The 57,671-nt window shown below is 42.4% G+C and carries 56 protein-coding genes and 1 other RNA gene (2 of these 57 cut by a window edge); 27 read left to right on the forward strand and 30 right to left on the reverse strand.

The window, feature by feature from the left end; genetic code table 11:
* Window positions 1–20: the final stretch of a sugar MFS transporter gene (locus NH153_RS07910; RefSeq protein ID WP_063702640.1), read on the forward strand. 1,312 nt of this gene lie to the left of the window's left edge; the window shows 20 of its 1,332 coding nt (coding positions 1,313–1,332); its start codon lies off the left edge, out of view; the stop codon is at window positions 18–20.
* A gap of 30 nt (window positions 21–50) precedes the next feature.
* Here NH153_RS07910 and NH153_RS07915 read toward each other — a convergent pair whose 3' ends face one another.
* From NH153_RS07915 to NH153_RS07940, 6 genes are read right to left on the reverse strand one after another with little or no spacing between them, the layout of a single operon-like run.
* Window positions 51–563, reverse strand: coding sequence for a hypothetical protein (locus NH153_RS07915; protein WP_063702642.1), 513 nt, complete (start codon window positions 561–563; stop codon window positions 51–53).
* Window positions 556–2,250 carry a GMC oxidoreductase gene (locus NH153_RS07920; RefSeq protein ID WP_063702644.1) on the reverse strand — a complete coding sequence of 565 codons (1,695 nt, stop codon included), beginning with the start codon at window positions 2,248–2,250 and terminating at the stop codon, window positions 556–558. The genes NH153_RS07915 and NH153_RS07920 overlap by 8 nt, the downstream gene beginning before the upstream one ends.
* A gap of 13 nt (window positions 2,251–2,263) precedes the next feature.
* On the reverse strand, window positions 2,264–3,427 hold the full coding sequence (gene nagA, locus NH153_RS07925) for an N-acetylglucosamine-6-phosphate deacetylase (protein WP_063529023.1): 1,164 nt from the start codon (window positions 3,425–3,427) through the stop codon (window positions 2,264–2,266).
* The gene (locus tag NH153_RS07930) at window positions 3,405–4,328 is read right to left on the reverse strand and encodes an ROK family protein (RefSeq protein ID WP_063529024.1); all 924 of its coding nucleotides are present in this window, start codon (window positions 4,326–4,328) and stop codon (window positions 3,405–3,407) included. Before NH153_RS07930 ends, nagA begins: the two co-directional genes overlap by 23 nt.
* Window positions 4,329–4,345: 17 nt before the next feature.
* Window positions 4,346–5,464 carry an SIS domain-containing protein gene (locus tag NH153_RS07935; RefSeq protein WP_063702646.1) on the reverse strand — a complete coding sequence of 373 codons (1,119 nt, stop codon included), beginning with the start codon at window positions 5,462–5,464 and terminating at the stop codon, window positions 4,346–4,348.
* Between the two features lie 23 nt (window positions 5,465–5,487).
* Window positions 5,488–6,753, reverse strand: a complete 1,266-nt coding sequence (locus NH153_RS07940; protein WP_063702648.1) for a D-tagatose-bisphosphate aldolase, class II, non-catalytic subunit — start codon at window positions 6,751–6,753, stop codon at window positions 5,488–5,490.
* 274 nt (window positions 6,754–7,027) lie between these two features.
* Here NH153_RS07940 and NH153_RS07945 point away from each other — a divergent pair, with 274 nt between their 5' ends.
* The gene (locus NH153_RS07945) at window positions 7,028–8,488 is read left to right on the forward strand and encodes a Gfo/Idh/MocA family protein (RefSeq protein ID WP_063702650.1); all 1,461 of its coding nucleotides are present in this window, start codon (window positions 7,028–7,030) and stop codon (window positions 8,486–8,488) included.
* A 145-nt stretch (window positions 8,489–8,633) separates the two neighbouring features.
* Here NH153_RS07945 and NH153_RS07950 read toward each other — a convergent pair whose 3' ends face one another.
* The 3 genes from NH153_RS07950 to NH153_RS07960 form a co-directional block, all read right to left on the reverse strand.
* Window positions 8,634–11,312 carry a M14 family metallopeptidase gene (locus NH153_RS07950; RefSeq protein WP_063702652.1) on the reverse strand — a complete coding sequence of 893 codons (2,679 nt, stop codon included), beginning with the start codon at window positions 11,310–11,312 and terminating at the stop codon, window positions 8,634–8,636.
* Between the two features lie 139 nt (window positions 11,313–11,451).
* Window positions 11,452–13,698, reverse strand: coding sequence for a S46 family peptidase (locus NH153_RS07955; RefSeq protein WP_063702654.1), 2,247 nt, complete (start codon window positions 13,696–13,698; stop codon window positions 11,452–11,454).
* A 110-nt stretch (window positions 13,699–13,808) separates the two neighbouring features.
* Window positions 13,809–14,735: a LysR family transcriptional regulator gene (locus tag NH153_RS07960; protein ID WP_063702656.1), complete on the reverse strand. Its 927-nt coding sequence runs from the start codon at window positions 14,733–14,735 to the stop codon at window positions 13,809–13,811.
* A 114-nt stretch (window positions 14,736–14,849) separates the two neighbouring features.
* On the opposite strand from NH153_RS07960, the gene NH153_RS07965 reads away from it, so the two are divergent.
* The 3 genes from NH153_RS07965 to NH153_RS07975 all read left to right on the forward strand — a co-directional run bounded on the left by NH153_RS07965 (window position 14,850) and on the right by NH153_RS07975 (window position 19,866).
* Window positions 14,850–17,561 (forward strand): TonB-dependent receptor, encoded by a 2,712-nt coding sequence (locus NH153_RS07965; protein ID WP_063702658.1) that lies wholly within the window; start codon window positions 14,850–14,852, stop codon window positions 17,559–17,561.
* A 62-nt stretch (window positions 17,562–17,623) separates the two neighbouring features.
* On the forward strand, window positions 17,624–18,472 hold the full coding sequence (locus NH153_RS07970; RefSeq protein ID WP_063702660.1) for an N-formylglutamate amidohydrolase: 849 nt from the start codon (window positions 17,624–17,626) through the stop codon (window positions 18,470–18,472).
* Window positions 18,473–18,474: 2 nt separating this feature from the next.
* Window positions 18,475–19,866, forward strand: coding sequence for a YfcC family protein (locus tag NH153_RS07975; protein WP_063702662.1), 1,392 nt, complete (start codon window positions 18,475–18,477; stop codon window positions 19,864–19,866).
* Window positions 19,867–19,962: 96 nt separating this feature from the next.
* Here NH153_RS07975 and NH153_RS07980 read toward each other — a convergent pair whose 3' ends face one another.
* Window positions 19,963–20,205, reverse strand: a complete 243-nt coding sequence (locus NH153_RS07980) for an HP1242/YdcH family protein (protein WP_063702664.1) — start codon at window positions 20,203–20,205, stop codon at window positions 19,963–19,965.
* A 250-nt stretch (window positions 20,206–20,455) separates the two neighbouring features.
* On the opposite strand from NH153_RS07980, the gene NH153_RS07985 reads away from it, so the two are divergent.
* Window positions 20,456–21,085, forward strand: a complete 630-nt coding sequence (locus NH153_RS07985) for a response regulator transcription factor (protein WP_063702666.1) — start codon at window positions 20,456–20,458, stop codon at window positions 21,083–21,085.
* Window positions 21,072–22,637, forward strand: coding sequence for an MASE1 domain-containing protein (locus NH153_RS07990; protein WP_063702668.1), 1,566 nt, complete (start codon window positions 21,072–21,074; stop codon window positions 22,635–22,637). The genes NH153_RS07985 and NH153_RS07990 overlap by 14 nt, the downstream gene beginning before the upstream one ends.
* A gap of 10 nt (window positions 22,638–22,647) precedes the next feature.
* On the opposite strand, the gene NH153_RS07995 is transcribed toward NH153_RS07990, so the two are convergent.
* Both NH153_RS07995 and NH153_RS08000 read right to left on the reverse strand, forming a co-directional pair.
* Entirely contained in the window at window positions 22,648–23,169 is a 522-nt protein-coding gene (locus tag NH153_RS07995; protein WP_063702884.1) for a hypothetical protein, read from the reverse strand.
* Window positions 23,170–23,482: 313 nt separating this feature from the next.
* Window positions 23,483–25,822 (reverse strand): M20/M25/M40 family metallo-hydrolase, encoded by a 2,340-nt coding sequence (locus NH153_RS08000; protein ID WP_063702670.1) that lies wholly within the window; start codon window positions 25,820–25,822, stop codon window positions 23,483–23,485.
* A gap of 267 nt (window positions 25,823–26,089) precedes the next feature.
* Here NH153_RS08000 and NH153_RS08005 point away from each other — a divergent pair, with 267 nt between their 5' ends.
* Window positions 26,090–27,253: a helix-turn-helix domain-containing protein gene (locus NH153_RS08005; protein ID WP_240494362.1), complete on the forward strand. Its 1,164-nt coding sequence runs from the start codon at window positions 26,090–26,092 to the stop codon at window positions 27,251–27,253.
* Between the two features lie 627 nt (window positions 27,254–27,880).
* On the opposite strand, the gene rnpB is transcribed toward NH153_RS08005, so the two are convergent.
* Both rnpB and rsmI read right to left on the reverse strand, forming a co-directional pair.
* An RNA gene (gene rnpB, locus NH153_RS08010) (RNase P RNA component class A) lies at window positions 27,881–28,232 on the reverse strand.
* Window positions 28,233–28,274: 42 nt separating this feature from the next.
* Window positions 28,275–29,132 carry a 16S rRNA (cytidine(1402)-2'-O)-methyltransferase gene (rsmI, locus tag NH153_RS08015; protein ID WP_063702673.1) on the reverse strand — a complete coding sequence of 286 codons (858 nt, stop codon included), beginning with the start codon at window positions 29,130–29,132 and terminating at the stop codon, window positions 28,275–28,277.
* Between the two features lie 61 nt (window positions 29,133–29,193).
* Here rsmI and NH153_RS08020 point away from each other — a divergent pair, with 61 nt between their 5' ends.
* Genes NH153_RS08020 through dolP form a run of 4 tightly spaced genes read left to right on the forward strand, consistent with a single transcriptional unit; the run spans window position 29,194 to window position 32,666 of the window.
* A complete protein-coding gene (locus tag NH153_RS08020; protein WP_063702675.1) occupies window positions 29,194–31,071 on the forward strand; it encodes a penicillin-binding protein activator in 1,878 nt (625 codons plus the stop codon).
* Between the two features lie 37 nt (window positions 31,072–31,108).
* Window positions 31,109–31,480 carry a YraN family protein gene (locus tag NH153_RS08025; protein ID WP_063702677.1) on the forward strand — a complete coding sequence of 124 codons (372 nt, stop codon included), beginning with the start codon at window positions 31,109–31,111 and terminating at the stop codon, window positions 31,478–31,480.
* Window positions 31,481–31,512: 32 nt separating this feature from the next.
* Window positions 31,513–32,100 (forward strand): SIS domain-containing protein, encoded by a 588-nt coding sequence (locus NH153_RS08030; RefSeq protein WP_063702679.1) that lies wholly within the window; start codon window positions 31,513–31,515, stop codon window positions 32,098–32,100.
* The gene (gene dolP, locus NH153_RS08035) at window positions 32,100–32,666 is read left to right on the forward strand and encodes a division/outer membrane stress-associated lipid-binding lipoprotein (protein ID WP_063702681.1); all 567 of its coding nucleotides are present in this window, start codon (window positions 32,100–32,102) and stop codon (window positions 32,664–32,666) included. The genes NH153_RS08030 and dolP overlap by 1 nt, the downstream gene beginning before the upstream one ends.
* Before the next feature lie 65 nt (window positions 32,667–32,731).
* On the opposite strand, the gene NH153_RS08040 is transcribed toward dolP, so the two are convergent.
* From NH153_RS08040 to zapE, 8 genes are all read right to left on the reverse strand, one after another.
* Window positions 32,732–33,172 (reverse strand): ClpXP protease specificity-enhancing factor, encoded by a 441-nt coding sequence (locus NH153_RS08040; protein WP_063702684.1) that lies wholly within the window; start codon window positions 33,170–33,172, stop codon window positions 32,732–32,734.
* Window positions 33,172–33,798, reverse strand: coding sequence for a stringent starvation protein SspA (gene sspA / locus NH153_RS08045; protein WP_063702686.1), 627 nt, complete (start codon window positions 33,796–33,798; stop codon window positions 33,172–33,174). Before sspA ends, NH153_RS08040 begins: the two co-directional genes overlap by 1 nt.
* Window positions 33,799–33,877: 79 nt before the next feature.
* Window positions 33,878–34,615: a cytochrome c1 gene (locus NH153_RS08050; protein WP_063702688.1), complete on the reverse strand. Its 738-nt coding sequence runs from the start codon at window positions 34,613–34,615 to the stop codon at window positions 33,878–33,880.
* The gene (locus NH153_RS08055; RefSeq protein WP_063702690.1) at window positions 34,612–35,877 is read right to left on the reverse strand and encodes a cytochrome b; all 1,266 of its coding nucleotides are present in this window, start codon (window positions 35,875–35,877) and stop codon (window positions 34,612–34,614) included. The genes NH153_RS08050 and NH153_RS08055 overlap by 4 nt, the downstream gene beginning before the upstream one ends.
* Window positions 35,877–36,467 carry a ubiquinol-cytochrome c reductase iron-sulfur subunit gene (gene petA, locus NH153_RS08060; protein ID WP_063702692.1) on the reverse strand — a complete coding sequence of 197 codons (591 nt, stop codon included), beginning with the start codon at window positions 36,465–36,467 and terminating at the stop codon, window positions 35,877–35,879. The genes NH153_RS08055 and petA overlap by 1 nt, the downstream gene beginning before the upstream one ends.
* 640 nt (window positions 36,468–37,107) lie before the next feature.
* Window positions 37,108–37,500, reverse strand: a complete 393-nt coding sequence (rpsI, locus tag NH153_RS08065; RefSeq protein WP_095209788.1) for a 30S ribosomal protein S9 — start codon at window positions 37,498–37,500, stop codon at window positions 37,108–37,110.
* Between the two features lie 8 nt (window positions 37,501–37,508).
* Entirely contained in the window at window positions 37,509–37,937 is a 429-nt protein-coding gene (gene rplM, locus NH153_RS08070; RefSeq protein ID WP_062568574.1) for a 50S ribosomal protein L13, read from the reverse strand.
* A gap of 414 nt (window positions 37,938–38,351) precedes the next feature.
* A complete protein-coding gene (zapE, locus tag NH153_RS08075; RefSeq protein ID WP_054561089.1) occupies window positions 38,352–39,440 on the reverse strand; it encodes a cell division protein ZapE in 1,089 nt (362 codons plus the stop codon).
* Between the two features lie 168 nt (window positions 39,441–39,608).
* Here zapE and NH153_RS08080 point away from each other — a divergent pair, with 168 nt between their 5' ends.
* From NH153_RS08080 to NH153_RS08090, 3 genes are all read left to right on the forward strand, one after another.
* Entirely contained in the window at window positions 39,609–40,052 is a 444-nt protein-coding gene (locus tag NH153_RS08080; protein ID WP_063702694.1) for a Z-ring associated ZapG family protein, read from the forward strand.
* Window positions 40,053–40,175: 123 nt separating this feature from the next.
* Window positions 40,176–41,528: a Do family serine endopeptidase gene (locus NH153_RS08085; RefSeq protein WP_063702696.1), complete on the forward strand. Its 1,353-nt coding sequence runs from the start codon at window positions 40,176–40,178 to the stop codon at window positions 41,526–41,528.
* Window positions 41,529–41,626: 98 nt separating this feature from the next.
* Window positions 41,627–42,709 carry a trypsin-like peptidase domain-containing protein gene (locus NH153_RS08090; RefSeq protein ID WP_063702698.1) on the forward strand — a complete coding sequence of 361 codons (1,083 nt, stop codon included), beginning with the start codon at window positions 41,627–41,629 and terminating at the stop codon, window positions 42,707–42,709.
* 67 nt (window positions 42,710–42,776) lie between these two features.
* Here NH153_RS08090 and murA read toward each other — a convergent pair whose 3' ends face one another.
* Genes murA through NH153_RS08125 form a run of 7 tightly spaced genes read right to left on the reverse strand, consistent with a single transcriptional unit; the run spans window position 42,777 to window position 47,433 of the window.
* Window positions 42,777–44,036 (reverse strand): UDP-N-acetylglucosamine 1-carboxyvinyltransferase, encoded by a 1,260-nt coding sequence (murA, locus tag NH153_RS08095; RefSeq protein WP_063702700.1) that lies wholly within the window; start codon window positions 44,034–44,036, stop codon window positions 42,777–42,779.
* A 15-nt stretch (window positions 44,037–44,051) separates the two neighbouring features.
* On the reverse strand, window positions 44,052–44,309 hold the full coding sequence (locus NH153_RS08100; protein WP_063702702.1) for a BolA family protein: 258 nt from the start codon (window positions 44,307–44,309) through the stop codon (window positions 44,052–44,054).
* 5 nt (window positions 44,310–44,314) lie between these two features.
* A complete protein-coding gene (locus NH153_RS08105) occupies window positions 44,315–44,608 on the reverse strand; it encodes an STAS domain-containing protein (protein ID WP_063702704.1) in 294 nt (97 codons plus the stop codon).
* Window positions 44,601–45,278 (reverse strand): MlaC/ttg2D family ABC transporter substrate-binding protein, encoded by a 678-nt coding sequence (locus NH153_RS08110; protein WP_063702706.1) that lies wholly within the window; start codon window positions 45,276–45,278, stop codon window positions 44,601–44,603. Before NH153_RS08110 ends, NH153_RS08105 begins: the two co-directional genes overlap by 8 nt.
* A gap of 2 nt (window positions 45,279–45,280) precedes the next feature.
* A complete protein-coding gene (gene mlaD / locus NH153_RS08115; protein WP_063702708.1) occupies window positions 45,281–45,829 on the reverse strand; it encodes an outer membrane lipid asymmetry maintenance protein MlaD in 549 nt (182 codons plus the stop codon).
* Between the two features lie 13 nt (window positions 45,830–45,842).
* Window positions 45,843–46,622, reverse strand: coding sequence for a lipid asymmetry maintenance ABC transporter permease subunit MlaE (mlaE, locus tag NH153_RS08120; protein ID WP_063702710.1), 780 nt, complete (start codon window positions 46,620–46,622; stop codon window positions 45,843–45,845).
* The gene (locus NH153_RS08125) at window positions 46,615–47,433 is read right to left on the reverse strand and encodes an ATP-binding cassette domain-containing protein (protein ID WP_082401555.1); all 819 of its coding nucleotides are present in this window, start codon (window positions 47,431–47,433) and stop codon (window positions 46,615–46,617) included. Before NH153_RS08125 ends, mlaE begins: the two co-directional genes overlap by 8 nt.
* A gap of 248 nt (window positions 47,434–47,681) precedes the next feature.
* On the opposite strand from NH153_RS08125, the gene NH153_RS08130 reads away from it, so the two are divergent.
* The 12 genes from NH153_RS08130 to mgtE all read left to right on the forward strand — a co-directional run bounded on the left by NH153_RS08130 (window position 47,682) and on the right by mgtE (window position 57,049).
* On the forward strand, window positions 47,682–48,650 hold the full coding sequence (locus tag NH153_RS08130) for a calcium/sodium antiporter (RefSeq protein WP_063702712.1): 969 nt from the start codon (window positions 47,682–47,684) through the stop codon (window positions 48,648–48,650).
* 3 nt (window positions 48,651–48,653) lie between these two features.
* Window positions 48,654–49,625, forward strand: a complete 972-nt coding sequence (locus tag NH153_RS08135) for a KpsF/GutQ family sugar-phosphate isomerase (RefSeq protein WP_063702714.1) — start codon at window positions 48,654–48,656, stop codon at window positions 49,623–49,625.
* Window positions 49,626–49,628: 3 nt separating this feature from the next.
* On the forward strand, window positions 49,629–50,180 hold the full coding sequence (kdsC, locus tag NH153_RS08140) for a 3-deoxy-manno-octulosonate-8-phosphatase KdsC (RefSeq protein ID WP_063702715.1): 552 nt from the start codon (window positions 49,629–49,631) through the stop codon (window positions 50,178–50,180).
* On the forward strand, window positions 50,177–50,731 hold the full coding sequence (gene lptC, locus NH153_RS08145) for an LPS export ABC transporter periplasmic protein LptC (protein ID WP_063702717.1): 555 nt from the start codon (window positions 50,177–50,179) through the stop codon (window positions 50,729–50,731). The genes kdsC and lptC overlap by 4 nt, the downstream gene beginning before the upstream one ends.
* On the forward strand, window positions 50,721–51,242 hold the full coding sequence (lptA, locus tag NH153_RS08150) for a lipopolysaccharide transport periplasmic protein LptA (protein ID WP_063702719.1): 522 nt from the start codon (window positions 50,721–50,723) through the stop codon (window positions 51,240–51,242). Before lptC ends, lptA begins: the two co-directional genes overlap by 11 nt.
* Complete coding sequence (lptB, locus tag NH153_RS08155; protein WP_062566533.1) at window positions 51,239–51,964, forward strand: LPS export ABC transporter ATP-binding protein; 726 nt, start codon at window positions 51,239–51,241, stop codon at window positions 51,962–51,964. Before lptA ends, lptB begins: the two co-directional genes overlap by 4 nt.
* Before the next feature lie 115 nt (window positions 51,965–52,079).
* Complete coding sequence (locus NH153_RS08160) at window positions 52,080–53,576, forward strand: RNA polymerase factor sigma-54 (RefSeq protein ID WP_063702721.1); 1,497 nt, start codon at window positions 52,080–52,082, stop codon at window positions 53,574–53,576.
* Window positions 53,577–53,603: 27 nt separating this feature from the next.
* The gene (hpf, locus tag NH153_RS08165; RefSeq protein ID WP_036971325.1) at window positions 53,604–53,891 is read left to right on the forward strand and encodes a ribosome hibernation promoting factor; all 288 of its coding nucleotides are present in this window, start codon (window positions 53,604–53,606) and stop codon (window positions 53,889–53,891) included.
* 3 nt (window positions 53,892–53,894) lie between these two features.
* Window positions 53,895–54,347, forward strand: coding sequence for a PTS IIA-like nitrogen regulatory protein PtsN (gene ptsN / locus NH153_RS08170; protein WP_063702723.1), 453 nt, complete (start codon window positions 53,895–53,897; stop codon window positions 54,345–54,347).
* Complete coding sequence (rapZ, locus tag NH153_RS08175; RefSeq protein WP_054561107.1) at window positions 54,348–55,193, forward strand: RNase adapter RapZ; 846 nt, start codon at window positions 54,348–54,350, stop codon at window positions 55,191–55,193.
* Between the two features lie 13 nt (window positions 55,194–55,206).
* Entirely contained in the window at window positions 55,207–55,479 is a 273-nt protein-coding gene (locus tag NH153_RS08180; protein ID WP_054561108.1) for an HPr family phosphocarrier protein, read from the forward strand.
* 211 nt (window positions 55,480–55,690) lie between these two features.
* Window positions 55,691–57,049, forward strand: a complete 1,359-nt coding sequence (gene mgtE, locus NH153_RS08185; RefSeq protein ID WP_063702725.1) for a magnesium transporter — start codon at window positions 55,691–55,693, stop codon at window positions 57,047–57,049.
* A 78-nt stretch (window positions 57,050–57,127) separates the two neighbouring features.
* On the opposite strand, the gene NH153_RS08190 is transcribed toward mgtE, so the two are convergent.
* Window positions 57,128–57,671, reverse strand: partial view of a YgiQ family radical SAM protein gene (locus NH153_RS08190; protein ID WP_063702727.1) — the 3' portion only. It continues 1,634 nt past the right edge of the window; only the last 544 of its 2,178 coding nucleotides appear in the window; its start codon lies off the right edge, out of view — the gene reads right to left on this strand; its stop codon occupies window positions 57,128–57,130.

A 57,671-nucleotide genomic window follows, 5' to 3' on the forward strand; every position in this document is an offset into this window, starting at 1 on the left:
TAACAAGTTGGCGTAAGTAACGACATGGGCAGGCTTAGTTGTTTTACTATTTAACTAGCCTGCAATTTTTCTGATGTGAAATAGCCCAGTAGCAAAAATTCACGCACGGTAAAAATACACTTATAAATTAAATACTCGTCACGCTTATCAGGGCTCACTTCTGAAAGGGGTAAGGCTTGCTGCGCTATTATGCACTGTTGCTGCTGCAAAGAGATAGTAAATAAACCTGTGAGTTTATCTGCTAATTGCGACGATGAAAGAGCACCTTCTGCAATCAGATCTGCGCCTTTTAAGCATGCCGTACGCTCAGTCGTAGTTAGTGTATTTGCTAACATTAAATCTGTGAAAGCGACTAAATTAAAATACAGCTGTTCATTTGGCTCCAGTTCTAAAATAACCGCCTGCATGTGCGTGACCACATCCCGATGCGCCTCAGATTTAAGCACCTCAAAATGATTGTCATTCACTTTATCAAATAGCTGAGTCGCAGCCACTGGCGTAATAGCCGCACCGAATAATACAGCTAAACATTTAATGGCATTTCGCCTTTGTAGATCAGCCATTGAACACCCCATTTTGATAATGTCGTGCAGCATGATCGGCGGCTCTTGCAGTAAATGCCATATAGGTTAACGAAGGGTTCTGATAACCCGACGAGCACATAAACGAGCCGTCAGTGACATAGACGTTACGCACACTATGAATTTGGTTGTAACGATTAAGCACTGAGGTTGTAGCATCATGTCCCATGCGCGCAGTTCCCATTTCGTGGATGGCTTGCCCCGGCGCTGAGCCTTTATCGTACGCTTGCACATTTTGATAACCAGCTTTGCTGAGCATCTCGACGGCTTGCGCTTTCATATCCTCGCGCATGCGCTGCTCGTTTTCAGCAAATTGGCAATCAAAATTAACTAAAGGTAATCCCGATTGATCTTTTAATACCGGATCTAAGCTCATTTTATTACGATGATAAGGCAGGCATTCACCAAAGCCTATTAATGCAACTTGCCAAGGCCCAGGTTTGGCAAGCTCTTCTCGAAAAGCCTTACCAAAGCTAAGTTCTTTAAAGCCCCGTCGCCAATCTTTTCGTGTTGCGTATCCTTGATAGCCATAGCCGCGAATAAAGCTATGCTGCTCGTTATCATCAAGGTTTCGAAAGCGCGGAATATGAAAGCCAACGGGTCTGTCGCCATCATTAAAGTCATCAGCAAAACCTTTTGGTTCACCCGTTGCACCAACCCTAAAATGGTGATCCATGAGGTTATGACCAAGCTCTCCACTATCGTTCCCTAAGCCATTAGGAAAACGTGCACAGGTTGAATTTAATAACAAGGCTGTTGTTGCCACCGTTGATGCGCAGCAAAAAATGATGTTCGCTTGCGCGATACGCTCTTTTTTAGATTCAGCATCAATTACTTTCACACCTGTGGCTTGCCCGCTTTCTGGATTGTAAATAATCTCTTTAGCAATGGAGTGAGTCTGAATAGTGAGTCGCCCAGTACGCATCGCTGCAGGTAAGGTCGAGGCTAAACTACTAAAATAACTACCGGTTGGACAACCCCGCATACAGCGGTTGCGCTTGCTGCATGGAGCACGACCTTGCTCAGGCTTTGCCTTAGTTAAATGCGCAACTCGCCCGATGGTGAGGTGCCGATTAGTGTAGTGAGTTAATAAACTTTGTTTAAGCTGCTGCTCTACGGCATTAAGCGCAAAAGGAGGTAAGTAAGGTCCATCTGGTAGCTGAGGTAAGTTCAGCGCTTCGCCAATAACCCCGATGTAGGCTTCGACTTTATCGTACCAAGGCGCAATATCTTGATAGCGCACAGGCCAATCAACGCCGTGACCATCTTGTTTGTTGGCTGCAAAATCTATATCACTGAGGCGCAAGCATTGCCGCCCCCAAGTTAATGAGCGCCCACCAAGATGATACCCTCTGATCCAATCAAAACGCTGTGATTCTTGATAAGGGTGCTGCAAATCATTCACAAACCAGTGTTTTATTGATTGCTTGGTGGCATAGCCAGTGCGTGCTTGTTTAGCTTGGTTGCGCTTTTCTAGCAAGCTGGGCCTGTCGCGAAATGGCAGTTGCCAATCGTCTTTAAAGGCAGTGATATAGTCAGTACCATGCACAACCTGCCTGCCACGTTCCAGCAGCAGTACATTGAGCCCTTTTTCGGTTAGTTCTTTAGCAGCCCAGCCGCCAGTAATGCCACTGCCAATAACAATGGCATCGAATACTTTTGCCTGCATTCTCACTTAACTTTTAAAAGATTTGCTTACCCGCACAGATTGTTGCTTGAACAGAAAAGTCTTTATCGAGCAGGGCAAAATTAGCCTGTTTACCTACCGCAATACTGCCTATTTGCTCCGCTTTATTTAAAAACTCAGCGGGTACTAAACTGGCCATGTTAGTTGCTTCGACTAGGCTTGCGTCGGTTAGGTTATAAAAGCGCTCAACGCCAACTTCCATGGTTAATGTACTGCCAGCTAAAGAGCCGCTCTCAGTTCTTGCAACACCTTGCTCAACCACAATAGGAAGCTCACCTAAACGGTAGCGACCATCTTGTAAGCCTCCGGCGCTCACACAGTCTGTGATCAGAGCAATTTTATCTGCCCCTTTTAAACGGTAAACCATGTTCATGATGCTCGGATGCAAATGAATACCATCAGGAATAAGCTCAACCATGGCATCGTTGTCCATCAATAATGCGCCAGTACAGCCGGGATCACGATGATGAATACCACGCATACCATTAAAAATATGCACACCACCGCAGGCTCCATGAGCAAGAGCTTGTGTTGTTTGCTCAAAATTAGCATCTGTATGACCCAGCATCACACGCACACCCTTATCGGTGATATAGCGGATCATGTCGGGGGATTTAAGTAGTTCTGGCGCTAACGCAAATGAGCTTAAGCAACCTTCACATGCGGCATAAATTTCATCAAATCGCTGTTTAGTAAGCTCTAAAAAAAATGACTCGTTATGCGCGCCTTTATGAGCTTCGGCAAAGAATAAACCTTCGTTATAAGCCCCTAGCAACTGCGCTCCAGCCAAGCCTTTTTGATAGGCACTCGCCATATTTTTATAAGCTTGAATTGAGACGTCCCAGTCTGCAGTCACCGTTGTGCCAACAAAACCCGTTACGCCATGCTTTGCTAAAGAACGAGAAATAGTCTCTAGTGATTCAGGGGTGCCGTCCATAATATCGCAGCCTTCCCGGCCATGAATATGTAAATCGATAAAGCCCGGAAATAAACTGTGCTCACCTAAATCAATTACCTCGACCTCGGGCGCTATTTGCGTAGTAATGGCAGTAATTTTACCTTGCTCGACCAAGACCACGTGATCGAGTAAAACCGCATCAGCAGTCACCACTTTTGCGGCTTTTAAGTAATAACGATTAAGATGCGTTGGAATTAGCATGAACACTTCCTATTATTGCAGCGCCTCTTACGCCGCTAGAATCACCAAATTTTGCGCGCTTCACTTCTGGCACGGCAAAACCTGAAAATAAATGAGTTTGAATCGCGTCAGGGAGTTTTTCTACTATTGCATCAATGAGCGACAACCCGCCCCCAAGCACAATTACTTCTGGGTGCAAACTTTTACTAATAGCAGCAAAGGTTTCGCCAAGAATATCTAAGTAACAGGCAAGCACCTTTAAGGCTTGTTCATCACCACGTTTGATATCGTTTGCCCATTCAATCGCTGATTTAGGAGATTGCGTAATATGCTGGTACAAGGTTTGTACGCCGGGCCCTGCAATATAACTTTCTACACAGCCATTTAAACCACAGCCGCATTTCAAAACAGGCAGCTGGTATTTTTGTTGTAGATACGCAGACAGTGGTAAATGGCCGTACTCCCCTGACATGCCCAAACCTTGGTTAAACAAGGTTCCATCAATACACATACCGCCCGCCGCACCAGTGCCAACAATGGCACCGAATACTCTGCTATAACCTTCACCAGCTCCGCCATTAGCTTCTGATAAAGCGAAACACCGGGTGTCATTTAATATCGCAACAGGGCGTTTTAATAATGCTTGAAGATCGTTGGCAATCACTTTACCTGTGGCACACGGCACATTAGCCGACAGCACTTTACCTTCATCATTAACGATACCTGGCATACCGATGCCCACCGCACCTTGGCAACCCGATAGCTCATCGGCTTTAATTACCTGCTGATAAATTGCGTGCAAAAATTGCTGATAGTCATCCGTTGGCGTAGTAATACGCCAACTTTGCTGTTGCTCTAAATTATCATTAAAAATGGCGGTCTCTATTTTTGTACCACCAATATCGAGTCCGTAAACAGCCATATTTTACCCAACACTACTTAGCGAGAAGTTAATGGGTAAATAGTTACCCCTTTTACAACACGGTTAACTTCGCCCGTAGGACAAGGATTATCAGGTGTTAAACCGAGTGACATTGATTTATAAAATGCAAAAATCTGACAATAGACAATATAATACAGACCTTGCCAAACATCATCTAGCTCGACCAGTTCAGTATTTAACGCCAGCTTTTTAACCGCTAAACATTGTTGGTCATTTAATAGTTCATTAAATAAATCAGTATCATACAAACTGCTATAAAAATCACTTGAGGCCATTAACAACACTGCGGTTTTATCATTAATGATGGTTTTAGGACCATGACGAAAGCCAAGAGGGGTTTCAAAGTAACTAATTAAATCCCCATTGGTCAGCTCTAAGCACTTTAAGGCCGCTTCTTTCGCATAGCCAAGTAACGAGCCTGCCCCTAAAAACACCAAACGTTCAATATCAGTTTGCGCAAAGCCTTTGATCTCTTCAAGTTGCGTTTCGAGCATCTGCTCTGTCTGCGTAGCCACTTGTGCAAGCTGGTTAACATCAGGGGTAAAAATACATAAGGTTGAAAGCAGCATTGAGGTGAAACTGCTGGTCATTGCAAAGCTTTCATCTAAGGTTTCTTTTGGCATAAGTACACTAAAACTATTTTTTTTAGCTGCCGCCCTTTTCGCTAATTCACCATTTTCATTACAGGTAATGACTAAGTGATAGCACTTTTCAACAACTTGCTCTGCGATATCAACCGCCGCGACACTTTCAGGGCTATTACCTGAACGCGCATAAGAAATAAGTAAAGTGGGTGTGCTCTTTTGTAAAAACCCATGGGGGTTAGACACAATGTCGGTGGTGCTAACTGCGCGCACATTTAAATCAGTTTTAGCTGTTAAGTGAGGTGCTAATGCCTCGCCAACATAGGCTGATGTGCCAGCTCCTGTTAATACGATTTGTAATTCTTTTAATGCCAAAATTGGCGCTAGAAATGCATTTATTTCTGCTCGATGCGTTTCAATAATAGCCGCCGTATTGCACCATGACTCTGGCTGCTGGGAGATTTCTCTTGCTGTCCAATAAGCGTTTTGTTGCTTAAGCTCTGTTTCGTTTAATGATAAAAACTGCGTCATAATTAATTCTCTCTCAACACCACTTATTGATTACAAGCACGCGAATAGGTATTCGTGACTTCCATTATTTTATTAATTACTAACTCACGGGGTGATGAGTTAATTTGGCCATTGATCAATGCCTTATATTGCGCTGGCATAAATTGGCTAAGTAAAGTTTGTGGAATAATTTGCCCTTCTAAGTTGGCAAATAAAGTTTCTACTGTTTGCTTTATTTCATCTTCAGGCCAGTAGTAACGAATACGGTCGCTATAACTATAAGCTCTAAACAGCTTAGCTTCAGCACCTTGTGTTGGATAAAACTTATTCCAGTAATGTGGCTTTTCTAGCATGATGCGCTCACATACATCACGTAAATTTGAACGCTTAGCCGCTTCGACTAATTGATCTTCAATATAAGATAACGCAAACAACCCTTCGCGTAGTGCATAGGTAAGCTGAGGACCCACTTTTAATATGGCAAAGTGATCTTGCACCAACTCGTGATAGCAATGATCTGGCTGATAGTCGGTAGAGTGAGCTTCATAAACAAGATTATCGACAGTGGTGATAAACTCTTTCAGTTTTTGCGCTTCATTACGTTGGTAATCAAAAACTTGATGGTTATCAAATTCAACTCCTGGCTGCACAACAACAGCAATAACGCGTGACCAGACATCGCTTATGTTTAAGTTAGCAAATGCAGCCTGATGTAATTCGATTGTTTGCTGCACTCCCTCAACATGCGATACCTCAATAATTTCATGCTCTTGTGTTGCGCCACCTGGAGGAGGGACCTCAGTGCCCACTACATACAGAATATCGTTATCTTTTGCTACCGACTCAGCGGCTTGGCACATCAATGCGGCACGTTTGGCAATTTCGGCATCAGCTAAACGTTTTCCATCGTCAGCGCATGGCATACTGGCATCTAAATGAATTTTCTTAAAACCCGCACTTGCATAGGCTTTTACTAGTTCAACAGCTTTAACCATCGCAACGTCTGCAGGCTCATTTACCCAACACACTGGGCCTAAATGATCACCACCTAAAATAATGCGCTGGGTATCTAACCCTATTTTTTCCGCTATTGCATGAACAAACTCAACGAAGTCATGGGGCTTCATTCCTGTGTAACCACCAAACTGATTAACTTGATTCGCTGTCGCTTCAATTAAAATTTCGGTGTCATCATTTAGAGCTTGCAACATTGCTGCTTCGATAACGAGCGGGTGTGCACAACACACAGAATAAATACCCTGCGCTTGCCCTACTCGATTGTTATTTATAATCGTTTTTAATGCATTCATGGTTTTCTCCAAGCAGCTTACGCTAATGGTTAGATACGTGATTTGAAATTACATTAGCACAGCGCGAAACGCTGCGCAACAAAACGAAAGATAACGAAAGTCGCAAAATAAGTTAAAAACACACTTCCCACGGTATTTTATAAGGATAAAAATGATAAAACCCAAAGTTACGAAAGAATTTGAAAGCATTTAATTGTAATTGACTTTGAGTTGCGATATAACAGAAACAACTGAAACCCACTATTAAAACAATCTCAGTGATTTAGGTATCGTTATGACAATAGATAGACGTAGTTTTTTAAAATCTGCCGCAGCCATTACCGCCGCGACAGTCGTGACTGGCTGTGCGAAAAGCCAACAAGGTGATAATCAAAGCACACCACTTGCAGCACAAGGTAAAAGCGTAATGGGCTTAGCTGTGCCAGCAATGGATGTGGTACGTGTTGGTTTTATTGGGGTTGGTCAACGTGGTAGCGGTCATGTAAAACACCTTTGCCATATTGAAGGGGTTGAAATTAAAGCTATTTGTGACACTGATCAGCTGATGCTAGATAAGTCTGTTAATTATGTTGTTGAAAAAGGCTTACCTAAACCAACTGCTTATACGGGTTCTGATAAAGCCTATTTAGACATGCTTGCTCGCGATGACATCGACATTGTGATCATTTCAACACCTTGGCGTTGGCATACACCAATGAGCGTCGCGACTATGGAAAGCGGTAAACATGCCTTTGTTGAAGTACCTGCAGCAACCACGATGGAAGAGTGTTGGCAACTAGTAAACACTGCTGAACGCACGCAAAAGAACTGTATGATGATGGAAAACGTTAACTACGGCCGTGACGAGTTAATGGTTTTAAACATGGTTCGTAAAGGCGTATTTGGTGAGTTATTGCATGGTGAAGCTGCTTATATTCATGACCTGCGTTGGCAAATGAAAGAAATTGACCGTAGTACAGGCTCATGGCGTACTTACTGGCATACCAAGGTAAACGGTAACTTATACCCAACCCATGGTTTAGGCCCAGTTTCTCAGTATATGAACATCAACCGTGGTGACCGCTTTGACTTTGTTACCTCAGTCAGCTCACCAGCACTTGGCCGCGCCGCCTATGCAGAGCGCGAATTCCCTGCAGGCCACGAACGCCGCTCGCTGAAATTTACCGCTGGCGACATGAACACCAGCATTATTAAAACAGTGAAAGGTCGTAGCATTATGGTTCAGCATGACACCACAAGCCCACGCCCATACAGCCGCCATAACCTAATTCAAGGTACTAATGGCACATTTGCTGGATTCCCTAATCGTATTGCTCTTGAAGATGTGCCACCAGCCATCGCGAAAATTTACCAACAGCAATATGAAGCTGAGCTCGCTGCGTGGGAAAAAGCTGGTTCACAGGGCCGTAAGCCACATATGCAAAACTTCCATAGCTGGGATCAAGATATGGAAAAATGGCGTGCTGAGTTTGATCACCCACTGTGGAAACGCATGGGTGAAGAAGCAGTACGTAACGGCGGCCACGGCGGTATGGACTTCATTATGCTTTGGCGCATGATCTACTGCTTACGCAACAATGAGCCACTCGATCAAGATGTTTACGATGCCGCAGCATGGTCATCAATCTTCCCGCAAAGTATGGCATCAGTTGCTGATAGAAGTAACAGCAAAACAATTCCAGACTTTACCCGTGGCGCTTGGCAAACAGGTAAGCCACTAGGGATTGTGTCTTAACACTTCCTCTCCATGGAACACTAAAAAGCCCGCTCTTTGCCCTGCGGGCTTTTTTATTGCCCACTCTTTTTGGAATTGTGTTTTATAAATATCTAAACACAAAAAAGCCCGCAACATCGGCGGGCTATTCGTTTAGAATTTAACCTTACTGAGCATGAGCTGCAGCGCGGAAAATCGTGTTAGTTAACAGTACATTCATGCCTTCAAGGTAGGCACGGTAGGTTGGTGATTGTGTAAAGCCTATTACCATGCCTTTGCCTTGCGGTTGATGAACAAGCAATGGCTTATATGCAAGCTGTGCTTTATTTTGCTGCCATAAATAACCACTTGCTAGCACATCATCCTTACCTGTAAACCACGCTAGGTTTTTACCTGAGTTCAGTTTTATAGGCGTGTAAATATCATTACCGTAAGCTACTGCAACAAGGTCTTTATCAACCCCTGCGGTTAACCAATGCTCTTGGTCTACTTCAACATTAGCAAGTACACCGGCTACATAGTCTGGCGATGTATGTGGCTCAATGCTCGCTGCTTTTAAATCATCGCGAGAAGCGAATAACTGCCCTGCCACTTTACTGCTTTTATCATCGCTGCTGTCGGCTTTATCTTCTCGATAAGCTTGCTCGCGCTTCACATCTAATAAGCCGTAATCAGCATTAGTAGTAAAGCGGTTAGCATTACCTAAGGCAATCAATACGCCGCCTGCCTCAACCCAGCTTTTTAAATTAGCTGCGCCCGATTTACCTAATGCTTGCTCGTAATTACCTTCTGGTAAAATTACGACTTGATAGTCACTTAAATCAGCCCATGCAAGCATTGGCGTACGAATCGCCGTGACTGGGTAGCCAAGCTGTCTTTCGATTACAAAACGGGTGCTACCGGCGCTTAGCTCACTGGTTGGTGCATCCCATGCAATCGCCACTTTTGGCGCTACCATTGGCACGGTTTTGTTGCTACCAAAACTTGGGCCTTCAATCACCCAACTTGAATCAACACCATCGACAATTGCCCCTGTTTGCTCGGCAATTTGACTAATTTTAGTCAGTAAGTCTTTATCGTTTAGGCGCTTTTCAATGACTAAGCTGCCCGCTGGGTAGCTAGTTTTATCACCTAATACAAATGCTTGGTCAACACTTTTCAGTTTAACCCCTGCTTGAAGCGCTGCAGTTAAAAAGCGTGCTGCAGCCGTGTCGCCCCACGCAACGATATAAGCCACAGAGGCTTCTGGGTTATTCACTTTGCCAAGCAATGTGTCGTTGGCCTGAACGGCTTTACTGTCGGCACTCACCGCCTTACCACAGCTGTCGCTATCAACATTAAACATCATCGGCAGTGACCAACCTGTGACATCGTAAATTTCATCACCTAGGTTACGAGCGCGACGTCTTTCTTGCTCTTTGACAAATGCCTCAGCCATATCAACTTGGTCTGTAAACGTGGTACGCACAAAGACACCACGCGGCTGTGCGGTATCAATAAAATAACTACCCGCTTTGTACTTAACACCACAGGCTTTGAAGTCTTCGGTTGCTTGTTTAACTTCAACACCATGTTCAGCCATTAGGGTAGCAAGCTTGTGCGTGCCTTCACGATTGCTTTGCTTAGGTAAGATATAAACACGCTCTTTGCTTTTCTTACCACTGTCAATCGCATCAATTTGATATTGATAAAAATCACCTAGTAGTTTTTCACGTTGATTAGCAGCTCCTTCGGCAGTCGAAATTGAGGCCACAAACTGACGCTTTACAGTATTAAAATACGTCAGTAGTTCACCGGTATTTTTCTCAAAAACATGGCCTCGCGCAGAGCCTACTTCGTAAGTTGATGCTGATGCACCATAAAAAACAGGCCAGCTATCACCGTAGCCTGGGTAAAAGGCATCAAAAATTTCACGGGTAAAGTAATCAAAGCCAAATTCATCAAAATACTTTGCATGATTTTGCCCAATTGCATCCATGTTTGCGATTTGGGTTTTCGTCATATGCGGATTAAATGGCTGAGCAGCCGGTGCAAAGTAGTAAGATTGGTCGCCGCCCATTTCGTGAATATCAACCACCACTTGTGGTTTATATTTATTGATTGCCGCAACTTTACCTTTACTTTCAGGCTGAGTAAGCGCTAACCAATCACGGTTCATATCAAACAGATAATGATTAGTTCGGCCTCTTGGCCACGGCTCATTATGCTCTGCACTTAACCTATCTGCACTGTGCTCAAGACCCACGGTCGCATAATAACGAGTAACAAAGCGCTCACGGCCATCAGGGTTTTGCAATGGGTCGATAAACACCACGGTGTTGTCTAAAATTTTGCTGTTAATGGCATCATTCGGGGCTGCTAGTAAGTGGTATGCAGTGAATAGTGCAGCATCGGTTGAGCTAATTTCATTACCATGCACGGCATACTGAAGCCACACAGACGTCGGTAAATTTTTAATTAGCGACTTAGCTTCTTTTTCAGAGGTGATACGCGGATCAGCTAAGGCTTGGGTGTTATTGGCGAGGGTTTCTAATGAGCGAATATGCTCCGCGGTGCCAACCACCGCATAAACTAGTTCACGACCTTCCCAGCTGTTTGCGTACTTAAACACTTTAATACGATCAGGCGCAGCTTGTTCAAGGGCGCTTAAATAACGACGCATATCGTTGTAATTAGTAATGCGCTCACCTACATCGTATCCAAGTACTTGTTTAAATGTTGGTATTTGCTGATTATAAGCCGTGCCCGGCCACATTGCTTCGGTATTCGCTGCACTGGCATTAAAGCTTGCCGTTATTGCCACAACACTCACTGAAATGGCTTTTATTATTTGTTTGGCGCTCATTATTTTTCCCAAGTAAAAGTATCTGCTTTGTACATTACAAAAGTATTGAAAATAAACAAATTAAAAACGTTAGATTGGCAAAAATTAAAGACATAAAATAACCGCAGCAATTGCTGCGGTTATTTTCAAAATAGCAGGGCTATTTAACTAAGGTCATTTCATCAAGTAGGTAACCTGCGTTATCAACTTCTTCCATTAACCAAAGCATGTATCGAATATCAACGTGAATAGCACGGGTGATCTTGGCGTTAAAGTACCAATCTTTGGTGATTGATTCATAAGTCGAGTCAAAATTAAGACCCACTAATTCACCTTTACCATTCATGACTGGCGAACCTGAGTTACCCCCAGTGGTATCAGCACTGCTCAAAAAGTTTACAGGAACTGAGTTTACTTCAAGAGGTTGAGCCGCTTGTAGCTCACAACCAAAACTAAATAAGCTACAGCTTACACCTGGCAAACCTAAGTCACCGCGGTAGTACGCGCCAAACGCTTGCTTTTTGTATGCTTCAAGGACTTTATCGGTAACAACAAATGGCTTTTCGCCAGTGTGTTTAGCCACTAAACCACGTAGTGATGTAAATGGTGTTTTATACACAGCATCTGCCGCTGGGTAACCATCAACTTGTGCATAGCTTACGCGTAATGTGCCATTTGCATCTGGGTAAACTGGCTTACCTTTGGCTGTATTAAAGGCGATCACGGCTTGCATATATTGCGGACGAATTTCAGCTAAACGCCCCGCCATTTCTTTTTCGTCAGCTTCTTGTGCCATGTTGGTCTCGTATAGAGCAACAGCAAGCTTTATGAATGGGTCGTTTGATGCTTCAAACTCTGCAACAGATTTACCTATCCAGCTAACGCGTGTTGCTGTATCTGTAAGTTCTGTTTTAACGTAAAAAGAAGCAATAATCGCATCAAGCTCAGCCTGTGTAGTGGTATCAGTGATACCTAAGCCATTGTTTAATGCCGCAACTTGCGCTGCCTTGTCTTGCGCTAAATAGTTACCTAAGTAGCTTAACCATAAGGCTTTATCAACCTCAGGCGTAAACTGTTTTTGTAATCGCTCTAAACGCGCTTTAAGCATTGGAAGATCGCGCTCTTGGTAACCCATTTCGCGCTCTGCATTAGGTTTTTCGCTCTCTTTTGCTAAGCGATATAAACGAATCGCGGTGCTTAGTAGATCCGCCTGTTTTGCATAGTCAAAGTAAAAGTGACTTTGTTGCTGAGCATGTGCATCAACTAACAATGACTTTAATGCGTGATATGAATCTGCGTACGCTTTACGTTCAGCACTTTGTGCAAACCAAGCTAGGTACTCTTGTTCTTGCGCAGCTTTAATACCCGGAATATCCGTTACTTTAAAGCCATCTTGTAAGCCTTCCAGTTTCTTTAAACGGTTGTTAGTGCTTTTCACACGAGAGGCATATTTTACTTGTGCTTGCTCATCACCTTTGCTCTGCTTGGCAATCACATCGAGAGTCATGTTGTAAGTATTAAGCAATGTTGGGTAATACCAACTCGCAGAATAATTTACTTCGTCTGCAAGCTTATAGCGGCTAGTACGACCCGGATAACCGGCCACCAGCACACCATCACCTAAGCTTACGCCGCTGGTGTTCACTTTTAAGAATGAAACAGGCTCATAGGGGACGTTATCTTCGCTATATGAGGCAGGTTTTCCATCTTTACCAACATAACCACGTACAAAGGTAAAATCAGCTGTGTGACGTGGGTATTCAAAGTTATCGATGTCACCACCAAAGTTACCCAGCGCTTCTGCCGGGGCATACACTAAGCGCACATCTTTGATCATCAATTGTTTGATCATGAAGTACTCTAAGCCATGGTGGAAATCACGCACTGTACAACGATAGTTAGGATCTGACTCACACTCGCTGATCAAGGCTTTGCGATTTGCTTGAATCGCTTCATAACGCGCTTTGCCGTGTAGATCTGCAGGTAGGTTACCCAGTACGCGCTCAGTGACATCATCCACTTGTTCAGTGACATACAAACGCTCTTGCGGGCCTGCTGGTAGCTCTTTTGACAAATCAGCTGCTAAAAAGCCTTTTTCAATTAAGTTGTTTTCTGGTGTGCTGTTATTTTGAATCGCGCCATAAGCACAGTGATGATTTGTTACCGCTAAGCCTTTTGGTGACACAAATGACGCAGAGCAATAGCCTAAACCAACCACTGCATTGAGTGGATATTGGTTAAGATCTGCCACTTGTGAAGCTGGTAATTCGATACCAACGCGGTCAAACTCGCTTTGTAATTGTTTTAATTGATGCGGTTGCCACTGCCCTTCATCAGCGTGCGCGCTACCGACAGCGACAACACCCATGAGTGCTAATGAAGTTGTAATCATATTTTTTTTAGTCATGTTAATCCTAGTCAGTGCAAAGCACTATTCCATTGTTGCCTGAAAAAATCGCGCTAAGACTACCATAACCTTGATTGACTCAAGACATATTGCGATTAACGACAGCTTGCTTAGTTAGCTGCCGCGAATTCATCGAAATGTGCTTTACAATGATTGTAAAACGCATTGGTTAACCGATTCATGGGCGTTGATGCCGACGTAATAAACCCATAGGTTAATTCTATTTTTGGTATAAATGGCACTAATTTCAGCGCGTCATCTTGGTACTGCTTAGCAAGCAACTCATTCACTATCGATATACCCACATTGTGCTTTACCAAAGTGCAGGCTGTTGTCACGGTATGCGTTTCAACACGTACATTAACACGGATATTATCTTGTAAAAAAGCATGCTCTATTTGCTTACGCGAATGACGGCCTCGACCTAATAACACCAAGCTTTCATCACGCAAATCTTGCGCTGTTAGCTGCTTTGCATCTGCAAATGGATGACTGCTTGATACCGCACACACTAAATGACTGGTGACAATGGGTTCACACCACAATCCCTCGTGATTTTCAGGAAACTGTATAAAGCCACAATCGAAGGCTTTATTTGCGACAAGCTCACATGCCCTGGCTGGACTATGACTATCTAAACTAATTTTTACATTCGGGTGTAATTTAACAAATGACGCCACTGCCTCCGCTAACGGACCTGCTACAAAGCTGCTCGGGGCAACGATATTAAGCTCACCAACATGTGATTGATGAATGTTCTTAGCAAGTTGCTCTACGCGGTACACACTGGCTAACGAAATTTCGATTTGTTTATGTAATGCAATTGCTTCATCGGTCGGAAATAATCGCGCTTTCTCTCTATAAAACAATGAAAAGCCAACGTTATTTTCAAGCTGAGCAATCAACCGGCTAATCCCTGGTTGCGTGAGTCCAAGTTGCTTTGCTGCCCCCGTTGCTGAGCCAGTTTTCATAACTGCATCAAAGGCTTCCATACTATTTAAGGTTATTTTTTGGGTGGTTTGCGTCGGTCCATTCATAACAATTTGTTATAGCTTGATGATGATATTTCATAATATTGCATAGCTTTTAGGAGTGAGTAAAGTGCTTAGCTGACAACAACAAAATAACTATAACCTCTCGGAGTGTAACAAATGGAATATTCAAGATTTAAGCATTCAGTGATATCGCTTGCTGTTGCTACAGCTTGTATGAGCACATCACAACACGTACTCGCAGAAGAAACATCAGCAGAAAAAAACGTCGAAGTTATTGCCGTCACCGGCTCGCGCATTAAGCGCCAGGAAGCAACAGCAAGCCCAGTGCAAAATATCGACTTAGAAGCCCTGCAGGCAAATGGTTCGTTATCACTCGGAGAGGCATTACAGGAGCTTCCTTCAGTAGGTTCAAGCCTAAATGGCAATGGCTCAGCCGGAACAAGTCACGGCGCATCAAGCTTAAATTTAAGAAACTTAGGGGCTAATCGCTCATTAGTATTGGTGAATGGCCATCGCTGGGTAAATGGTGCCGGCACCCGTGGTTTCCGTGATTTTGTTGACATGAATACCATTCCTCAAAATATTGTTAAACGTGTAGAAGTATTACAAGACGGCGCAACTGCGATTTATGGCGCGGATGCGATTGCTGGGGTTGTGAACTTATATACCTATGACGATTACGAAGGCCTAGAAGTCAAAACCAGCTACGGTGAAACATCTGAAGGTGATAAAGAAACCTTTAGTCTTGATTTGTTATCAGGCACAAATATTGGCGAAGCCAACCTTATGTTTGCAGCCAGCTATGTGGATCAAAAGCCAATTTACACCCAAGACCGTAAATTAACTGCGGTGCCGCTAAATGGCTTAACAGCATCAACACCTGAAGGTTATTTTGTTGAAGATAACTTAGCCGATGTTGTTGATTTTACAATTCCATCAGCAGGGATCACCCGCGATCCAAATAGTGATGGCAGTAGTATCGATAGCTGGCGTGCAGTTAACAGCGATGACACCTTTAACCGCTATTACAATAACTATGTTACAGGTCCGAGTGAGCGCTCATCTTTATATACACAGCTCGTCGTACCGATTGGCTCGGTAAACTTTAAAGCCGAAGCACTTTATAACAAACGAGAGTCTGATCAGCAGTTTTCACCTGCCCTTTCATCTATTCGTGGTAGTCGTGGCTTTGTCATAGTTGATGACGAAAGTGTGAACCCATTCGGGGTTGAGTTTTCGGGTAGCGACTTTAAACACAGCTCATTTTTTATGAACAATGGCTATCGTGTGAACGACCAAAAAGTTGAAACGACACGCTTTGCAATAGGCCTTGAAGGGGAAGTGTTTGATGATTGGAGCTGGGATACATTTGTGTCTTGGGCAAAAAACAAAGGCGAGTTTACCTCTAATAATCAAATGGATTTAGACAAACTAGCGCTGGGTTTACGTGCCTGTGATACCAGTGGAATTGATGGCGATGTGTCTGATATTGCAGTCGGTTGTGTGCCTGTTAATATTTTTAACCCTTTGACCGACGAGATGGTCGAGTACGTTAACTTTACCGGTCACGACAAAAACGAAGCCAGCCAAGTCGACTTTACGGCAAATATTACAGGCACCCTTTACGAACTACCAGCCGGTTACATTGGTGCAGCCTTTGGTATTGAATACCGAAAAGAAAAAGGTAAAGACACACCAGACAGCACAATTAACGCTGATCCTCGTATTAATACCTACAGAACCACCACCTCTTCGCCACGCGAAGGGACGATTGGTGAGTACGATTTAAAAGAAGCCTATGCTGAATTTAGTATCCCGTTGCTCGCTGATCTGCCACTTGTTGACTACCTAGAACTGAGCTTAGCGACACGTTACTCAGACTACAGCACCTTTGGCTCAACAACCAACAGCAAAGTGGGCTTACTTTACACCCCCTTTGAGCAACTGACACTGCGTGCAAACTGGGCTGAAGGCTTTAGAGCACCGTCAATTTTAGAGCTGTTTGAAGGTGAGCGTTTGACCTACAGCGCTGTCACAGATCCGTGCTCAACAGATGCCAGCTTACCCGGTTGTAGCGGTGTACCTAGTGGCTACACGCAACCGTTTACGAATGTTCAAGTAACCACGGGCGGCAATCGTCAGTTAGTGCCTGAAACCTCTAAAAATAAGACCGTTGGCTTGGTTTACGAATCTAATTTAATCGAAAACCTGAGCTTTAGCTTAGATTGGTACGAAATAAAAATAAATGACACCATCAGTGAATTTGGCGCACAAAACAACCTAGACTTATGTGCCTATCAAAATAAAAACTGCGACACCATAACCCGTGATAGCAGTGGTGAAATCCTTGATATTTTAGATGGCCCAGTCAACTTAAACGCAACTCGCGTTTCTGGGGTCGACTTTGTCACTTACTACAGCTTACAAACAGATCATGGTGATTGGTCGTTTAACGCCAATGTTTCTAAACTAAATGAATTAACCGAATACACGACCTTGTCTGATGGTTCTGTTGAACGTGAAGATTTAGCAGGCACAGCAGCTTCGAGGGAATCATATCCTGAGTGGCGCGGCACCTTCTCTAGCACTTGGAAACATGATGCCTGGTCAGCCAACTATAATCTCCGTTATATCGGTTCAACAACCGAGCAAGTATCAGGCGAACCACGCGATATTGGCTCTGTGACGTATCATAATATTTCGGGCGGATATCAGTTTGAGAATAACTTAGCGGTGAAATTAGGGATTAATAATTTAGCTGATAAGCAGCCACCCGCTTCATTGACTAATTTAAACATTAACTTTGATCAAAATACCTATAACCCAACGGGCCGTTATATGTATTTACAGCTGACTTACTCACTGTAATGAAAGTCGCGATGCCTGCCGAAGTGGCAGGCAACTTTATGAAGTAGTTAGGAGAATAACCTATGGAGCCGGCTTTCAGTTTATTAACCCCAAGCCAAACAGCAGCCTTACCGTTAGTGTTTGATTCACCACACAGCGGTATTCATTGTCCTTCGGATTTTAATACCCAAGTGCCTGTTGAATTTATAAAAACCGGTTGGGATGCATTTATTGATGATATTTGGCAACCCGTTGTAGAGCAAGGTGGGTACTTATTACATGCACACTTCTCGCGGATGTATATTGATCCTAACCGTGCCCCGACAGATATTGATCCCGAACTATTAGATACGCCTTGGGAGCTTTGTAAACCAACAAAGTACAGCGAGCGTGGTATGGGACTTATTCGTCGCTATGCCTTACCTGGCAAACCTATGTATGAAAAAACATTGACTAAACAAGAGATTGCTCACCGAATTAGTCATTATTACAGCCCCTATCATCAACAACTCAATCAATTGCTTGATGATTTATATAATCAACATCAGGGTGTGTGGCATGTTGATTGCCATTCGATGAAATCCGTTGGAAATGGGATGAACATAGATGCAGGTTTGGCTCGTCCTGATATTATTTTGGGCGATAAAGATGGCACTTCAGCCAGCGCTGAGTTTGTTGATGTGATTGCAAAGGCATTTACTAGCAAAGGCTATAAAGTGGTAAAAAATACCCCTTATAAGGGCGGCTACCTAGTCAGTAACTATGCTGATGTAGCGCAAAATCGTCATTCGGTGCAGATTGAAATCAACCGAGCGTTATATATGAATGAACAAGCGTTTGAAAAGAGCGAAAACTATCAAACGTTTAAATCGGATGCGGCGTTTGTCGCAAAACAATTAGCGGCGTATGTGTCGGCTCAAATAGGACAATAATAATGAGCACGCAAAATCCCAGCACCAGTAAAAAGGGCATGAACCCGATAATTATATTGCTCAGTATTTTGTTTTTAGCCATGTTGCTAACATACCTTGTTGATTCAGGCTCTTACGATAGGCAAGGCAATGTTGTTGTAGCCAATAGCTACAAAGTTATCGAGAAAGATAAATCCCTCGGCAATTTATTTAATTATGAAAATGCAGATCAAATAAAAGCCGAACCCGTCAGTATTATTGGCGCATTTATGGCAATTCCAACAGGCCTAGAGCAAGGCGCTGGCTTGATATTTATGGTGCTTATTATTGGCGGTATGTTTGGTATCTTGACCAAAGCAGGCACGGTAGATGCGGGCCTTGAGCGGCTATTAAGCCTAGTTCAAGGCAATATTTATGTGCTGGTGATAATTCTTATGATCGCCTTTTCAGCAGGTAGCACCTTTTTGGGCTTAGCGTCTGAGTACCTTTTGATTATTCCTTTAATGGTTGGCATGGCCAATCGCTTAGGGCTGCCGAATATCATTGGTTTTGCGATTGTCTGTGTTGCCGTGAAAGCCGGTTATTTATCATCAGTGACGAACCCTTTACCACTCACAATTGCGCAACCACTGCTTGGCTTACAAATATTTAGTGGTGCAAGTGTGCGATTTTTCTTTTACCTGGCTTTTTTAGCGGTTGGTATTAGCTTTGTACTCTTAATGATCAAGCGTCATGGTTTTAACAATGCCCAAGTGCATTTTCATGCCGAGAAATTATCAACACGCCATGTTTCTATGCTACTCACACTGGCTGGAGGTATTGCATTATTAGTTTATGCATCAACCCATTGGCATTGGAAACATCATGCCTTAAGTGCTTATTATATTGCCCTTAGCATGGTGCTTGCCGCCATGTCTGGATTAACGGCAAACCAAGCGGCTCAAGCATTTGTTGATGGCATGAAAAAAGTACTACTTGCAAGCATACTGATAGGCGTAGCCACTGCGGTTGCTGTTGTTTTAAAGCAAGGCATGATACTTGATTCCATTGTGCACTTTTTAATGTCATTTATTGGCGAAGGCAATGCCTATGTTGCTGCCACAGGTATGTTTGTATCGCAATTATTGTTAGACTTTTTGATCCCCTCAACGTCAGGCCAAGCAGCAGTCAGTATGCCAATTTTAGGCCCAGTTGGTAGTTTAGCGGGTGTCTCTGAGCAAACCACGATAGTGGCGTTTTTATTTGGTAATGGCATCACGAATATTCTCACCCCAACGTCAGGAACTTTACTTGCGTATCTTGCGACAGCGCGAGTGGGATGGGGAGAATGGGCTAAATTTATTTTCCCATTGTGGTTGGTATATATCGTTTTAGCGGTGCTTTTATTGCAGGTTTCGGTGCTTATCGGCTTTTAAATAACATCAATACGGTTAACTATTATTGCGAGTTGATATAATGCCCCTTGTCAGCGAGAGTCATTAGAGCAAGGGGCATTAGCTTCGATTCAATAATTAAGCATTGGCTTTTAAAAAGTCATAAAGTTCATCTTTTAGCACGGCGCGTTGATGCTTCTTTTCATGCATATCCGCATCTTCAATCGGCGAATTTTGCAATTCAAGCTCACGAATTTCTTTATCCATATCATCATAACGCTGCATGGTTTTCTTGAAATGAGCGTCGTGTTTCGCGAGGCTATGGATTAATTCATTAAACTCAGGGAATTCATTCAATAACGAGTGTTTTTCGCCTAGCATGGGCAACTCCTTTAGCTAGAATTTAAGTTCAATTTCACTGTACCACTGCAACAAACAGAGTCAACGCAGCAACCTTGTCCGAGATCAATAATCACAACGATTCAGAAAATATAGCGTTTAAACTAGAACTATTCCTACTGTGTAGTCCTGTTTTAGTCACTGCATATGAACCAGTGTTTCATTTATATAAGAATAATTCCTAGACATAACTCATTGAATTGAGGATATAATAAAAATCTATGGAGGGATTATGCGAATTGGAATCATTGAAGATCATCAACTGGTTAGAGATAGCTTTAAAAAACTATTAGAGCTACAAGCCGGATGGCAAGTTGTCATAGAAGCCTGCTCAGTCACTGAAGCAAAACTTGCTGTTAACTTAGAGCAACCCCATGTATTTATTGTTGATATATCAATGCATGACGGTGAAAATGGGCTCGCATTTCTTGCTTATTTAAACACCTATTTCCCCGACATAAAAACCATCGTCGCCTCTATGTATGACTACGAACCTTATGTTAGCAACGCATTAAAACTCGGTGCTCAAGGTTATGTATCTAAACGCTCAGCATCTGATGCTTTGATTGATGCGGTTAATGCCGTCATCAATGGAGGGCGCTATATCAGTGAAGATGTGAAATTTAATACCACTTCCCCAGCAAGCAAACTTTCTTTCTTAACGCCAAGAGAGAAAGAAGCACTCCCCTTATTTGCTAAAGGGTTAAATGCTAAACAAGTTGCCCAACAACTTGATATGATGCCAAAAACAGCCCACGTACATAAAACGAATATATACAACAAACTTGAAGTCAGTAATTCATTTGAATTATTAAAAATTGCCATAGATTCCGGGATGATCACGCTTGATGAACTGGCATAAGCTCGTCTCAAAAGAGTACGCTTCACGTAGTTTTTTAACTGAAGTATTTAACCAGTTATTGGTGTTTGCGCTTTACTTTCTTGCTTTATATTTATCCTCTTGGGTGAGTAATCATTTAGAAACCGTCACCCAAAGTAGCGCTATTTACCTGCCAGCGGGGGTGAAGCTTGCATTCTTTGTAATTTTGCCTGTGCGATTATGGCCAATGCTTTGGATTGCTTCTCGACTTTATGCGTCGTATTTAAGTGTCTATTACAATGGCGGATGGAGCTTTGATTTATTTCACGGCTTCTTCCAAGAATTAACCTATATGGCTATTGTCTACAGCTTTAAGAAAAGCCGCTGGCCGCCAAAAGTGACCTCTAATTCAGGTGCATTGTCGCTAATTTTACTTGCCGTTATTTCAGCTTCTTTTAAATGGTTTTTATTCTCGAGCGCTTTTGAATTCACAACCTGGTTGAAAGGCAAGCAAGTATTACAATATCAACTCAATATGACTTTAGGTGACCTGACGGGTACATTGTTAGTCGCTCCAGCATTATTGTTACTTAGCCAAAGTTATAGCCGTATGTTTTCTCGGCATCATGCGGTTATTTTATTAAGCTTATTCGCACTGGCGCTTATTTACATAGTGAGTTACCTAAATCACTCAGATCTTTACCCCTTGCTACGCCTATGCTCCCTTCTGCCGGTAATTTGGTTCTCTTATAAATTTGGCATTAAAGGGGCGATAGCAAGTGCCTTGGTAAGTAATGTGCTGATCGTTGCACAAGCAGGCCTCACACAAGATGCGACCAATACTTACATTAGCCAATTATTTATCTTAGCTAATTCCGTAACTGGCTTGCTAATCGGCACCGCCACTAACGAATTAAAGATCAAAAATAATCAGCTACAAGCCAGCAACGAAAAACTAACGGCGCTGCTTAAGAAAAATAAGCAGCTCGCTAAACGTATGGTGACTGTTCAAGAAAATGAGCGAAAGTACTTATCTCAAGAACTCCATGACGAATTAGGCCAAAATCTAACTGCACTTAAAACTGATCTGACAGTGCTTTCGATAGCGCAACGAAATAATGAAAATGCCCTCGTTGAAGGCCTAAAAGAAAATGCAAAAGCGATGTATGACTCTGTCTATCAAATTATGCATCACCTAAGACCTAGAGAGCTTGATGAGCTTGGGCTAGAACAAGCTCTTAAAGAAGGACGCTTTAAGTCTCTGCTAAGTAAAGCATCGATCAAATACATAGCTGAAATAAACTTAAATTCAGCAATATCAGATGAACATCAAACAGCTGTTTACAGAATTTGCCAAGAAGCGGTCACAAACTGCATCAAACACAGTACAGCCACAGAGCTAAGGCTCAGATTGGCGGCTCACGAACGTTATATTCGCCTTACGATTATGGATAATGGAAAAACCAAGACCACACAGCAGGAGTCTGGTGGTTACGGGTTATCATTTATTGAAGAGCGAGTTATTGCTCTTGGCGGTACATACACAATTACTGAAATAGATGGATTTAAAATTGAAGTGTATTTTGATATTTGAATACAACTAGTTACCTTAAATAAACCTGCTTGGTAAGATATTTTTTCTTAATGTTCGCAAGCTGTATTTCAGCTTGATTGCCTATAAGCTGTAACAACAAGCCATGCGCTATTTCCCTTTCTCCCAACTTTGATTTAACTACAACTTCTTTACCAATTGCCCCTTGTAACCTCGGTTTAGGGAAGCTCGCTTTAGTTACTGGCTTTAGTCCTTCATTTTCAACAAACAAGTTAAGACAATGCTGCTTAGCGGCACTGATCCAGTCATCATTGGATTTAACAATATCAACGTTATTTAGAAAATGTATCAAGGCGCTATTTCGACTACTAAATTCACTCGAGACATCAGCCATATTTTTAACTTGCGCCCATTTTCGAATAACAACGTATTTGTCTTGCTTGAGCCTTGCTAAACTCGTCGATGCCCCCGTCATTCGGCTATACCATTCAATTCTGTAACAAGAAGAGCCCAAGCTATGAAGTAGAATAGTGGTATTGCCAAATTCCTTAGTACTTCCCTCAATAACACTCATTTTTAATCCTTTAAGTATAAGTAAATTAGATTTAAAGGATATAAAGAACAAGCCGTTATGGTAATGAGTGACTTTCTTAGTGTGGCTAAGAAAAATTCCTAGTTTGCAAATAATAATCAAACAACTTAAGAGTGCCCTCACAAAATAAAGAGCAAAAATTTCGACTTGGTTTGAAGGTTTCGCTAAGCATAGTTCTTTTAGAAAGCAAAAAGCCTCGGTAAATACCGAGGCTTCTTTGAAAATTAGTGAGTAAACCAACCCATTAACAGCTTCTATCAAAATAATTTAAAATAAATTTTTCAATATCTTAAGTTTAAATTTTCACTGACTGGCCAATAATAACGGCATCATTTATCACAAAAGGCTCTGGCATATATATTGAATCCCTTGCTTGAACATCATCTAGTCTCTCAAGCAAATCGAATGATGTTTCGAATACCTTTAATGATACCTCTGTATTTTTAGGAACAACGAGCTCTACACTTACTTTTTCATGAGAGTGAGTTAATACATACTTAAAGAAAAAGCCTTTTTTAATTTCTTTTACTGCTCCTGGTTCGCTACTGAAAGCTTGGCTATTAAATGCTTGGCCATTAACCGACAACTTACTTATAGGCATTTCGTTATTGCTGGCAAGTTGAATAATATTAACCTCTCGCTGTGGGCTAATTAATAACTCTAATTTTCGTGATTTATCGGTAAGTTCATCCTTTATAACTTCAACTTTAGCTGCCTTAACGTCGAGTTTGTCCGTTGCTTGGTAAAAGCGCACCTTTGTTCGCCTGCTTTGTGGATAGATCGATTCATCCCAAGTTGTTGCTGATGACTCTTTATCAAAAAACTGGTTTGTAAATGCATCTAGGGTACGATTGTAACTGATCATAAAGGCACTATCGGTATCTTGATCATAGACATAATTCACGCTATTTGGCTTTTTGCGTTCCTCTGTATAATCAGACTGAGCGACCGATATAACTAAAAAGAGTAGAGATAACATACTAAAAACAATGGCTAGTCTATTCCCTTTTGGGTAGTTGCAATAAATCGGTATCTGTAAAATAAGCGTCATGCAGGTTAGTAGGGTGCCTATTACACTCATCTTTAGACCCAACCCAATAACAAGTAGAGGAATCAAAGGAGTCAAAAGCATAACTGAAGGTATTACTAATAAAGTGCCCAACATGAGCGGCTTAGGTCGTTCAATCTGACTAAAAATATTTAATCCAAAGCAGGCTAGAGCTAAATAGAGTGGCAGAATAAAAAATCCTGCGCCAGGTAGCATAAGAGCAATCATTACATTCACGCATAGCCAAAGCACTATAGGGGCAACGAACAGGTTACTACTCGACAGTTTTTTATTAAACAATTGATAAATGAAAAGTGTTGTAGCGCAGGTGAAAGTGACAAAACAGGCTAAAATCCAATGACCATTATAAGTAAAGCCGTGTGGAATATCGGCATACTGAGGAAAAAGCGACAATAGTAATTGCCAACCAAAATATCCTATAGAACCTGCGAGGGCCAATGATGTGAAAAGAGGCACAAAGCCAAGAGTCACCTGCTTAATCGTTAGCGAATTTTGTTTAAATCCGTAATAGCTGAGCAATACAAATAGCACTATCGCAAATAACACCATAGGCGTAACCCAAGAATTAGGGTATATCACCATGTTTAAGCCAGGGAAGTTGAAATAAACCATGTCTTGTTCAGATTTCAACTGACTAAGATCTGCATACGCAAAGTAGTTGAGTGATGCCATCAAGTAGTCAGCTTGATGATTTAGGCTCTCCCTATCGATTCTTTCCCAAGAGTCTTGGACTGTATGATAATCGAAGTGATCATCGATAAAGGCAAAGTTTAAACCATCAATATCCGCTTGTTTTCTAAATACCGTTAAATCAGTCGAGTTGGGTAACAACTTATACAAGGCATACATCAAAGAATTAGCGACGGGTATGTTAATATCAGCTTCTCTAAACGCTTGGATAAGCCTTTTATTACCACCATTGGTTTCGATCAGCATATAGCTTGGCCCACCTGACCCTCTGGCTTCAAAATTAAGCACTAAGCCGATATCTTTCGCCCAAGGATGAAAATTAACAAAGGCACCAGCACCCAATAAGCCTTGCTCTTCTGCATCTGTCAAAACGATGATTATATCGTTAGTTGGTTGTTTTCCATTGGCAAGAAAGGTACGAACAGCTTCGAGTATAGTTACCACACCACTCCCTGCGTCACTGGCACCTAAAGATGAGTGAGTACCAGAGTCATAATGTGATACAAGTGCGAGAGCTTTCCCCTCAGTAGTACCCTTAATTTTAGTAATAATATTATTAGTATATGCAGCAACAGTTCTGCGACCGTGGGTCGATAGGTGCTTGAAAGTTTCAACCTCTAAGCCAAGTGCTTCTAATTCATCCACTAAGTATTTACGCACTTTAGTATGAGCAGGTGCCCCGACATAATGTGCCTCGGCACTGATAACTTTAAGATGCTTCAATGCATTTTGCTGGGAGAACTCTTTTTCATTGCCACTTTGGTAATTGTCCGCCGAAGGCAATTGTGCAGAGAACGCCACAAAAATAGCCAGCACTATCATTAGCACAGAAAACAACCAAGTAAAATTTTTAGACGAATTCAGATTACTATTCATTAATTATCACACTTTTATTTTAAATACAGCTCAGTTATCTTATAAAGGTGAAGTAAAATACTCGACCGTTTCAATCGGCAAACACCAAGAAAATTCACTTTAAAAACAAAGTGTTGAACCACCCCGATAAATTCAGACCTTAGTAACTATTTATAAACGACACAAAATGAGCATTAATCAAACAGGCATTAGAATGCATAAGCGTGCTGAACTACGATGAAGCTAATAACCATAATTTTATGTCTAGCTATTGCCGTTGGCTGCTTTATGATTGCAAGAGCAATAGTAAGTACGCACCAAAATAGTAAAGCCAAAGCCATGTTTACGATGATGATGCTAGGCTTTATTAGCCTGCTGCTGGAGCTTGCTTTATTCGAAGAAAATATAAGGGAGTGGAAAGTATACGTTCTCTCTTTCTCTGGGCCTTTGTCAGCCTCTATTCCGATATTTTTTTATTTATTTTTTAAATCATCCGTTAGGCTTAACAGTGAATTCAATAAGAATGACTTAAAGCATTTATTGTTACCATTGATTTACCTTGCACTTATGCTGCCTTATAACGTACTTGATTATCAAGAAAAAATAGAATTTTTAGATAATACGAACAGATCCTGGCTACTTTCAATGACGCCAATGCGCTTTACTCGTTTTGGGATTATCGCGACTATTGGAGTCTTCTATTTCCAATTAATCTGGCGGGAGCTAAACACCAAACTAAATCAAAAGAAAACGGATGTGCTTAGGGAAATTACCAAGTTAAAAACTGCACTTATTAGTATGTGTGTGTGCATTTCCCTCGTATTTGTTTTTTTCCTTATCAGGCTGCCAGGTGAATTCACTTGGGCTTTATCTATAGTCACCATTGCCATGCTTATTCTGGCAATTATTATCTATGAATACCTACCAATTTGGGGACACCCATGGTCACAAGCTTCTACAAACAAGTCATATAAAGAACATCACAACATCAATGACTTTCAATCAACGGAACAAGGCTCGAAACTAAATAAACCATACCGTTCTTCAGTAACAAATAAAAAGGCATCTGAGGTTATTTGTGATTTAACAGCCCTGCTGGAAACCGGAATTTATAAAGATGCAACCATTTCATTAAAGCTACTTGCGTCAAAGCTTAACCTAACTACGCACCACTTATCACAAATAATTAATCAGCAAACTCAAGGGAACTATTATGAGTTAGTAAACATGTTTAGAATAACGGAAGCCAAGCGCCTTTTAAGTGAAACTGACATGGCAATAATCGATATTGCATATGAGGTAGGCTTTAATAGTAAATCTTCATTTTATACCGAATTTAAGAAACATTCTGACCAAACACCTGGGCAATATAAAAAATTAGTTCGCTCCCAAAAAGCAGGCGAAGGCTCCATTAAAAAAAGTGCTAATCAAACTATTGAGCTCAAAAACTAGATCAGCCTTCTATATTGTGAGTAGTAAATGGTTTGAAATAATTTCTATGATTTCATAGATATCAGCCGTAAGTTTATTAACAACGACTTCTCATAACTCCTCATTTTGAATATGTCTGGAGAATCGAGCTCAGTCTCAAATAGCAAAGCATGCAGATAGCAAAAAGCCCCGCATCGCTGCGAGGCTTTTATATAATTTGGTGAGTCAGCCAGTAAGCCGCTGTTTTGTATGAGCGGAGTGGATTTTCTTAATTTTGTGTCTATGCAATAAGCAAAAAGCCCCGCATTGCTGCGAGGCTTTTTATGTAATTTGGTGAGTCAGCCAATAAGCCGCTGTTTTATATGCGCGGAGTGAATTTTCTTTGCCCCAAAAAGCAAAAAGCCCGTAGCATTCACTACGGGCTTTAATCTAATTTGGTGAGTCAGCCAGTAAGCCGCTGTTTTATATGCGCGGAGTGGATTTTCTCCGCCTAAAAAGCAAAAAGCCCACAGTTTTCACTGTGGGCTTTCTTTAATTTGATGAGTCAGCCAATAAGCCGCTGTTTTGTATGAGCGGAGTGGGTTTTCTTAATTACGTAAAGGTTTAGAAAGCAAAAAGCCTCGGTATTTACCGAGGCTCTTGAGTAATTTGGTGAGTCAGCCAATAAGCCGGGTTCTGTCGTGGATAATCATTCGTCTAGGCCATAAATCGCTCTATGGCTCAAGCAACCTACCCGGTTCCAACGTGGGCCACGCCATAAGGAACCCTATTTGGTCTTGCTCCGGGTGGAGTTTACCTTGCAACCAACTGTTACCAGTGGCCCGGTGCGCTCTTACCGCACCCTTTCACCCTTACCAACCGAAGTTGGCGGTCTCCTCTCTGCTGCACTTGTCGTAGGCTCGCGCCCCCCAGCCGTTAGCTGGCACCCTGCCCTGTGGAGCCCGGACTTTCCTCCCCCTGCGCATTTTCGTTGCAGGCAGCGATTATCTCGGCTGACTCGGCGCGCAGTATACCTGAGCGCGCACGTCTATGCAGTAAAGAATTAGCCTTTTTCGTCAATAATTGCTTTATAAAGTGCGTTTTTCTTCAAACCAAAATACTCAGCCACAACACCACAAGCTTTTTTCAGTGGCATTTCGGCCTCGAGTAAACCGAGCATGCGGCGCGCATCTTCTGGAATATCGTCACTTTGCTTCGCTTTACCCGGTAGCATCAATACGATTTCACCGCGTTGCTTAGTTGGATCATCCGTTAAAAACTGTTTTAACTCGGCAACCGTACCATTGAAAAAGGTTTCGAAAGTTTTAGTCAGTTCTTTAGCAAACACTACTAGCTGTTCTGCACCGAGTGCTTCTTCTAAATCATCAAGGCTCGCCATGATACGGTGGGTACTTTCATACATGATGCTAGTAATACCTGAGTTTACCGCTTCGATAAAAAAGCTCTGTCTTGCTTTACTCTTTGCTGGTGTAAAACCAATAAACTGAAAACGATCAGTCGGCAAACCAGAACAGCACACAGCGGTAATTGCAGCACATGCTCCCGGCACCGGAGTAACATGCGCGCCTTGTTCACGGCATAAATTAACCACCGCATAACCTGGGTCGCTAATCAGTGGCGTACCGGCGTCAGAGACCAGCGCAATATTCATTCCTTGCTCTAACCAATCAACAATCTGTTGCGCTTTTTGTTTCTCGTTATGGTCATGTAAAGCAAAGGTTTTTGCTTTGATATTAAAATGGCTTAACAACTTTCCTGTGTGACGAGTATCTTCAGCGGCTATTAAGTCAACCTCAGATAGGGTTTGGATGGCACGCTGGCTGATGTCATCAAAGTTACCAATAGGCGTGGCAACAATGTAAAGAGTGCCGATTTTATCTGAATTGTCCTCATTTAACATTGAGGTCTCCTGCGTCAGTCAGTAATATAAGCAAATCGCGTTAACGTATCGGGAAATCATTGTGCGACTTAAACTTGTTAGTCTATTAATTGTATTGTCAGGGTTATCGGCTTGTAGCACAACCGAAAAACCTCGAAATAGTGCAGAAAATCAATCGAGCCAATCGAGTATTGCGCTATCACAGCTAACCGACGCACAATCTATGTACCAAGCGGCGCTAAATCGACAAGGCGCCGATAAAATCCAGCTTTTATACACTGCACGTGATGCAGCAATTAGTGAAGAACGTTGGCCGCTACTCGAAAAAATTTGCCTTGAGCTTGAAGCGACTCCTAGTGTCGACCAAATTCAAAACAAGCTTTACATTGCCCTTGCGCAAGAGCATCAAGGCAAAAGCGACTTAGCTTTAGCTCAGTTACAACAACTAGAGCCACAATTGAGCCAACCTGAGCATCAAGCTTGGCACCAATACTTAACTGCGCGCGTTTATGCCTCGCAAGGTATGCCAAAACAAGCGATGCCTTTTTTCTTTAAAGCATCAACCCTTAGCAGCGAAAATAACTTTACCGTTGCGAATTTAAACAAAGATTTATGGCAAAGCTTAACCCAGCTTTCATCTTATGCACTTGAGCGCTTTAATCGTGGTTCTGTAGTGCAGCAAGGTTGGGTTAACCTAGCGCTTTATCATCAAGTGTATTTAGGTGCGCCTGTTGAGCTTCATCAAGCAATGAATAACTGGCTGCGTCGCTACCCGGGCCACCCAGCTGCTGAAATACTACCAAAAAAAGTAACGGAGCTAGTACAAATTGAGCCATTAAATGTAAATCGTTTAGCTGTGCTTATTCCTCAATCTGGCGCTAATGAACGTTTAGGTGATGCCTTAAAAGCCGGTGTGCTTGCGGCCCTAGATGGACAGTCATTAGAGCAAACATTATTTATTGATGAGTCGCTATCAGCCGCTGAAATTTCACTTAAGCTCAGTGAGTTTAATGCTGATTTTGTTATTGGCCCACTACTAAAAAGCAATATCGAAAAGCTGACTAGTGCACAAACACTGGTTGATTACCCGGTAATGCATTTAAACACCTTCGATGGTGAGCGCATTTCACAGCAGCACTTTTTCTTTGCTTTAAGTCCTGAGCATGAAGTTCAGCAAGCGTTAGAGCGGTTTTTAACAGCGGGCTATCAAAAGCCGATGCTATTGGCCCCAAATAACAGTAATGGGCAACGCTTAGTTGAATACTTCAATACACAATGGCAACGTTACAGCGAAGTAAAACCGCAAATTGGCTTTTACGCTGGCAAAGAAGATATGCCAAAAACCATTACGGGCTTATTAGAAGTAGACCAAAGTAAAGAGCGCATCAATGTAGTTAAGTCTTTATTTAAGCAAGAAGTTGAAAGCGAAACTCGCTCTCGCAGCGATGTTGATGTGATTTATATTTTAGGTGATGCAACCGAAACGCGCTTAATCAAACCTTATTTAGACGTTAACGTGAGTACTTTTGCTGAGCGTATTCCGCTTTATGCCAGCTCAAAAAGCCACAGTAAACAAATTGATAGAACCGATAAAGGCGATTTAGATGGCCTTTATTTTACGGAACTACCTTGGATGCTAGACGGTCAAATCTCACAACATAATTTACGCCAGCAGTACGAAAGTTTATGGCCTGAGAATGCCGATATAAGCCAACGTTTATTCGCTATGGCATTCGATGCAGCCAGCATGCTCGGTGATGTAAAACAACTGAGCATGGTACAAGGCAAACGCTTTAACGGTATTAGTGGGCAGTTAAGCATTGCCAGCAATGGTTACGTTACTCGTTCTTTGGATTGGGCGCAGTATAAAGACAAGCAAATCATTGCGGTTGATTTGGCAACGGAGCAGCCAATCCCACTATTTATGCAATCTGCTATTGGCATCAATGCCGCCGAGTAAACCGTTTAGAATGTGGTATTAGCTCAAGGATGAAGCTATGTCGTGGTTTAAGCAATTGTGGCAAAATAGCCGCGAAAAAGGCCTGTATTACGAACATCAGGCAGAACAGTATTTAATACAACATGGCTTAAAAGCCATTGAGCGCAATTACTTATGCAAGTACGGCGAGCTCGACCTAATAATGCGCGACGGGCAAACATTGGTTTTTGTAGAAGTAAAATTTAGAAAAAACGCCCTGCGTGGTGGTGCAAACTATGCGCTCAGCAAACAAAAGCAGCAACGATTAAGGCGTACTATTAGCCATTATCTTGCCGAGAAAAAGATCTCAAACCAGGCAATGCGGATAGATTATGTTGCTATTACAGGAGAGCTTAACAGCACCCTAAACTGGTTTAAAAATGTTTACTAACGCCGTTTGGCGTCGGCTTAATTTGGTAGGTTATGCAAGAAACAATTAAAAAAATCTTTACCGAAAATATTCAGGTTCAAATAGCAGCGGGTGAAGTGTTGCCAAGTGCACTTGAGTCAGCAGCGTTCACCATTGCACAAAGCCTTATTAACGGCAATAAATTGCTCTGTTGTGGCACCCCAAGCTGTCATATGTTGGCACAGCACATGGCAGGGCTATTAATTAACTTTTATGAAACCGAGCGCCCTTGCCTACCCGCTGTTGCGCTCGCACAAGAGCAAGTTAACTTAGGTGCAATTGCAAACAATGATGAGCACGAAACTTTTGCAAGACAAATTCGTGCATTTGCACAGCAAGGCGATCTTTTACTAGCAATTGCCGTGAATGGTAATGAAAAGCAAATTATCTCAGCGGTCGAAGCGGCGCTAACCCGTGATATGAAAGTGATTGTGCTTGTTGGCGATGATGGTGGTGAATTAGTTGGCTTACTTGGCCCAAATGACGTTGAAATTCGTGTGCCATCAAAACGCCCAAGCCGCATTGTTGAGTCGCATTTAGTGAATTTACACTGCCTAAGTGAGCTTATCGATTTAACCTTATTCCCACAGGAAGAAAATTAATGTTTAAACAGTCTTTACTAGTATTTGGTACCGTTTTATTGCTGCAAGGCTGTGCAGCTGCTGTTGTCGCCGGTACAGCGGGTGCTGTAACTGCCGCGAATGATCGCCGCACAATTGGCTCGCAAATTGACGATAACAACATCGAAATAAAAAGCTCTATCGCTATTAGTGAAAACGAGCGCCTTCATAAGTACGCCAACGTTAACGTTATCAGCGTTAATGGTATCGTGCTAATGATCGGCCAAGTAGCTAACCAAGAAATGAAAGATGAAGCACAACGTGCTATTGAAGGCGTTGATGGTATTCGTAAAATTCACAACCAAATTCGCATTGGTTCAAATATTGGTATGAGCACGCAAACGCACGACTCTTGGTTAACCTCTAAGGTGAAAACGCAATTACTCACCACAGAGAGCATCAGCAGCAATAACATCAAAGTAGTAACAGAGAATGGCGAAGTCTTTTTAATGGGCTTAGTGAGCGATTCTGAAGCGAATTTAGCGGTTGATGTAGCACGTAACGTATCAGGCGTTGAACGTGTTATTAAAGTGTTTGAATATCTGTAACGCCAACCCATTAATTAATAATAAAAAACCCGCTTAATAGCGGGTTTTCTTTTATTTGAATAAGGTTACTTAATCACTCGTAAGTGGGCACCTTTTTTCTTCTCTGGCTTAGTTGGTGGTTCATCATCTGGCGTAATATCGTCAGCTGTTTCAACACTTTCTAATACCGGAGCAAAATCGTCTTCGTCCTCGATGAATTCTTCTGCAGTAAATACAGTCCCTTCACCATTCTCACGTGCATAAATTGCGAGCACAGCTCCCATAGGTACATACACTTGCATTGGTTGACCACCAAAGCGCGCATTGAAGCTAAGCTGTTGGTTGTCCATTGCAAATTGTGTTACCGCTGATGGGCTAATGTTCAAAACGATCTGACCGTCTTGCACAAACTGTGTTGGTACTTGTACAGCAGGAAAATCAGCGTTCACCACTAAGTGAGGTGTGCACTGATTATCAACAATCCAATCAAAGAAGGCGCGTAGTAAATAAGGACGATTAGGCGTCATTATAAACGGATCTCACGCTCAGCTTCAGTTAGTGAAGCTTGGAATGATTCACGCTCAAATAAACGCAACATGTATTCTTTAAGCTCTTTTGCGCCTGCGCCTGTAAGCTCAATGCCAAGCTCAGGTAAACGCCAAAGTAGCGGTGCTAAATAACAATCAACTAAGCTGAACTCTTCGCTCATGAAGTAAGGTGCTTCAGAGAAGATTGGTGCGATTGCAAGTAACGCTTCTGTCAGCTCTTTACGTGCTTGCGCAGCTTCGCTGCTACCGCTAGTGATTTTGTTAGCTAGGCTATACCAATCCGTATCGATACGATGCATCATCAGACGACTACGGCCACGCATAACCGGATAAACTGGCATTAGTGGAGGATGAGGGAAACGTTCATCAAGGTATTCCATGATGATGTTTGCCTGATATAAACCAAGCTCACGATCGATCAGTGTTGGTACTGTACCGTAAGGGTTAATCTCATGAAGTGCTTCTGGCAGGTTATCCTTTTCAGCCAGGTGAATGTCAACACTTACACCTTTTTCAGCAAGTACGATACGTACTTGGTGGCTATACATACAGTTAGCACCAGAAAACAGGGTCATTACAGGGCGCTTATTGGCAGCTACGGCCATGCCTACCTCCATTATATTACAAAAACAGCAATAGGGGCTTAAGCCCCTATTACAAAATTACCTTTCAAAATGCCCAGGATTAGTGAACATCTCTCCAGTATTCTTTCTTCAGCATGAATGCCAAGATAAATAGAATCACTAGGAAACCAATTACCTTAATACCTATCGCTTCTGACTCTAAACGTGACGGCTCGCCAACGTAAGCTAAGAAGTTAGTTAGGTCGCGAGCAGCGCGATCGTACTCGTCGTCACTCATTTCACCTGAACCATCTGTTTCAGTGCCAACAACTTTAGTCACTGTGTGACCGTGTTCTTCCACTTCTTCAGTGATTGGTGTTGGTAAACCTTGTAGTTCTTGAAGAACGTGTGGCATACCTACCGATGGGAAAACAACGTTGTTTACGCCAAACGGACGAGATTCATCTTTATAGAATGACTTCAGGTAAGTGTAGATCCAGTCAGTACCACGAACTCGCGCTACAAGCGTAAGATCCGGTGGCGCTGCGCCAAACCATTTAGCTGCGTCATCTTTATCAATCGCATTCTTGATGTGGCTACCTACTTTAGAGCCATCAAAAATTAGTTGCTCTTGACCAATTTCAGTAGGAATACCGATATCGCGGAACGTACGCTCATAACGTTGATACTGCATTTGGTGACAACCAAGACAGTAGTTCATGAACAATTTAGCACCACGTTGTAAAGACGCGTTGTCTTTCAGGTCAATGTTCGCATCCATTAAAGGAACCGAAGGACCTGCTGCCATTGTCAACGATGGCAACAATGCGAATAAACCGATAATTAGCTTTTTCATCATTTCGTCAACCTCGTTGGTAATGGCTTAGTTTTCTCATTCTTGCTGTAAACAAATAACAATACGAAGAACATGAAGTATGTCACAGTCGTGATTTGTGATAACAGCGTTTTGAAATCAGTTTGTGGTGTAGCACCAACCCAACCCAAGATAACGAACGTTACCACGAATTGTGCGATGTTAAGTTTATGGAAACCACAACGATAACGAATAGAGCGAACCGAACCACGGTCAATCCAAGGTAGTAACGCAAGCACTACGATAGATGCACCCATCGCGATAACACCGATTAGTTTATCTGGGATAGCGCGCAGAATCGCATAGAATGGCGTAAAGTACCAAACAGGGAAAATGTGCTCTGGTGTTTTCAGTGGGTTAGCAGCTTCGAAGTTTGGCGCTTCTAAGAAGAAACCATTCATCGCAGGCATAAAGAACACAACCCAACAGAATAAGATTAAGAAACCAACCACACCCACAATATCTTTCACTGTGTAGTAAGGGTGGAACGGGATTGCATCAACAATGTCTTTCTTGTTGGTGTAATACTCGTGGAATTTAAATTTAGGCTTATCTTCTTCAGCAACAGTGCCTTTCTTACGCTTGATTTCAACACCATCTGGGTTGTTTGAACCCACTTCGTGTAGTGCAACAATGTGTAAGAATACTAAGATAACGATTACTAAAGGTAATGCAATTACGTGTAGTGCAAAGAAGCGGTTAAGCGTAGCACCAGAAATTACGTAGTCACCACGGATCCAAAGCGTTAAGTCATCACCAATTACCGGAATCGCACCGAATAGTGAAATGATTACCTGTGCACCCCAGAAAGACATTTGTCCCCAAGGAAGTAAGTAACCCATGAAAGCTTCAGCCATAAGCGCTAAGAAGATGAACATACCGAATAACCACAGTAGTTCACGTGGTTTTTGGTAAGAACCGTAGATCATGCCACGGAACATGTGCAGATATACAACGATAAAGAACGCTGATGCACCTGTTGAGTGAAGGTAACGAAGTAACCAACCGTATTCAACATCACGCATGATGTATTCTACCGATGCGAAAGCACCTTCAGCAGACGGTACGAAGTTCATTGTTAACCAGATACCAGTTACGATTTGGTTAACAAGTACTAACATGGCTAGTGAGCCAAAGAAGTACCAGAAGTTAAAGTTTTTTGGTGCTGGATACTGTGCAATGTGCATGTTCCAAACACGTGTCATTGGAATACGATCGTCGATCCAACCAATAATTTTACCAAACATTACGCCACTCCTTTTTCTTCACCGACTAGAATAGTCGTGTCATCAAGGAAGGTATACGGAGGGATTTCTAGATTTAATGGTGCAGGTACAGATTGGAATACACGACCAGCCATATCAAATTTAGAACCGTGACACGGACAGAAGAAACCGTCGTCTGTGCCCTCTACTTTTTCACCAAAGCCACCTTGTAGGAAGCTAGGAGAACAACCTAAGTGCGTACAAATACCAACAGCAACGAAGATCTCAGGACGTTGAGAACGGTATTCGTTTGTTGATGATTCAGGTTGTTGAGGCTCTTCAGATGCAGGATCACGAAGTTGACCTTCATGTTCTTTCATCTGTTCAAGCATTTTTGGTGTACGATTAATAACCCAAACAGGTTTTCCTCGCCACTCAACACGTATTAATTGCCCTGGCTCAAGCTTGCTGATATCTACTTCTACAGGCGCACCCGCAGATTTAGCTCGCTCACTTGGATTCCAAGACGCAATAAAAGGAACAGCAGCCCCAGCCGCACCAACACCACCAACAACAGAGGTAGCTATGGTTAAAAAGCGACGTCGGCCATTGTCTACAGGCGCATTGCTCATCCACTTATCTCCACTATGATTCCCAACACTTGCCATATTGAGAACATCAGTTACAGCAGGTTAATTTTTAGAAATTTCAAAATAGACGCGATCATAATTAAAACCCTTGATTAAAACAAGGTTATTCACAGTCTCATGCTCGAATAAACCCGATTTAATGAATTATTAATTTAGGTTAGCTCGAGTATGAAGCCGCTGGTTATGATAACGCATATAAAAAAACAATATACTGACCAAGATCAACCTCACTAAGAGGAAACAGAATTCTGCATTAGCTGTTGTTGAACTCACTCACATTACTTGCCCCCCAATTGTAGCAAAAAATTTCATCAATTAACTGATGGATTTAAGCTAATTTTGCTAAATCTTGAAGTTTTTTTACTGTTATACGTACTAATTATTAACAGTGGTTAAATATCGAACGAAAAAAAGGTAGGTTTTTGTACATCTGCGAGATGCGAGATGCGAGATGCGAGATGCGAGATGCGAGAAAGCGTATGGGAATATTATGCCTTGGCAAGAACTTGTTCATTCAAGCAGTAAGCTCACCTCTCATTCAGCTAGAAACTGACGGCTGACAGCTCCAAAAACAAAAAACCCAGCCGGAGCTGGGTTTTTGGTATTCTGATAAACGTAAATATTAACGTTTTGAGAATTGTGGACGCTTACGTGCTTTCTTAAGACCCACTTTCTTACGCTCAACTTTACGTGCATCACGTGTAACGAAACCTGCTTTACGAAGTGTAGGACGTAGAGACTCGTCAAACTCCATAAGTGCACGAGTGATACCGTGACGGATAGCACCAGCTTGACCAGTAGTACCACCACCAGAAACAGTGATGTGTAGGTCAAACTTTTCAGTCATTTCTACGTGCTCTAATGCTTGACGAACAACCATGCGAGCAGTTTCACGACCGAAGTACTCTTCTAGAGAGCGCTTGTTGATTACGATGTTACCAGTGCCTGGGCGTAAGAATACGCGAGCACTTGAACTTTTACGACGACCTGTACCGTAGTATTGATTTGCCATGATAGTGCTCCTTAAATGTCTAGAACCTGAGGCTGTTGTGCAGCATGGTTGTGCTCAGTACCTGCGTAAACTTTAAGTTTACGGTACATAGCGCGGCCTAAAGGACCACGTGGCAACATGCCTTTAACAGCTTTTTCGATGATCATTTCAGGCTTTGCAGCTTGAAGCTTGTCGAAAGTAGTAGACTTAAGACCACCTGGGAAACCAGTGTGTGCGTGGTACATTTTGTCTTTTGCTTTATTACCAGTAACAGTAACTTTCTCTGCGTTGATAACGATGATGTAATCACCAGTATCTACGTGAGGAGTGTACTCAGCTTTATGCTTACCGCGTAGGCGACGAGCGATTTCAGTAGCGATGCGACCTAAAGTTTTACCTTCAGCGTCAACTACGTACCAGTCACGTTTTACTGTTTCTGGCTTAGCAACAAACGTTTTCATTTATTAAAATCCAATGTTTTTTAATTTAAAACCACAGGTAATTATTATTAATTACCGCTCTAAGTTGAATGCTTTAACCCCTTCGAGTTTAAGACTTTGAGCCGTCAATTAGAGGCTAAACTAATATCTGGCAATAGAACGCAACGTGGCAGACGCGGGAGTATACCAGCACTTAAACCACATTGCTATATGATGGTTGTTTTTTATTCGAGAAAATCAGCTATCAGCTATCAGCTATCAGCTATCAGCTATCAGCTATCAGCTATCAGCTATCAGCTATCAGCTATCAGCTATCAGCTATCAAAAGCTTAAAAATCGAAAAATGAATGTAAAGCTACTTCAGTTCATTAACACAAATAACTAAACCACTATCTCGATCAGCTAAAAACTGACGGCTGAAGGCTGACAGCTCTACTACGCTAGATGCTCTTTTGCTAAATACTCTAGCGATTGCATTTCTTGTAGACGGCTAATACAACGCTTAAATTCAAAATTTAAGTTACCTTCGCTGTATAGCTCGGTTATTGGCTTTTCTGCAGAGATAATTAGCGTTACATGGCGCTCGTAAAATTCATCCACTAACGCGATAAAACGACGTGCCGCATCATCATTGGCTTGGCCTAATGATTTTACGTTAGACAAAATCACCGTGTTATAAAGTCGGCTTATTTCCATGTAATCAACTTGGCTGCGGGCTGTTTCGCATAGTTCACTAAACTCAAACATAGCAATACAGTCAGACACTTTACGGGTTTTGATCATCCGCCCTTCAATTTCAATTTCTTTATCGAGCACACCCGGCTCAGGTGACAACTTATCGAAGTATTCAAATAAATTATCATCAGCTTGCTTATCAAGCGGACTATGGAAAATTTCGGCTTGCTCAAGGGTACGTAAACGATAATCAACCCCTGAGTCTACATTTACGATTTCGGTGTTGGCTTTTACCAGCTCAATTGCTGGTAAGAAACGCGCACGTTGTAAACCGTTTCGATACAGCTCATCAGGCACAATGTTTGATGTCGCAACCAGCACGATACCGCGCTCAAATAAGGCTTCCATCAAACCACCTAGCAGCATTGCATCTGTGATATCTTGCACAAAAAATTCATCAAAACAGATAATGTCTGTTTCAGATTTAAAGATATCTGCAACCACATTTAATGGGTTACTAGTATTTTTTAACTTTTTAAGCTCATCGTGCACGCGATGCATAAAACGGTGAAAGTGCACACGCATTTTACGGTCAGTGGGTAAAGCTTCGTAGAAAGTATCAACTAAATAGGTCTTACCTCTGCCTACTCCGCCCCAAAAATACAGCCCTTTTATACTCGGCGTGCTATCTTTAGAGAATAGTTTGGCAAACCATCCCTTCGCGGCGGGTTTGTCTGCCGTTAGGTCATCATAGAGTCTTTGCAAATGGCGCACTGCATTTTCTTGCGCTGCATCATGTACGAAGTCTTCACGTTGTAAATCTTGTTGGTATTTCTGCCAAGGAGTCATAGGTCGTTACAATAAAACACAGTTAAATTTGCACAGTATATTAACACGCATCGTATCTCAGGGTATATTAACCCGCAGTATGATTTCACAATCAAATTAAGCATATTTTAATAATGATTGGACTATAAAGTATTTGTTTTTGTTATTTTTTCCCAAAGGGGTAGGTTTATGGGCACAATTACCTGGGTAGGTATTCTAATTATCGTTGCAATTTCAGCATTCTTCATTGGTGCTTTTGTAACCAAAAAACAATTTAAGCAAGACGAACTAGAACAACAAGTCGAGCAAGCAAACAATGCACTTGAGCAATACCGCCAAGATGTAGCTGATCACCTAGCAAGCACAGGTAAACTAGTATCTAAAATGAAAGATAACTACGACCAGCTGCTAAACCATGTAGAAGAAACAAACAAACTATTACTTGCTGATAAAAAACAGCACCCAAATGAGCCGTTCTTTTCTAAAGAAACGACTGAGCAACTACAAAACTCACTGCAAGACCGCAGAGGCGATCGTTCAAGCGCAGAAGCTCAACCTGCTGACTATGTTGTCGGTGAAACAGGCTTATTTACCGGTTCACAGAAAGTTTCAGAACATTCTAAAGCCTCTTGATGAACTTTTTTTTGACCCCATAGTCTTTAGATATAACAGCTTTATATCTAAACCAAGAAAAGGGCTGCTTATGCAGCCCTTTTTAGTTTTTGCTTTATCTCTGAAGTGGAGTAAACCCAGACTATGAAAATGAAATTATCTGTTATCAGTGCTGCTATTTTATCTTCAAGCTTATTATTAAGCCCTGCAATTTCAATGGCAAAACTTCCTGTTGCTGTTAATGGTCAACAATTGCCAACCCTCGCGCCTATGCTTGAGCAAATCACACCAGGTGTGGTGAGTATTCAAGTATCAGGTTCAAAAGAAGTCCGCCGCCGTGCGACACCATTTGATGATTTTTTTGGTGTTCCTCGTGGGGGCAGTCAAAAGCGTGAATTTAGTGGCCTAGGCTCAGGTGTGATCATTGATGCTAAAGAAGGTTACGTGGTAACTAATAACCATGTTATCGAAGATGCCGAAAAAATGGTGGTAACCTTAGAGGATGGCCGAGAATACGAAGCGACCAAAATTGGTAGCGATAAGGAATCAGACATTGCTTTACTACAAATTGACGCTGAAGATTTAACGGCGCTTAAAATTGCCGATTCAGACCAATTACGTGTAGGTGATTTTGCTGTGGCCATTGGTAACCCATTTGGTTTAAGTCACACAGTTACATCAGGTATCGTTAGTGCGCTTGGCCGCAGCGGTTTAAATATAGAAGGTTATGAAGACTTTATTCAAACCGATGCCGCTATCAACCAAGGTAACTCAGGCGGTGCGTTAGTAAATCTAAATGGTGAGCTTATCGGTATTAACACCGCTATTTTAGGCGCATCTGGCGGTAACGTGGGGATCGGCTTCGCTATTCCTTCTACCATGATGAAAAACCTAGTTGACCAAATTATCGAACACGGCGAAGTGCGTCGTGGCTCGTTAGGTATTTCGGGTCGCCCACTTGACGCTGGCCTTGCTAAAGCACAGCAGCTTGACGTAAAACAAGGCGCTTACGTTATGCAAGTAATGGATGATACAGCAGCAAGCAAAGCGGGTATCAAAGCCGGTGATGTAATTATCAGCGTCGATGGCACTGAAATTAGTGGCTTCCATGAACTGCGCAGTAAAATTGCCACCCTTGGTGAAGGCAAAAAAGTGAAACTTGGCCTTTATCGAGATGGTAAAGTGAAAACCGTTAGTGTCACGCTAGATGGTGCATCAGCAACCACTGCTGCTGGCGAAGAGACACACCCAGCATTCCAGGGTGCAACCCTTGAAAATACACAAAAGAGTGATGGTAAAGGTGTTGAAGTAACCGGTGTTGAAGCACGCTCTCCTGCTGCTCGTGTTGGCCTTGAAGAAGGTGACGTGATCATGCAAGTGAACCGTCAACGTGTTGAAACAATTCGCGACATGAACAAGATCATCGAAAATACCAAAGGTAACATAGTACTAGGTGTTAAACGTGGTAGAGAGCTTGTTTTCGTACTTATTCAGTAAACCTAGTTGATAAATCATGAAAAAATAACAGCGGTGCTTGCCGCTGTTATTTTTTTTGTGCCATCATTAAGGGATTGCTCATTGATAATAAGAATACCGTGCTAAAACTTTTTAAATTTATTCTTCCCCCGCTTTTCACTGGTTTAGGCATTGCCTTTTTAGTGGTGTTATTTAACCCAAGTCTTCGTAGCACGCTATTACCGAGTATGAATCTACCCGCAGCGATGTCTTCTGAGCATATGAGCTTTGCTGATGCGGTACAAAAAGCAGCGCCGTCGGTTGTTACTATTTTTTCAGAAAGCATTTCGAATCAACCTCGCTATAAACGTCAAAATACCGTTCAAGCCCTTGGTTCGGGCGTGATCATGACTCAAGACGGTTATATTCTGACTAACTACCATGTGATCAAAAATGCCGATCTCATTATTGTCACGCTGGCTGATGGTCGTCGTTTTTATGATGTACAAGTGATTGGCTTTGATACCCAAACAGATTTAGCACTTTTAAAAATCAGCGCAGAACATTTACCTAAAATTCCTGTTAACGATAGCTTCAAGCCCCGTGTTGGCGATGTTGTATTAGCGATTGGTAACCCACTTAATTTAGGTCAAACCATCACCCAAGGTATTATCAGTGCAACAGGGAAGCAAAACTTAATCGACAGCCCTTACAGTAGCCTTTTACAAATGGATGCTGCGATTAACGTAGGTAACTCAGGGGGGGCGCTTGTCAATTCACGAGGTGACTTAGTAGGTATCACTTCGGCACAATTTAAAACCCATGAGAACCTTGATATTCAAGGTATCTTCTTTGCAGTGCCTTACTCGATTGCCAAAGATGTGATGGATAAACTAATAAAGCATGGCCGTGTAGTCCGTGGCTATTTAGGCTTTAGTGGCACAGGCATTGATAGCACAGGTAAAGATGTTAGCGATAACTTTACGCCTGTTGCAGGTATGCGTATCTCGCAGCTTGATCCATTTGGCCCAGCTTGGAAAGCCGGTATTAGAGAAACCGACATTGTGATTAAAATTGGCGGTATTGCTGTTGCAAACCCACAACAAGTACTCGAAAAATTAGCGAATACAGAACCAGGTAAAGAACTCGAATTTGAGATTTACCGCGATGGCAAAATCTTAAAAGTAATGGTGACTGTTGCAGAACTCGAAGACGAGCAGTAGTTACTTAGGTAATACAGATACAAAAAAGGCCTAACAAATGTTAGGCCTTTTTTATAAGTCTTAGCGATTAGCTTGAACGGCGCTTGATATTAGCACCTAGCGCACTCAGCTTATCTTCAATACGTTGATAACCACGGTCTACGTGATAGATGCGGTCAACAATAGTCTCACCTTGAGCAACTATGCCAGTAAGAATTAGACTTGCAGATGCACGTAGATCAGTTGCCATTACTTGTGCGCCCGATAAGCGTTCTGTATCACCACAAATTGCCGTATTCCCTTCTAAGCGAATGTTAGCACCCATACGCTGTAATTCAGGCACGTGCATAAAACGGTTTTCGAAAATCGTTTCTGTGATAGTTGCACTGCCCTTCGCTACCACATTCAAAGCTGTAAATTGCGCTTGCATATCGGTAGGGAAACCTGGGTGTGGCATCGTTTTGATATTCACTGCCTTTAACTCACGGCCACGCATATCAAGGTAAATGCTGTTATCTGTGACTTCAACCAAGGCATTGGTAGCGCGTAGCTTTTCAATCACAGGATCAAGACTATGGTGATCTGTATTTTTACAAAGCACTTCACCGCCAGCCATTGCCGCCGCAACTAAGAAAGTGCCTGTTTCAATGCGATCAGGAAGAATGCTGTACTCACAACCCGATAGTGACTCAACCCCTTCGATTTCGATACGGCTAGTGCCAGCACCGCTGATCTTCGCACCCATCGCAATTAAGCAATTAGCAAGATCCGTAATTTCAGGTTCGCGAGCTGCATTTTCAAGAACCGTTTTACCGTCAGCTAGCGTTGCAGCCATAAGTAGATTTTCTGTTGCGCCAACACTGACCATCTCCATAAAGATTTCAGCGCCTTTTAAGCGACCATCAACTTTGGCATTAATATAACCATTTTCAACTTTGATGATAGCGCCCATGCGCTCAAGACCTTGAATATGGATATCAACCGGACGAGCACCAATCGCACAACCACCAGGCAGTGATACTTGTGCTTCACCAAAACGAGCAACCAAAGGACCTAAAGCAAGCACAGAAGCACGCATTTGCTTTACTAGCTCGTACGGAGCAAGTGTTTTATCTACCGTCGCGCCATCAATAACGAGCTTGTCTTGCTGCCACTCGACATTCGCGCCCAGCGTTTTTAACAAGGCTTCGGTGGTACCGATATCACGCAAGCGAGGAACATTACTAAAAGTGCTTTTACCTTGCCCTAAAAGCGCAGCAAAAAGAATTGGAAGAGCGGCGTTTTTAGCGCCAGAAATAGTGACTTCACCTGCCAGCGAGGTGCCACCTTGAATAACAAATTGATCCATGAGGAGGCCCTGCGACTATTGAGGTAAAATGAATTTTTGTTCGCGTTTCCATTCAGTCGGTGTGAACGCTTTAATAGATACTGCGTGAATTGTACCGTCTGAGATTGTTGACATTAACGGACCATAAACCAACTGTTGCTTCTTCACGCGAGATAAACCATCAAAACACTCACCAACAGCAATCACTTCGTAGTGGCTACCATTTGCTTTAACAATCACTTCATCTAGTTTTAATTCGTCGCGTAATAACGTTTCGACTTGGCTTGTTTCCATAAATCTCACTCAAATAGGTTTGTGACCTGACCCAACTGCATTAAATTTTGCAATTGTTCAGGGCTATTTTGCAGTTCAAGGTGAATACCTTGCTGCTTTAATTCTGCGAAAGAGTGAATTAACCAAGCTAAGCCCGCTGTGTCAACCCTAGATAGCCCAGAAAGGTCAAAATACCATGTTTTATGTTTAGAATCTGGCTTGACGTTCAGAAGGCGTTCACGGCCAATTGAATTTCGAGTCAGTTCACCACTGACCCGAAACTGGTTATCTTCAAGTTGAGTAATGTCGATTTTACTCATCGCCACCATCGCCTCTAAATTGCACCGGAAGTTGACTCTTTTGCTCTAGTAAGTCACTTACATAATCTAGACCATGCTGACGTAAAATGCCCTGCAATTCACTTTGTTTAGCGTCAAGTAAGCTAATACCTTCTGCAATCATATCGTACGCACCCCAGTCACCACTGCGGTCTTCTCGTACTTTAAAGTCGATTCTAATATCAGGTTTACCTGCTTCAACTATCTTCGTTTTAACCACAACCACATCTTGACCTTTGAAAGGCTGCGCTGGAGCGAACTCGACGCTTTGGTTAGTGTATTGAGTAAATACACCTGCGTAAGTAGCAATTAAATACTTTTGGAAAACATCAATGAAACGCTGAAGCTCTTTAATCGCTTTCGCTTTTTCATCTTTGTCTTCGATTGCCCGCACCTTTGATACATGATTACCAAGTACACGAAGCGCGGCATATTTGTAATCAATGTACGGCATCAACTCTTCTTCTACGATAACACGTAAATGTTCTTTATCTTTTGCGATAAGAGGTTGGTCTTTAGTAATGCGCGCAAAGGTGTTATCAGACACTGTGCGGACCATTTTGTACGGGTCTTTCAAATCAACCTTAGGCTCTGCAGCATGTGCGTTTAGGCTAAACAGCACAGCAATACACAATATAAATTTCTTAAACATAATTATTCACCTCCCTGGTTGAATAAGAACTGACCGATTAACTCTTCAAGAACAAGTGCTGATTTGGTATCTGTGATGTAGTCACCATCTGCAAGAGCTTTACTCTCTACACCAAATAAATCATCAAGCCCCGCATCATCGGCACTGGCTGTAACATCTTCACCCATACAACGTTTTTCTGCAGAGTCTGGAGCGATTACAGGGTTAATACCTAAATACTGCTCACCTAAAATACCTGATGTTAAAATTGAGATTGATGTGGTGTCTGAAAACTTACACAGGTAGTTTGCATCTATCGCCATATTGACCACTGGCACAAACTCTTTCGGGTGAATAAAAATAGATTCAACTCGACCAACAACCACACCACCTACTTTAATTGGCGCTCGCGCTTTTAAAGAGCCAATGTTTTCAAACTTTGCGTTTAGCTGGTAGGTTTCGCCGCTACCACTGATGCCGGCATTCGCAACTTTAAATGCTAATAATGCAAATGCAGCAATACCAAGTGCTACAAAAAAGCCAACTAAAATTTCTAATTTCCGTGAATTCATCTTTATACCCTAATTAGCTGGTAAACATTACCGCTGTTAAAATAAAGTCAAAACCTAATACTGCCAATGACGAGTGCACAACGGTCTCTGTTGTCGCTTTACTGATCCCTTCCGAAGTTGGAACACAGTCGTAGCCTTTATAAAGTGCAATCCACGTCACGATCATGGCGAATACAAAACTCTTAATCATGCCGTTCACGATATCTTGTTGAAACGACACCTGCGCTTGCATGATTGACCAGAAGCTTCCTGAGTCAACACCAAGCCAATCAACACCCACTAAATGAGCGCCAATAATAGCAACTGCAGAAAATATTAATGCAAGCAATGGCATACTGATAAAACCAGCCCAAAAACGCGGTGCAATAATGCGTTTAAGTGGATCAATCGCCATCATTTCTAAACTTGATAATTGCTCAGTCGCTTTCATTAAGCCGATTTCAGCGGTAAGTGCACTGCCCGCGCGGCCTGCAAACAGTAATGCGGTTACTACAGGGCCTAACTCACGTAACAAGCTCAATGCCACTAAGGGACCTAAGCTGTCTTCTGCACCATAACCGACCAGCACGGTATAACCTTGCAAGGCAAGCACCATCCCGATAAACAGACCTGATACCATAATGATTAAAAGAGATTGAGAGCCCACCATATATAATTGGCGAATTAGTAAAGGTGTGCCTTTTTTGAAGTTTGGCATATTCACTAATGCACCAAACAACATTTGAGTAGACCGACCCAGCGCTGCAAAGCGCCCTAGTGTCTTGTGACCTAACTTCTGAAATAGATCAAGCATTGTGCACTCCTAGTAATTCATCATCGTACGCAGGAGCTGGGAAATGGAATGGTACAGGACCATCCGATAAACCATTTAAGAATTGTTGAACAAGTTCAGATTCATGGTTTTGCATTTGCTCTGGTGAACCTTCGCCAATCACCCCTTGATCAGCAATGATGATAACGTGATCAGCAATGCTCATCACCTCAGTAACATCATGGGTCACGATAAGTGATGATAAACCTAACACTTCATTCAGTGATTTAATCAGCTTAACCAGCACACCCATTGAGATAGGATCTTGGCCCGCAAAAGGTTCATCATACATGATAAGTTCTGGATCGAGGGCAATTGAACGTGCCAATGCTGCACGGCGAGCCATACCACCTGAAAGCTCAGATGGCATCAAATCTTGTGCACCACGTAAACCGACGGCCTGTAATTTCATTAAAACGACAAGACGAATTAAATCTTCGCTAAGTTGAGTATGTTCGCGCAAAGGAAAAGCGATATTGTCAAACACTGACATATCGGTAAATAACGCGCCACTTTGAAACAGCATACTCATTTTCGTGCGGGCAGCATAAAGTTCCTTGCGAGTCATGCCAGGAATGCTGTTGCCTTCAAATAAAATGTCACCAGAATCAGGCTTAAGCTGACCGCCAATTAAGCGCAACATGGTGGTTTTACCAATGCCGCTCGGTCCCATGATAGCGGTAATCTTGCCTTTCGGAATGTTAAAACTCATATTTTTATATATGATTCTATCGCCCCGTGAAAAGGTTACATCCTTGATTTCTACTATTGATTGCGACAAGTCGCTCTCCATAACGTTTTTCACTAGTTTTGCCATTTTAAGGGTTTTTTAGTCAAGATGGAAAAAACAAATCGTAAAATTTTGTAATATTTCCTTTCAATAAATTCTAAAGCTAGCTGCAAAGAACTTAACCACCGCTGAAATTTAGTTTCCTCATGACACTGGCTTTATGCTCGCCAGCTCATTCTTTTACTTATACTTTCATGCTCGCTTTTGTTACTATTTGCAGTCATCTGTATAAGTAATGTTGGCGTATCACAATGGTGACTTCTTTTGTCATTTTAATTATTGGTTTTGCAGCGCTCGTTTGGAGTGCTGATCGGTTTGTATATGGGGCGGCTGCACTCGCAAAAAATATGGGGATCCCCACCCTAATCATTGGTTTAACCGTTGTTGCTATGGGTTCATCAGCCCCTGAAATGATGGTGTCTGCATCTGCGGCACTTGCCAATAAAACAGATACCGCTGTTGGTAATGCGGTTGGTTCTAACATTACTAATATCTTACTTGTACTTGGCGTCACAGCCTTACTGCGTCCTCTTTCTGTGTCATCAATGACATTAAAACGCGAAATGCCATTAGTGCTGTTAATCTCAGTAGCCGCTTGGTATGTATTCTCAGACAACTACTTCTCATTCGCTGAGGGCGTCGCTTTAATGCTTGCGTTTGTGGTGTTTATAGCAGGCCTAGTTATTATCTCTCTGCGTGCCAAAAATCAAGATGACCCCTTTGTTAGCGAAGCATGTGAAGATGTGCCAGACAACGTGAGTACTAAATCTGCCGTGTTTTGGTTAGTCATCGGGATGATTTTATTGCCAATCAGTTCACATTTTTTAGTTGAATCAGCCGTTGATATCGCAAAATACTTTGGCTTATCAGACCTAGTCATTGGTTTAACCATTATTGCTATTGGTACCAGCTTACCAGAGCTGGCAGCCTGTATTGCAGGGGTATTAAAGAACGAAGACGATTTAGCGCTTGGCAACATCGTTGGCTCAAACATATTTAACTTACTCGCCGTATTACCTCTTGCGGGTATTATCAACCCATCAATTATTGACCCTTCTGCGGCAAACCGCGATGCACTTATCATGATTGCAGCAACGATTGTATTGATTGCCATGTCATTGAACTTTAAAGGTGCTCGTCGTATCAATAGAGTAGAAGGTGGCTTATTGTTAGTCGCATTTATTGCATATCAGGGCTATATTTTTAGCCAAATAGGATAATCAATGACACAACAAAGCTTTATCGCGCAAGGCAAGCGCGTACTTGAAATTGAAGCACAAGCCTTACAAGAAATTGAGCAATACATTAACCAAGATTTCGATAACGCTTGCCAGCTAATGTACCAATGCACTGGTCGTACTATCGTTATAGGTATGGGTAAATCTGGCCATGTTGGTAATAAAATTGCGGCGACTCTTGCAAGTACCGGCACACCGGCGTTTTTTGTTCACCCAGGTGAAGCAAGCCACGGTGATTTAGGCATGATCACCCGTGATGATGTGGTGATGTGTATTTCAAACTCAGGCGAGACCAGCGAAGTACTTAGCATTATTCCTGTTATTAAGCGCATTGGCGCAAAGATGATTTCATTAACAGGCAACCCTGATTCAACTATGGCCAAACTGTCTGATGTACATGTATGCATCAAAGTTAGCCAAGAAGCGTGTCCATTAGGTCTAGCACCAACCGCAAGTACTACAGCAACGTTAGTAATGGGTGATGCAATGGCGGTTGCGCTACTTGAAACCCGTGGTTTCACTGCCGACGATTTTGCGCTTTCACACCCTGGTGGTAGCTTAGGTAAGCGTTTATTACTGACATTAAATGATGTCATGCACGCGGGCGATGCCACGCCGATTGTTAGCGAAACACAAAGCATTAAAGATGCACTCATTGAAATGTCTGCCAAAGGCCTTGGTATGACAGCGGTGATTGGTGCGGATGAAAAGTTAGCCGGATTATTCACTGATGGTGACTTACGCCGAATTTTAGAGCAACGTATTGATATTCATAGTACGGCAATTAGCCAAGTAATGACTCGTTCATGCACAACTGCGCGCCCAGATATGCTTGCAGCAGAGGCTTTAAACATTATGGAACGTAAGCGTATCAATGGTTTAATTGTGGTGGATCAAAGCAATACGCCAATTGGTGCCCTTAATATGCAAGACTTATTAAAAGCAGGAGTTCTTTAAGCAATGACATTCGCTGAGCTATACCAGCCACTTAGCCCTGATGTAAGTCAGCGCGCACAAAAAGTAAAATTGCTAATCTGCGATATAGATGGTGTGTTTTCTGATGGTCGCATTTATTTAGGCAATGATGGCGAAGAACTGAAAGCGTTCAATACAAAAGATGGCTTTGGCATCAAAGCGCTTATTAATAGTGGTTTTGACGTCGCGGTGATTACTGGCCGCCATTCACAAATAGTTCAGCAGCGAATGACTAGCCTAACAGTTCAGCACATTTATCAGGGACAAGAAGATAAGCTGATTGCTTATCAAGAGTTAAAAGATAAACTGGCGCTGACAGATGAACAAATTGCCTATATTGGTGATGATGGTCCAGACTTACCAGTAATGGAAAAAGTGGGGTTTGCTGTTGCTGTAAACGATGCACACCCGCTTATTAAAAAGCTGGCTCATTACACCACGTTATTACCAGGTGGCTTTGGAGCCGTGCGTGAATTAACTGATTTACTGATGTTAGAAAACGGCAAGCCGTTAACTAGCGATGGAACCAGCGCATGAATATAGCCCGTATTTTACTGAGTATTGTTTTTGTTTGTTGCATGGTGTGGTTATGGTACCCGTACTTTAATCAATCAACAGACGCAATAAGTAGTGAAGACGAGATCATAGCATCGCCTGATTATACAGCCGTTGCCTTAAAGCAAACTGCGTATGACGAACAAGGCAAAATTAGTCATAAGGTGGCGGCCGCCAAAATGGAGTTGTATCAACAATTAGGGTTTACCTTTTTTGAACAACCAATTTTTACGATTTATGGCGACCAGCAGGTATGGCAAGTAAAAGCCAAAGAAGCCACTTTATACGAAAACGATCAGCTGATTTTTGAAGGGGATGTGGTTGCTAAAAACTTAACCCACAACGGCATGATCGAAGATATTAAAGCTGAAAACATTAATGTCGACATTGATAAAATGACCATGTTTTCTAAGCAACCTGTGACGCTAACAGGACCGAATTTAAAGATTACCGGGAAAGGCTTAAAAGCCGATCTAAAAACCGAAATTGTTGAGTTAACTAACCATACACGAACCATATACTATGACCAATAAACTTAAGAAACTACTCCTGATCCCAAGCTTATTGATCGCGTTTTCAGGCGCGGCTGCTGAGCAAACTGGCGCACAAATTAGCATTAGCTCAGACCGCCAAGTTGGTAAACTAAAAGATGGCGTTGGCATATTCGAAGGTAACGTAGAGATCGTGCATGGTAATCGTCGTATTACAGCAGAACGTCTTGAAGCACACGGTGGAGACACCGAAGGCACTGTCGAATTAATTATCGCGACAGGTAATCCTGCTTATTTCGAAGAAAAGCAAGCTGATGGCACCGTAATGAGCGCCAGTGCACAAGAAGTACGTTACGATGTTGCGAAACGCTTCTTAACACTCAATGGCGAAGCTGAAGTCACTCAATCGGGCCAAAAAGTAACGGCTAAAAGCATTACCTACGATATGGCTCAACAGCTGATCAGCGCCGAAAAAGACGAAAACTCAACAGATCGCGTACACACGATCCTCGTTCCAGTTGAAAACAAAAAAGATAACAAAGGCCAACCATGAGCACATTAAAAGCAGAGCTTTTAGCTAAGAGCTACAAAGGCCGCCAAGTGGTTAAAAATGTAGGCCTTGAAGTTGAAGCTGGCAGCATTGTTGGTTTACTTGGTCCAAATGGCGCAGGTAAAACGACAACCTTCTATATGATTGTAGGCTTAGTACCCAGCGACAAAGGTAAAATCAGCATTGATGATAACGACATTACGCTTTTACCAATGCATAGCCGCGCACGTTTAGGTATTGGTTATCTGCCGCAAGAGTCGTCAATTTTTAGAAAGTTGACGGTTTATCAAAACTTGATGGCAATTTTAGAAACCCGTAAAGATCTAAATAAAACCACCCGCGAAGAAACGCTAAACAGCTTACTCGACGAATTTAGCATTCAACATATCCGTGACAGCCAAGGTATGGCGCTGTCAGGTGGCGAACGTCGCCGCGTTGAAATTGCTCGCGCATTAGCCGCAAATCCTAAATTTATCCTTTTAGATGAGCCTTTTGCTGGTGTTGATCCAATTTCAGTGTTAGATATAAAGAAAATTATTGAGCACCTAAAAAACCGCGGTATTGGGGTACTCATTACTGACCATAATGTTAGAGAAACCCTTGATGTTTGTGAAAAAGCCTACATTGTTTCTCATGGGGAGCTAATTGCATCAGGCACACCTGAGCACGTATTAGCTGACCAAACTGTACGTGATGTATATCTAGGCGAGCAATTCAGGCTGTAACCATTACGCCACCGACTAGAGCATCTGCTAGACTTATAACAATGACAATAAATCGATAATTTTTTAACTGTCACAGCACAGTCATCGATAACTTAAAAAGGATTGTTAGGGATACATGAGGCAATCATTACAGCTGCGCATGGGCCAGCAACTTACAATGACTCCACAACTGCAACAAGCGATTCGTTTGTTGCAGCTCAGTACATTGGATCTCCAGCAAGAAATTCAAGAAGCGCTTGATAGTAATCCCCTACTTGAAGTGGAAGAGGCTGATTACAACGAAGAAAGTATCGGTAAGAATGAGCAAAAAGCTGAATCTGACGATATGCAACTGAGCGCGTCTGCAGAAGAAGCACCTAGCGAATACGAGCAAGAAAGCAGTGACGCCCTCAATAAAGACACCGTAAGTGATGACTTAGCTATGGACGTCACGTGGGACGAGTACATGAGTGCTGCCCCATCAACATCGTCAGGACCGATGCCTGAAGATGAGTCTATTTACCAAGGCGCATCAACTGAAACCCTACAAGAATACCTGATGTGGCAATTACAGCTCACGCCATTTAGCCCAACTGACGAAGCGATTGCCGTAGCCATAGTAGAAGCCATAGACGACTCAGGTATTTTAACGATCAGCTGTGAAGATATTGTCGAAAGCTTTAATCAAAATAACGATGAAGAAGAAATCGAACTTGATGAAGTTGAAGCGGTCTTAAAAAGAATACAATTATTCGATCCTGTTGGTATTGGCGCGCGCAGTTTACAAGAATGCCTTTGCATTCAGCTTCGTCAATTTGACGCTAGCACACCATATTTAGCTGAAACTAAAATGGTTTTATCTGAGCATATCGAATTATTAGCGAGTCGCGACTATCGCACTTTGATGAAAAAGACTAAGCTTAAAGAAAATGAGCTTAAAGAAGTGATGACGCTTATTCACAGCTTAAATCCTAAGCCTGCGGATAGCATAGTACGCGAAGAGTCTGAGTACGTTATACCTGATGTATCAGTGAAAAAAGTAAAAGGCCGCTGGGTGGTTGAGTTAAACCCAGATTGTATGCCAAAGATTAGAGTGAACAGCCAATATGCGGCTATGTCTCGCTCAGTAAAATCGAGTAGCGACAGCCAATTTATTCGCTCTCACTTACAAGAAGCAAAGTGGTTTATTAAGAGCTTAGAAAGCCGTAACGATACGTTATTAAAAGTAACAAACTGTATCGTTCAACAACAACAAGCTTTCTTTGAGCACGGCCCAGAAGCGATGAAGCCGATGGTGCTAAATGATGTTGCTGAAATGGTCGAAATGCATGAATCGACAATTTCACGTGTAACAACGCAAAAATATATGCATACCCCGAGGGGTATTTTTGAGTTGAAATATTTCTTCTCAAGCCATGTCAGCACCGAAAATGGTGGTGAGTGTTCTTCTACGGCAATACGCGCTTTAATCAAGAAGTTAGTGGCTGCAGAAAACTCAGCTAAACCATTGAGTGATAGTAAAATTGCAGATATATTGGCTGAGCAAGGAATTAAAGTAGCTAGACGTACAATTGCAAAATATCGTGAGTCTCTAGCAATACCTCCGTCTAATCAGCGTAAGAGTTTGATTTAGACGTTTTACATAGAAGGAAAAATGCTTATGCAACTAAATTTAACTGGTCGTCATGTAGAAATCACTGATTCATTAAGAGACTATGTAAACACCAAGTTTGCGAAACTAGAAAGGCATTTTGACCATATAAATAATGTTCATGTCATTCTAGATGTAGAAAAATTAAGCCAAAAAGCAGAAGCAACTTTACATGTAAACGGGGGCGAATTGTTCGCTTCTACAGAACATCAAGATATGTACGCAGCCATTGACTCACTGATCGATAAGCTTGATCGCCAAGTCATTAAACACAAAGAGAAATTAGCTCGACATTAAATTATGAAACTAAGTTCACTTACTAACCAGGACTGCAGCAAAGCTGCGGTCCTTTTTAATAGCAAAAAAAGAATTCTTGAATATATCAGCGAACTGGCCCACCAGCAGCTTCCTCATTTATCGCAACAAGATATCCTAGATGCTTTGCTCAACCGAGAAAAACTAGGCAGCACCGGCATCGGTCGCGGTATTGCTATTCCCCATGGTCGAATGAGCGGTGCCGATGAACCCCATGCGTTTATCATAGTGAGTGAATCACCCATCAATTTTGATGCTATTGATAACCGCCCGGTTGATATATTTGTGGCACTCATCGTACCAGATGGTGACTGTCAGCTTCACCTAAAGACCTTATCAACAATTGCTGATAGACTTAAAGATAAAGAATTTTGTAAACAGTTACGCAGTGCTACAACCGATCAGCAACTGTTTCAGGTCATATCAGCAGAGGCATAAATGGAATTAATCATTATCAGCGGTCGCTCAGGCTCAGGTAAATCGGTCGCTTTACGAGTACTTGAAGACTTAGGCTATTATTGCGTTGATAATATTCCAGTGAATTTACTGCCTTCACTCGTACGTAGCGTATCTGATAATTATGATAAAATAGCAGTCAGTATCGACGTACGTAACTTACCGAAAGAGCAGCAAGAATTTAATGATATTCTTGAATACCTACCAGGGTTTGCAAACCCAACGCTATTTTACTTAGATAGTGATGATCAAACCCTGATAAAGCGCTTTTCAGAAACACGCCGCTTACATCCATTATCGATTGATTCTTTGCCACTCGATCTTGCTATTAAACAAGAAAAAATCTTGCTCGATGTACTGATCACTCGTGCTGATTTTATGATTGATACCACTGATTTGAGTGTTCATCAGTTAGCTGAATCAATTCGCGAAAAGATCTTAGGTAAAAAAGATAAAAAGCTGATTATCACCTTTATGTCGTTTGGCTTTAAGCACGGTATACCAAAAGAAGCTGACTACGTATTTGATGCACGCTTTTTACCTAATCCACACTGGGAGCCAGATTTAAAGCCGCTAACAGGCCTTGATCAACCAGTAAAAGATTATCTTGCGAGCCACAGCATAGTGCAAAAGTTCACATGGCAAATACAGACCTTTGTGCAAACATGGTTGCCACATTTAGAGCGCAATAACCGCAGTTACCTAACTATTGCAATTGGTTGTACCGGTGGCCAACACCGCTCTGTTTATTTAGCGCAAACAATTGGTGAAAGCTTTGCGAAAAGCCATGCCAATGTAAAAATTCGTCACCGTGAACAAGACATTTAATTAGGCACCTAGAATGCACGCTGAAGATACTTTTTTAATTCAAAATAAACTTGGTTTACATGCTCGTGCTGCCACTGTTTTGGCGCAATTAGCGCTGCAATTTGATGCCAAAATTACGCTTTATCAAGACGATAAAGAAGCCGAAGGCGACAGCGTGTTAGCGTTAATGCTACTTGAAAGCAGCCAAGGTAAAGAAGTTCGCGTTGTATGCGAAGGCCCGGATGCTGATGCCGCATTAACGGCAATTGGCGAATTAATTGCGCAACGCTTTCACGAGCAAGAATAGCATTTGCTAAGCCTTCGGGGTTTACGGTAAACTTAATTCGGATATTTAAAATTCCCTTTAAATATCCTACTTTTATATCGCTCGCTTCTCTAAATTACAAAACTCTTAATAAATTTATCGCAGTGCGACGATATATCTGCAAATACACCACAAAGCAACTATGCTGTATTTGCTTAGCCTATTTAAACTTTTTTCAGTTGTAAGGACGCCAATGCCAGAAGCCTTTGAACAAGATTACCCACTACAGCAACTCAAACAAGTGACCAAGTCACTCAATAGTGGTCAATTTGTTCAAGTGCGCGGTATGTTAGCTAAAACGGCGCCTTGTGATACAGCCCTTTTACTTGAATCTTCTCCTCATAAAATTCGTCGTATGCTTTGGCAACTGGTTGACCCAGATGTCCGCGGTGATGTTCTAGAAGAACTGTCTGAAGATGTACGTCTTGGCATTATTGCCCAGATGGAGCCTGAGCACATCGCTGCAGCCACAGAAGACATGGACGACGATGACTTAGGTGAAGTCCTACGTAGTCTTCCTGATACTGTATACCAAGACGTAGTTAGCGCGATGGACTCGCAAGACAGAGAAAGGGCAACGCAAGCACTTTCTTATCAAGAGCGCTCAGCTGGTGCCTTGATGAACAGCGATACGGTAACCATTCGTCCAGATGTTACCCTCGATGTAGTACTACGCTATTTACGCTTAAGGGGCGAATTACCAGAGGGCACTGATGATCTGTACGTGGTAGATAAGCATAATTGCTTTTTAGGGGCGCTCTCGTTAACCACCCTACTCACTAATTCATCCGATAAAGTTGTCAGAGACTTAATGGATGAAGATTGTGAGTCAATTCCAATTTCGATGGATGAAAGTGATGTCGCGCAACTGTTCGAACGACACAACTGGATTTCAGCCCCTGTTGTTGATGATAACGCCCACTTGCTTGGTCGTATTACCATCGATGATATCGTTGACGTAATCCGTGAAGATGCAGAGCACAGCATGCTAAGCCTCGCGGGTCTAGACGACGAAGAAGATACCTTTGCGCCAGTACTAAAGAGTTCGCAGCGTCGCTCTATTTGGCTTGGGGTTAACTTATTAACCGCATTGCTAGCAGCCATTGTGGCAAGCTTTTTTGAAAACACCTTAGCAATTTTACCTATTTTGGCGGTGCTAAACGGTATCGTCCCTTCAATGGGAGGTGTTGCGGGCAGCCAAACCCTGACACTGGTTATTCGTGGTATAGCCGTAGGTCATATCAACCAAACTAACCAACGCTTCTTATTACTTAAAGAGCTAGCAATTGGTGCGCTTAATGGTGTTATTTGGTCAGTCTTAATTGCTGGCGTGGTTGCTCTATGGCAATGGGACTTTAAGCTCGGTGCGGTCTTAGCGTTTGCAATGTTTATGAACCTTGTCGCTGCCGGTATTGCAGGTGCGAGTATTCCGCTAATCCTCAAAAAAATGAAAATAGACCCAGCCCTTGCAGGGAGCGTGGTGCTGACAACCGTCACTGATATTGTTGGTATCTTTGCCTTTTTAGGCACCGCGACTTGGTTATTGATCTAATACCAATTCGCAATAATACTTAATTAAGCGAATTGGTATAAATAAAAACGGCCCTTTAAGGGCCGTATTTGTTTCTATTTACTTTGCGCGCTGCTTATTTTTACCCACTCTAGGTTTCGTATTGGCCTTTTTAAATTGGCTAAACCCGGTGTGACGCGTCAGTGCCGCACGGCCTTTTCCACCTTTCCCCTGCGCCGCTTTTTCATTACGGCCTTCTTCAGGTACCAAGCAGTTTGGCCCTTTACCAATGAGGTTTGCTTTGCCCATCTTTTTCAGCGCTTCGCGGATCATCGGCCAGCCAGCTGGATCGTGGTAGCGTAAAATCGCTTTATGTAAGCGACGCTGACGCGCACCTTTTGGTACTGGCACTTGTTCAGTATTGTTTTTAATATTGCGCAACGAGTTCATCTCTGTGTGATAAATCGTTGTTGCATTAGCCATCGGCGATGGATAAAAGTTTTGTACTTGATCAAGTTTAAAGTCATGAGCCTTTAGCCACAGCGCCATGTTCACCATGTCTTCGTCTTTTGTTCCTGGGTGAGCAGAAATAAAATACGGGATCAAATACTGCTTTTTACCCGCTTCTTTTGAGTATTTATCAAATAGCTCTTTAAACTTATCG

It is taken from the genome of Pseudoalteromonas gelatinilytica, from assembly GCF_001641615.1.
Lineage (GTDB): Bacteria > Pseudomonadota > Gammaproteobacteria > Enterobacterales > Alteromonadaceae > Pseudoalteromonas > Pseudoalteromonas gelatinilytica.

Coding starts and splice junctions, on each gene's coding strand:
- NH153_RS07945 (WP_063702650.1), top strand. CDS start 7,028: ATGACAATAGATAGACGTAGTTTTTTAAAATCTGCCGCAGCCATTACC.
- NH153_RS07995 (WP_063702884.1), bottom strand. CDS start 23,169: ATGAGTGTTATTGAGGGAAGTACTAAGGAATTTGGCAATACCACTATT.
- mgtE (WP_063702725.1), top strand. CDS start 55,691: ATGCCAGAAGCCTTTGAACAAGATTACCCACTACAGCAACTCAAACAA.
- dolP (WP_063702681.1), top strand. CDS start 32,100: ATGTTTAAACAGTCTTTACTAGTATTTGGTACCGTTTTATTGCTGCAA.
- NH153_RS07980 (WP_063702664.1), bottom strand. CDS start 20,205: ATGCTAGGCGAAAAACACTCGTTATTGAATGAATTCCCTGAGTTTAAT.
- NH153_RS08030 (WP_063702679.1), top strand. CDS start 31,513: ATGCAAGAAACAATTAAAAAAATCTTTACCGAAAATATTCAGGTTCAA.
- NH153_RS08080 (WP_063702694.1), top strand. CDS start 39,609: ATGGGCACAATTACCTGGGTAGGTATTCTAATTATCGTTGCAATTTCA.
- NH153_RS08100 (WP_063702702.1), bottom strand. CDS start 44,309: ATGGAAACAAGCCAAGTCGAAACGTTATTACGCGACGAATTAAAACTA.
- NH153_RS07965 (WP_063702658.1), top strand. CDS start 14,850: ATGGAATATTCAAGATTTAAGCATTCAGTGATATCGCTTGCTGTTGCT.
- rapZ (WP_054561107.1), top strand. CDS start 54,348: ATGGAATTAATCATTATCAGCGGTCGCTCAGGCTCAGGTAAATCGGTC.
- NH153_RS07985 (WP_063702666.1), top strand. CDS start 20,456: ATGCGAATTGGAATCATTGAAGATCATCAACTGGTTAGAGATAGCTTT.
- NH153_RS07975 (WP_063702662.1), top strand. CDS start 18,475: ATGAGCACGCAAAATCCCAGCACCAGTAAAAAGGGCATGAACCCGATA.
- murA (WP_063702700.1), bottom strand. CDS start 44,036: ATGGATCAATTTGTTATTCAAGGTGGCACCTCGCTGGCAGGTGAAGTC.
- mlaD (WP_063702708.1), bottom strand. CDS start 45,829: ATGAATTCACGGAAATTAGAAATTTTAGTTGGCTTTTTTGTAGCACTT.
- NH153_RS07940 (WP_063702648.1), bottom strand. CDS start 6,753: ATGAATGCATTAAAAACGATTATAAATAACAATCGAGTAGGGCAAGCG.
- NH153_RS08125 (WP_082401555.1), bottom strand. CDS start 47,433: ATGGAGAGCGACTTGTCGCAATCAATAGTAGAAATCAAGGATGTAACC.
- NH153_RS07915 (WP_063702642.1), bottom strand. CDS start 563: ATGGCTGATCTACAAAGGCGAAATGCCATTAAATGTTTAGCTGTATTA.
- NH153_RS08050 (WP_063702688.1), bottom strand. CDS start 34,615: ATGATGAAAAAGCTAATTATCGGTTTATTCGCATTGTTGCCATCGTTG.
- NH153_RS07935 (WP_063702646.1), bottom strand. CDS start 5,464: ATGACGCAGTTTTTATCATTAAACGAAACAGAGCTTAAGCAACAAAAC.
- zapE (WP_054561089.1), bottom strand. CDS start 39,440: ATGACTCCTTGGCAGAAATACCAACAAGATTTACAACGTGAAGACTTC.
- NH153_RS08105 (WP_063702704.1), bottom strand. CDS start 44,608: ATGAGTAAAATCGACATTACTCAACTTGAAGATAACCAGTTTCGGGTC.
- NH153_RS07950 (WP_063702652.1), bottom strand. CDS start 11,312: ATGAGCGCCAAACAAATAATAAAAGCCATTTCAGTGAGTGTTGTGGCA.
- kdsC (WP_063702715.1), top strand. CDS start 49,629: ATGACATTCGCTGAGCTATACCAGCCACTTAGCCCTGATGTAAGTCAG.
- NH153_RS08110 (WP_063702706.1), bottom strand. CDS start 45,278: ATGTTTAAGAAATTTATATTGTGTATTGCTGTGCTGTTTAGCCTAAAC.
- NH153_RS08055 (WP_063702690.1), bottom strand. CDS start 35,877: ATGTTTGGTAAAATTATTGGTTGGATCGACGATCGTATTCCAATGACA.
- NH153_RS07955 (WP_063702654.1), bottom strand. CDS start 13,698: ATGACTAAAAAAAATATGATTACAACTTCATTAGCACTCATGGGTGTT.
- NH153_RS07960 (WP_063702656.1), bottom strand. CDS start 14,735: ATGAATGGACCGACGCAAACCACCCAAAAAATAACCTTAAATAGTATG.
- NH153_RS07930 (WP_063529024.1), bottom strand. CDS start 4,328: ATGGCTGTTTACGGACTCGATATTGGTGGTACAAAAATAGAGACCGCC.
- lptB (WP_062566533.1), top strand. CDS start 51,239: ATGAGCACATTAAAAGCAGAGCTTTTAGCTAAGAGCTACAAAGGCCGC.
- ptsN (WP_063702723.1), top strand. CDS start 53,895: ATGAAACTAAGTTCACTTACTAACCAGGACTGCAGCAAAGCTGCGGTC.
- lptC (WP_063702717.1), top strand. CDS start 50,177: ATGAATATAGCCCGTATTTTACTGAGTATTGTTTTTGTTTGTTGCATG.
- NH153_RS08180 (WP_054561108.1), top strand. CDS start 55,207: ATGCACGCTGAAGATACTTTTTTAATTCAAAATAAACTTGGTTTACAT.
- NH153_RS07970 (WP_063702660.1), top strand. CDS start 17,624: ATGGAGCCGGCTTTCAGTTTATTAACCCCAAGCCAAACAGCAGCCTTA.
- lptA (WP_063702719.1), top strand. CDS start 50,721: ATGACCAATAAACTTAAGAAACTACTCCTGATCCCAAGCTTATTGATC.
- NH153_RS08040 (WP_063702684.1), bottom strand. CDS start 33,172: ATGACGCCTAATCGTCCTTATTTACTACGCGCCTTCTTTGATTGGATT.
- nagA (WP_063529023.1), bottom strand. CDS start 3,427: ATGCTAATTCCAACGCATCTTAATCGTTATTACTTAAAAGCCGCAAAA.
- NH153_RS08005 (WP_240494362.1), top strand. CDS start 26,090: ATGATTGCAAGAGCAATAGTAAGTACGCACCAAAATAGTAAAGCCAAA.
- NH153_RS07990 (WP_063702668.1), top strand. CDS start 21,072: ATGAACTGGCATAAGCTCGTCTCAAAAGAGTACGCTTCACGTAGTTTT.
- mlaE (WP_063702710.1), bottom strand. CDS start 46,622: ATGCTTGATCTATTTCAGAAGTTAGGTCACAAGACACTAGGGCGCTTT.
- NH153_RS08135 (WP_063702714.1), top strand. CDS start 48,654: ATGACACAACAAAGCTTTATCGCGCAAGGCAAGCGCGTACTTGAAATT.
- NH153_RS08000 (WP_063702670.1), bottom strand. CDS start 25,822: ATGAATAGTAATCTGAATTCGTCTAAAAATTTTACTTGGTTGTTTTCT.
- NH153_RS08085 (WP_063702696.1), top strand. CDS start 40,176: ATGAAAATGAAATTATCTGTTATCAGTGCTGCTATTTTATCTTCAAGC.
- sspA (WP_063702686.1), bottom strand. CDS start 33,798: ATGGCCGTAGCTGCCAATAAGCGCCCTGTAATGACCCTGTTTTCTGGT.
- rplM (WP_062568574.1), bottom strand. CDS start 37,937: ATGAAAACGTTTGTTGCTAAGCCAGAAACAGTAAAACGTGACTGGTAC.
- NH153_RS07920 (WP_063702644.1), bottom strand. CDS start 2,250: ATGCAGGCAAAAGTATTCGATGCCATTGTTATTGGCAGTGGCATTACT.
- rsmI (WP_063702673.1), bottom strand. CDS start 29,132: ATGTTAAATGAGGACAATTCAGATAAAATCGGCACTCTTTACATTGTT.
- NH153_RS08025 (WP_063702677.1), top strand. CDS start 31,109: ATGTCGTGGTTTAAGCAATTGTGGCAAAATAGCCGCGAAAAAGGCCTG.
- NH153_RS08130 (WP_063702712.1), top strand. CDS start 47,682: ATGGTGACTTCTTTTGTCATTTTAATTATTGGTTTTGCAGCGCTCGTT.
- hpf (WP_036971325.1), top strand. CDS start 53,604: ATGCAACTAAATTTAACTGGTCGTCATGTAGAAATCACTGATTCATTA.
- NH153_RS08160 (WP_063702721.1), top strand. CDS start 52,080: ATGAGGCAATCATTACAGCTGCGCATGGGCCAGCAACTTACAATGACT.
- petA (WP_063702692.1), bottom strand. CDS start 36,467: ATGAGCAATGCGCCTGTAGACAATGGCCGACGTCGCTTTTTAACCATA.